At 53.1% G+C, this 57,671-nt stretch carries 46 protein-coding genes and 1 riboswitch (1 of these 47 running past the window's edge); of the genes, 32 read left to right on the plus strand and 14 right to left on the minus strand.

Annotated features, from left to right (window positions below; translation table 11 throughout):
* Positions 1-25: 25 nt before the first annotated feature.
* Entirely contained in the window at positions 26-877 is an 852-nt protein-coding gene (locus NI000_RS32405) for a DUF2201 family putative metallopeptidase (RefSeq protein ID WP_253415454.1), read from the minus strand.
* Here NI000_RS32405 and NI000_RS32410 point away from each other — a divergent pair.
* The 6 genes from NI000_RS32410 (at position 853) to NI000_RS32435 (ending at position 6,484) form a co-directional block, all read left to right on the plus strand.
* Positions 853-1,158, plus strand: a complete 306-nt coding sequence (locus tag NI000_RS32410; protein WP_253415455.1) for a hypothetical protein — start codon at positions 853-855, stop codon at positions 1,156-1,158. The genes NI000_RS32405 and NI000_RS32410 overlap by 25 nt on opposite strands.
* A 241-nt stretch (positions 1,159-1,399) precedes the next feature.
* A complete protein-coding gene (locus NI000_RS32415; protein ID WP_253415456.1) occupies positions 1,400-2,779 on the plus strand; it encodes an ABC transporter substrate-binding protein in 1,380 nt (459 codons plus the stop codon).
* Positions 2,780-2,882: 103 nt separating this feature from the next.
* Entirely contained in the window at positions 2,883-3,488 is a 606-nt protein-coding gene (locus NI000_RS32420) for a hypothetical protein (protein ID WP_253415457.1), read from the plus strand.
* 79 nt (positions 3,489-3,567) lie between these two features.
* Positions 3,568-4,437 carry a carbohydrate ABC transporter permease gene (locus NI000_RS32425; RefSeq protein WP_253415458.1) on the plus strand — a complete coding sequence of 290 codons (870 nt, stop codon included), beginning with the start codon at positions 3,568-3,570 and terminating at the stop codon, positions 4,435-4,437.
* On the plus strand, positions 4,434-5,324 hold the full coding sequence (locus tag NI000_RS32430; protein WP_253415459.1) for a carbohydrate ABC transporter permease: 891 nt from the start codon (positions 4,434-4,436) through the stop codon (positions 5,322-5,324). Before NI000_RS32425 ends, NI000_RS32430 begins: the two co-directional genes overlap by 4 nt.
* 5 nt (positions 5,325-5,329) lie before the next feature.
* Positions 5,330-6,484: an efflux RND transporter periplasmic adaptor subunit gene (locus tag NI000_RS32435; RefSeq protein ID WP_253415460.1), complete on the plus strand. Its 1,155-nt coding sequence runs from the start codon at positions 5,330-5,332 to the stop codon at positions 6,482-6,484.
* A gap of 59 nt (positions 6,485-6,543) precedes the next feature.
* Here the strand turns inward: NI000_RS32435 and NI000_RS32440 are convergent, their stop codons facing one another.
* Entirely contained in the window at positions 6,544-8,256 is a 1,713-nt protein-coding gene (locus NI000_RS32440; RefSeq protein ID WP_253415461.1) for a methyl-accepting chemotaxis protein, read from the minus strand.
* 79 nt (positions 8,257-8,335) lie between these two features.
* Positions 8,336-8,423: riboswitch (cyclic di-GMP riboswitch) on the minus strand.
* 329 nt (positions 8,424-8,752) lie between these two features.
* Here NI000_RS32440 and NI000_RS32445 point away from each other — a divergent pair.
* From NI000_RS32445 to NI000_RS32465, 5 genes are all read left to right on the plus strand, one after another.
* Complete coding sequence (locus NI000_RS32445) at positions 8,753-9,739, plus strand: BMP family protein (RefSeq protein ID WP_253415462.1); 987 nt, start codon at positions 8,753-8,755, stop codon at positions 9,737-9,739.
* A 173-nt stretch (positions 9,740-9,912) separates the two neighbouring features.
* Positions 9,913-10,719, plus strand: a complete 807-nt coding sequence (locus NI000_RS32450; protein ID WP_253415463.1) for a hypothetical protein — start codon at positions 9,913-9,915, stop codon at positions 10,717-10,719.
* Positions 10,720-10,730: 11 nt separating this feature from the next.
* Complete coding sequence (locus NI000_RS32455; protein ID WP_253415464.1) at positions 10,731-12,521, plus strand: tetratricopeptide repeat protein; 1,791 nt, start codon at positions 10,731-10,733, stop codon at positions 12,519-12,521.
* Between the two features lie 119 nt (positions 12,522-12,640).
* Positions 12,641-13,159, plus strand: a complete 519-nt coding sequence (locus NI000_RS32460; RefSeq protein ID WP_253415465.1) for an RNA polymerase sigma factor — start codon at positions 12,641-12,643, stop codon at positions 13,157-13,159.
* Complete coding sequence (locus tag NI000_RS32465; RefSeq protein ID WP_253415466.1) at positions 13,152-14,807, plus strand: DUF4179 domain-containing protein; 1,656 nt, start codon at positions 13,152-13,154, stop codon at positions 14,805-14,807. The genes NI000_RS32460 and NI000_RS32465 overlap by 8 nt, the downstream gene beginning before the upstream one ends.
* Before the next feature lie 54 nt (positions 14,808-14,861).
* On the opposite strand, the gene NI000_RS32470 is transcribed toward NI000_RS32465, so the two are convergent.
* Together NI000_RS32470 and NI000_RS32475 are read right to left on the minus strand one after the other, a co-directional pair.
* A complete protein-coding gene (locus NI000_RS32470; RefSeq protein ID WP_253415467.1) occupies positions 14,862-15,407 on the minus strand; it encodes a GNAT family N-acetyltransferase in 546 nt (181 codons plus the stop codon).
* Positions 15,408-15,437: 30 nt separating this feature from the next.
* Positions 15,438-16,061 carry a TetR family transcriptional regulator gene (locus NI000_RS32475; RefSeq protein ID WP_253415468.1) on the minus strand — a complete coding sequence of 208 codons (624 nt, stop codon included), beginning with the start codon at positions 16,059-16,061 and terminating at the stop codon, positions 15,438-15,440.
* Between the two features lie 191 nt (positions 16,062-16,252).
* On the opposite strand from NI000_RS32475, the gene NI000_RS32480 reads away from it, so the two are divergent.
* Positions 16,253-16,705, plus strand: coding sequence for a VOC family protein (locus NI000_RS32480; RefSeq protein WP_253415469.1), 453 nt, complete (start codon positions 16,253-16,255; stop codon positions 16,703-16,705).
* Positions 16,706-16,763: 58 nt separating this feature from the next.
* Positions 16,764-17,348: a TetR/AcrR family transcriptional regulator gene (locus tag NI000_RS32485; RefSeq protein ID WP_253415470.1), complete on the plus strand. Its 585-nt coding sequence runs from the start codon at positions 16,764-16,766 to the stop codon at positions 17,346-17,348.
* Positions 17,349-17,404: 56 nt separating this feature from the next.
* On the opposite strand, the gene NI000_RS32490 is transcribed toward NI000_RS32485, so the two are convergent.
* Both NI000_RS32490 and NI000_RS32495 read right to left on the minus strand, forming a co-directional pair.
* Complete coding sequence (locus NI000_RS32490) at positions 17,405-18,418, minus strand: iron-hydroxamate ABC transporter substrate-binding protein (protein ID WP_253415471.1); 1,014 nt, start codon at positions 18,416-18,418, stop codon at positions 17,405-17,407.
* 365 nt (positions 18,419-18,783) lie between these two features.
* Complete coding sequence (locus NI000_RS32495; protein WP_253415472.1) at positions 18,784-19,239, minus strand: S-ribosylhomocysteine lyase; 456 nt, start codon at positions 19,237-19,239, stop codon at positions 18,784-18,786.
* Positions 19,240-19,501: 262 nt separating this feature from the next.
* On the opposite strand from NI000_RS32495, the gene NI000_RS32500 reads away from it, so the two are divergent.
* On the plus strand, positions 19,502-19,990 hold the full coding sequence (locus tag NI000_RS32500) for an SRPBCC family protein (RefSeq protein ID WP_253415473.1): 489 nt from the start codon (positions 19,502-19,504) through the stop codon (positions 19,988-19,990).
* 97 nt (positions 19,991-20,087) lie between these two features.
* On the opposite strand, the gene NI000_RS32505 is transcribed toward NI000_RS32500, so the two are convergent.
* The 4 genes from NI000_RS32505 to NI000_RS32520 form a co-directional block, all read right to left on the minus strand.
* Complete coding sequence (locus NI000_RS32505; protein ID WP_253415474.1) at positions 20,088-20,636, minus strand: SMI1/KNR4 family protein; 549 nt, start codon at positions 20,634-20,636, stop codon at positions 20,088-20,090.
* A gap of 118 nt (positions 20,637-20,754) precedes the next feature.
* Positions 20,755-22,110, minus strand: coding sequence for a DHHW family protein (locus NI000_RS32510; RefSeq protein ID WP_253415475.1), 1,356 nt, complete (start codon positions 22,108-22,110; stop codon positions 20,755-20,757).
* A gap of 13 nt (positions 22,111-22,123) precedes the next feature.
* Entirely contained in the window at positions 22,124-23,536 is a 1,413-nt protein-coding gene (locus NI000_RS32515) for an MBOAT family O-acyltransferase (RefSeq protein WP_253415476.1), read from the minus strand.
* 122 nt (positions 23,537-23,658) lie between these two features.
* Positions 23,659-24,366 (minus strand): DUF421 domain-containing protein, encoded by a 708-nt coding sequence (locus NI000_RS32520; protein WP_253415477.1) that lies wholly within the window; start codon positions 24,364-24,366, stop codon positions 23,659-23,661.
* A 211-nt stretch (positions 24,367-24,577) separates the two neighbouring features.
* On the opposite strand from NI000_RS32520, the gene NI000_RS32525 reads away from it, so the two are divergent.
* From NI000_RS32525 to NI000_RS36865, 7 genes are all read left to right on the plus strand, one after another.
* Positions 24,578-26,908, plus strand: coding sequence for a glycoside hydrolase (locus NI000_RS32525; protein WP_253415478.1), 2,331 nt, complete (start codon positions 24,578-24,580; stop codon positions 26,906-26,908).
* 46 nt (positions 26,909-26,954) lie between these two features.
* Positions 26,955-27,602, plus strand: a complete 648-nt coding sequence (locus NI000_RS32530; RefSeq protein WP_253415479.1) for a response regulator transcription factor — start codon at positions 26,955-26,957, stop codon at positions 27,600-27,602.
* Positions 27,595-29,022, plus strand: coding sequence for a sensor histidine kinase (locus tag NI000_RS32535; RefSeq protein WP_253415480.1), 1,428 nt, complete (start codon positions 27,595-27,597; stop codon positions 29,020-29,022). Before NI000_RS32530 ends, NI000_RS32535 begins: the two co-directional genes overlap by 8 nt.
* A 109-nt stretch (positions 29,023-29,131) precedes the next feature.
* Complete coding sequence (locus tag NI000_RS32540) at positions 29,132-30,082, plus strand: ABC transporter ATP-binding protein (protein ID WP_253415481.1); 951 nt, start codon at positions 29,132-29,134, stop codon at positions 30,080-30,082.
* 13 nt (positions 30,083-30,095) lie between these two features.
* Positions 30,096-30,842 (plus strand): ABC transporter permease, encoded by a 747-nt coding sequence (locus tag NI000_RS32545; protein WP_253415482.1) that lies wholly within the window; start codon positions 30,096-30,098, stop codon positions 30,840-30,842.
* Positions 30,839-31,819: an ABC transporter permease gene (locus NI000_RS32550; RefSeq protein WP_253415483.1), complete on the plus strand. Its 981-nt coding sequence runs from the start codon at positions 30,839-30,841 to the stop codon at positions 31,817-31,819. Before NI000_RS32545 ends, NI000_RS32550 begins: the two co-directional genes overlap by 4 nt.
* Before the next feature lie 81 nt (positions 31,820-31,900).
* Complete coding sequence (locus NI000_RS36865; protein ID WP_301292792.1) at positions 31,901-34,492, plus strand: LuxR C-terminal-related transcriptional regulator; 2,592 nt, start codon at positions 31,901-31,903, stop codon at positions 34,490-34,492.
* Between the two features lie 87 nt (positions 34,493-34,579).
* Here the strand turns inward: NI000_RS36865 and NI000_RS32565 are convergent, their stop codons facing one another.
* A complete protein-coding gene (locus NI000_RS32565; RefSeq protein ID WP_253415484.1) occupies positions 34,580-34,993 on the minus strand; it encodes a VOC family protein in 414 nt (137 codons plus the stop codon).
* 164 nt (positions 34,994-35,157) lie between these two features.
* Here NI000_RS32565 and NI000_RS32570 point away from each other — a divergent pair, with 164 nt between their 5' ends.
* From NI000_RS32570 to NI000_RS32590, 5 genes are all read left to right on the plus strand, one after another.
* Positions 35,158-36,015, plus strand: coding sequence for a phosphotransferase (locus tag NI000_RS32570; RefSeq protein WP_253415485.1), 858 nt, complete (start codon positions 35,158-35,160; stop codon positions 36,013-36,015).
* 428 nt (positions 36,016-36,443) lie between these two features.
* On the plus strand, positions 36,444-36,731 hold the full coding sequence (locus NI000_RS32575) for a hypothetical protein (protein WP_253415486.1): 288 nt from the start codon (positions 36,444-36,446) through the stop codon (positions 36,729-36,731).
* Positions 36,732-36,988: 257 nt separating this feature from the next.
* A complete protein-coding gene (locus tag NI000_RS32580) occupies positions 36,989-37,975 on the plus strand; it encodes a zinc-dependent alcohol dehydrogenase family protein (protein ID WP_253415487.1) in 987 nt (328 codons plus the stop codon).
* An 87-nt stretch (positions 37,976-38,062) separates the two neighbouring features.
* Positions 38,063-40,111 carry a molybdopterin-containing oxidoreductase family protein gene (locus tag NI000_RS32585; RefSeq protein WP_253415488.1) on the plus strand — a complete coding sequence of 683 codons (2,049 nt, stop codon included), beginning with the start codon at positions 38,063-38,065 and terminating at the stop codon, positions 40,109-40,111.
* Positions 40,112-40,276: 165 nt separating this feature from the next.
* A complete protein-coding gene (locus NI000_RS32590; protein WP_253415489.1) occupies positions 40,277-41,287 on the plus strand; it encodes a helix-turn-helix transcriptional regulator in 1,011 nt (336 codons plus the stop codon).
* 54 nt (positions 41,288-41,341) lie between these two features.
* Here the strand turns inward: NI000_RS32590 and NI000_RS32595 are convergent, their stop codons facing one another.
* Complete coding sequence (locus NI000_RS32595; RefSeq protein ID WP_253415490.1) at positions 41,342-41,635, minus strand: RNA polymerase alpha subunit C-terminal domain-containing protein; 294 nt, start codon at positions 41,633-41,635, stop codon at positions 41,342-41,344.
* A 431-nt stretch (positions 41,636-42,066) separates the two neighbouring features.
* Between NI000_RS32595 and NI000_RS32600 the strand changes: the two genes are divergently transcribed.
* The 6 genes from NI000_RS32600 (at position 42,067) to NI000_RS32625 (ending at position 55,149) form a co-directional block, all read left to right on the plus strand.
* Positions 42,067-42,696: an MptD family putative ECF transporter S component gene (locus tag NI000_RS32600; protein WP_253415491.1), complete on the plus strand. Its 630-nt coding sequence runs from the start codon at positions 42,067-42,069 to the stop codon at positions 42,694-42,696.
* A gap of 17 nt (positions 42,697-42,713) precedes the next feature.
* A complete protein-coding gene (locus NI000_RS32605; protein ID WP_253415492.1) occupies positions 42,714-43,394 on the plus strand; it encodes an energy-coupling factor transporter transmembrane component T family protein in 681 nt (226 codons plus the stop codon).
* Between the two features lie 12 nt (positions 43,395-43,406).
* The gene (locus NI000_RS32610; protein WP_253415493.1) at positions 43,407-44,861 is read left to right on the plus strand and encodes an ABC transporter ATP-binding protein; all 1,455 of its coding nucleotides are present in this window, start codon (positions 43,407-43,409) and stop codon (positions 44,859-44,861) included.
* Entirely contained in the window at positions 44,851-46,665 is a 1,815-nt protein-coding gene (locus NI000_RS32615; protein WP_253415494.1) for an ABC transporter ATP-binding protein, read from the plus strand. Before NI000_RS32610 ends, NI000_RS32615 begins: the two co-directional genes overlap by 11 nt.
* On the plus strand, positions 46,665-48,401 hold the full coding sequence (locus NI000_RS32620; protein ID WP_253415530.1) for an ABC transporter ATP-binding protein: 1,737 nt from the start codon (positions 46,665-46,667) through the stop codon (positions 48,399-48,401). Before NI000_RS32615 ends, NI000_RS32620 begins: the two co-directional genes overlap by 1 nt.
* A gap of 484 nt (positions 48,402-48,885) precedes the next feature.
* Positions 48,886-55,149: a glycosyl hydrolase family 8 gene (locus tag NI000_RS32625; protein WP_253415495.1), complete on the plus strand. Its 6,264-nt coding sequence runs from the start codon at positions 48,886-48,888 to the stop codon at positions 55,147-55,149.
* Between the two features lie 45 nt (positions 55,150-55,194).
* Here NI000_RS32625 and NI000_RS32630 read toward each other — a convergent pair whose 3' ends face one another.
* Positions 55,195-56,946: a cache domain-containing sensor histidine kinase gene (locus NI000_RS32630; protein WP_253415496.1), complete on the minus strand. Its 1,752-nt coding sequence runs from the start codon at positions 56,944-56,946 to the stop codon at positions 55,195-55,197.
* A gap of 63 nt (positions 56,947-57,009) precedes the next feature.
* On the minus strand, positions 57,010-57,671 hold the 3' portion of the coding sequence (locus NI000_RS32635; RefSeq protein WP_253415497.1) for a response regulator transcription factor. Its footprint extends 94 nt past the window's final position; 662 of the gene's 756 nt are visible here — the last part of the coding sequence; its start codon lies beyond the right edge, outside the window; the stop codon is at positions 57,010-57,012.

Raw genomic sequence — 57,671 nt, forward strand, 5'->3', positions numbered from 1 at the left:
TGGTCTGCGATGGTTTCTTGTTTCCTTACTCCAACTGCATTGGCCTTGGTGAGCTAACAAACTCTTCGTCTTTTGATTTATATTCGGATATGTATACATCTTTTGGGCTCGTAGTCCACTTAAAATCAAATTTGTAATCTTTAACTTCAATCTTTCGTGATATAGCTTCCAGTTTTTCTTTCCACACGAGATAATTCTCATACGTAGTTTCACCGGAAGAATCAAATTTGGACACGTAGCAAGGAACTATGCAGTGTTCTTGCTTGTCTTCAGCTGTTAATCCGACTGCCTCTAAAGCAGCCTCGTGATCTTGCTTATCCTGCGAATGGAATTCTGCGGAAAAGTTTATGTTTATTTTTGCATTAGTTTTGATGAGTTCATTTATTTCAATTAGTCGATTCTTTCTGTACGTGTTATCGGGGTGGGATTCTCCGACGTGTATATTATTATTTATGTAGTGCTCTAGCAGATTGATGAACTGTTGAATAGGTGTTTGATAATCAAAAGGAACATTCTCTTCTATTACCGTAATTAATGCAGTTGTATCCGCTTGTATCTCATTTTGAATCGAGTCTGGATGATTATTGCCTGGGTGGTTGTGATGCAGATGGGCGATTTCATGCTGCAAAGAAAAGTATACTAATTCTGGGTTAAGAGCATTTAACACAAATTGAGGGTTATAGCGGATTTCATTCCGAGCTCCATTTTTTATGGCAGCTAGATTGTTAGTACCTGAGTCTGGGACTAACCAATAGGACGAATCAGGGACTTGATGTTCTATAAGGTTATTATTGTTATTTTTCACATAGTTACAAAGTATTCTTGCAATATCCCTAAAATTATATTTTGTTATTGGTAAAATCGCAGGATTACCCACTCGTTGCACAGTTTTATCGTTATGAATATTCGTTTTCTTTAACAGTTTCGCGACTTGCTGGTTACCAATTATTTTTTGAAGTTGAAGTATGTGATTTGTCAATTCTGCCTCTATCCGACTTTGATCCTGTACTTCTTTGGGATGGAGGAGCTGTTTCTTTCGAGATTGCTACCTCTCACCTGTACTCACCTCATCCTATGAATGTAAATAAAATTACAGGCAAAAAAGAACATTCAAAAAATGAGAATATTACTTCCCTTGATGACTATAAGGTGGGGTAATTGTAAAATATTATCATTTATTTTATTGTAAGGTAAGAATCATTTTAAAGTCAATTATTTATCATCGAATTTAAGTGAAACGTCCCTGGTCTTGCTCTGATCCGAGCAAGATACAGGGATTTTTTGTCGATTCACGGCCCCCGTTTCCACGAAGTTACATTTTGTTTACAAATTGGAGAAGTTTTATTAACATCGTTCCTTTATAACTATTTTTGGGACGAATAACAGGAGGTACAGAAAAATGAGAAAAGCATGGCTAAGCCTAAGCGGCTGCCTATTGATGATCGCGGTGACGGGCTGTAGTGCCGGTGGAGGCCCTGGAGGAGCGGCGCAGCCGGAAGGCGGGCCGAACAAGAACGAGGCGCAAGCGGAAACGGCAAGCAAGACCGCCGAAGCCGCTCAAACGCAGGGCGGCAAAAAGACGGTTGTGCTCTCGACGTTTTTTGAGGACGATTTTTTCAAAGACGCGAAGCGCAAGTATGAAGAGAAGCACCCGAATATCGAGATCCAGCTTAACTACGTCCCGACGGACGACAGTCGCGGCGAGGAGAATCTGGAAAACTTTATCAAAAAGACAAACACGCAAATGTTATCCGGGAAAGGGCCGGATCTGGTGGAGATGGACCTGCTGCCTATGGATAACTACGTGAATAAGAAAGTGCTTGCCAATTTGAGCGACATGATGGAGAAGGACCCCGAGTTCAAGAAGGAGCAATATTTTCAAAACATCTTGGATGGGATCAAGCTGAACGGCAGCGTCTACGGGATGCCGATCAATTTCTTCTTGTACGGACTTGTCGGGGACGAAGAGGCGATCCGGAAAACGGGGGTGACCTTCGACGACGCCCGTTGGACCTGGAGCGAGTTCAGCGAGACCGCCAAAGCGCTGGCGAAAAAAGGGGACCAGCGTTATGCCTTTATGGTCAATCCCGCCGGACTGTTAAATGAAATGGTGAAAAATAATTATTCCTTATATGTCGATCAGGTAAACCGGAAAGCCGATTTTCAATCCGAGCCCTTTATCCGCTTAATGAAGCAAGTGAAGTCGATGTTTGAGGAGAAGGTCGTGACGGAAGAGCCACGCAAATCGTATTTCACGATGACGCATATCGTCTCGGCCGCGGATTATATTTTGACGCCGAAGGAAAATTTCGCTCAACCCAAACTGTATTCCAAACCGAAGGGAGAAGGCCAAAAAGCCGGAGATTTTTTCCGAACCTACCGGACCCTTGGAGTAAACGAGAAATCCGCTGTAAAGAAGGAAGCTTGGGATTTTATCAAATTTCTGATGTCCGAGGAGATGCAGCCTTCACCGGAACGAGCGGGCTTTCCTCTGAACAAAGCCGTATTTCACAAGCAAGTGAAGCAATTGCTCCAAACCGGCACCGTCAAGGCTCACGAGCTCGGACCGCTGAAGGGCAAGACGTTCCAAGTCACCGAAGCGGATCTTCAGGGATTGGAGCAGCATCTGTCGGGGGCCGTCTATCAGGTGGCGTTCAAGCCCTCCAAGCTGGAAGGTATTATTATCAAGGAATCGGAAGCATTCTTCAAGGGCCAAAAGTCCGCGGAGGACGTGGCGAAGCTGATTCAAAATCGGGCGATGACGTTCTTGAACGAATGAGATGATCGGAAACATTTTATTTACAATTCGGAGAAGTTTTCGTTACATCCTCCATTTATAACTGAGAATAGGCATGGACAACAATAAAGGAGTGAGAGACAAAATGAAAAAAACAGGAGTCCTACTGCTCAGCTTCACCTTAATCGCGATGTTGGCCGCTTGCAGCAGCGGTGCCGTTAAGCAAGGTAACAAGGGAGGCAGCTCTGCAAATCAGACGAAGACCGAGCAGCAGGACGGTTCATCGACGGAGAGCAAGACATCGACCGAGAGCAAGACGCTGTCGGAGGATAAAACCTCCACCGCCGATAAAACGGCGGCCGGAGATAAAGGGACGAACGATGAGAAATCGCCGGCAGGTGGCACGGCAGCTGCTGGCGCATCTGGAGGCGGTGCGTCGTCCGTGGTTGGATCGTCTCCGGATGCGAAAGCGCCGACGGAAAGCAAAGGAACGGCGGAGAGCAGGGCTTCCGTAGACAGCAAGTCTTCTCCAAGAGTAGCGGAGTCGCAGGGAACTGTGGTTTCTCCGGGAGCGGCGCCGTCATCGGGCAGAAAGGCGGCATCCGACCGCAAGGCATCGTCCGAATCCGGGCCGACGAGAGGCGGGAGAGCGCCGGCGGAGGTCGCGCCATCCGGAAACGATCAAGCACCGGCAGGCTCCGCGCCTTCGAGAGAAGCCAATTCTTCTTCACAGTCGGCGCCGTCGTCGTAAACAGGGGAAACTTGAACGAATAAAGGGCATGGACGCGGGGGGCGTAATGGGCTTTCCCGCGTTTTGTATGGAGGCTGGCATGAAGATTTCCGCATTCCTCAACAAAGACACAGTACTGGCTCTGCTGTTCCTTGCGCCGAGCGTGGGCGGGTTCGCTCTCTTTTATGCGATTCCGTTCGCGATGGGGTTCGTTTATTCCTTTATGGACGGCACGATGGACGGAAATTTTGTAGGCCTTGCAAATTATCAGGAGCTGCTGGCCAGCGGTTCGTTTCGGAAGGCTGCGTGGAACACCGCTCTCTTTACCTTCATCAGCGTACCGTTGATGATCGCTATATCTTTAGGGCTGGCGCTGCTTTTGAACGGAAATGTGTTTTTCCGTCAATGGCTGAGAACCGCCTACATTTTACCGCTTGTCGTGCCGGTCGCCTCGATCGTGCTGATCTGGCAGATCGGCTTCGATTGGAACGGCACGGTCAACGAGTGGCTGCACCGCTTGGGGATGCAGCGGATCGACTGGATGAAATCGGAATGGGCCATCGTCGTCATCACGGCGATTTATGTATGGAAGAACATCGGGTACAACATGATTTTGTTTTTGGCGGGGGTTCAAGCGATCCCGGAGAGCTATTACGAAATCGCCCGTCTTGAGGGGGCGGGGCCGTTCATGAAGCTGCGGATTACCCTTGTCTATTTAATACCGACGATGTTTTTCGTCGTCCTGATGTCGATTATGAACTCGTTCAAAGTGTTCAGGGAAGCGTATTTGCTGGCAGGCGGTTACCCGCACGACAGCATTTATATGCTCCAGCATTACATGAACAATATGTTTCTTTCGCTCGATATTCAGAAGCTGACAGCCGCAGCAAGCCTGATGGTCGGCTGCATTATGATCATCGCGCTTAGCTTATTCAGGATGGAGCGCGGTTTTCGGAGGTTTATGGAATGAAGCTGGGGGAGAAGAAAGCGGCGCTGCTGCGAAAATGGCTGATGACCTTCGTGCTGCTCGTCCTTGCTCTGGTGATGCTGTTCCCTATGGGGATTACCTTCACGAATTCGCTCATGACGGAGCGCGAGATCGGGATTAACTACGATTTGGTCGGAAAGATGCTGGGCGCGGATTCCGGGAGACAGCACGAATTTGTCAATTTAAAGCTCATACCCGACTGGGTATCGCTTGAGCAATTTGACAAAGTGCTGGTCCAGTCTCCGAAGTTTTTGTTCCTGTTCTGGAACTCCGTGCTCATGGTCGTGCCGATCGTATTCGGACAAACGGCCGTTGCCGCCTTGGCGGCCTATGCTTTCGCCATGCTTCGGTTTCCCGGCAGGGACGCGTTGTTTCTTATTTATATTATGGCGATGCTGATGCCGTTTCAGGTGACACTGGTACCTAACTATATCATGGCCGACACGCTAGGCATCCTGAACAGCGTCGCCGCCATTATTTTGCCGGGCGTATTTGCGACCTATGGCGTATTCCTGCTGCGGCAGTTCATGCTGCACATTCCCGCTCCGCTAATCGAAGCCGCCCGGCTGGACGGAGCGGGAGCCGGAACGATTTTTCTCACGATCGTTCTGCCGCTGGTGAAGCAGGGACTGGCGGCGCTGACGGTTTTACTGTTCGTAGATTACTGGAACATGGTCGAGCAGCCGCTTATTTTTTTGGAGGACCCGCTCCGGCATCCGCTATCCGTCTATTTGGCGAGCATTCAGGAGGGGGCGCGGGGCTTAGGTTTTGCCGCTTCTTTGCTCTACATGAGCCCGGTTGTTCTGCTGTTTCTGTATGCGGAGTCTTATTTTATCAGAGGAATCCAGTCATCCGGCATTAAAGGATAGGAGAGATGCATACGGTGGAGCCGCAAGGGATGGAGCTGGCGGAGGCTCGCAAAAAACGAAAAGTGGTGGCGGTTTCGGGGGCGTTCTTCGGTCTGCTGCTCGTGCTCACGCTATTCAGCAATACGCTGCAGGCGATCACGCTGCCCAAGGTTCGGACGGAAACGCCGATTAAGGGAAAGCTGGTTCACAGCATCGAAGCGAACGGTACGCTTAAGCCGGTAGAGGAAGCTGAACTAAAGAACGAGACTGGCTGGAAGGTGAAGGCTGTTCATGTGAAAGCGGGGGATGCCGTCGTCAAGGACCAGCCGCTGATTACGTATGACAGCAAACCGGCCGATCGGCAAATTGCGGATGAGCAAACCGCCTTGAAGCAGCAAAAGCTGCAGCTGGAAGGGCTGTTCGAAAGCTTCGTCGAAGCGAACCGGACCGGGGATTCTACGGTGATCGGCAAGGCCAAGCGGGACATCGAATCGCGGCAGCTCGACATTGATGTCCGTGAGCGCAAGATTCAGGCCCTACAAGAAGACTTGGCGGCCCAGCGTCAAATTGTAGCTCCGTTTGACGGAATTGTCACAAGCGTCCACGCGACCGAGGGGCTTCCTTCTACGCCGGGCCAGTCGGTTGTCCGCGTATCCAATGCGAGCCGGGGCTACGGAATGTCCGTGCCGGTGGCGGCCGACCTCGCAGCGCTTCTGTCCGTCGGGGAAAAGATTGAGGTGGAGGTAAAGGACCAGACGGTCCAAGTGATGGAAGGCCGGATTGAGGAAATCGCTGATACGCAAATGGAGCTGGCAGGTGGCGCAGGGGAGAAGCAAGATGCACCTCCGGTCATGAAAACGGTCCGCATTGCCGTTCAGGGCGAAGGCCTGAAAGGAGGGGAGCGGGCGGCAGTCCGGCTGCTAAAATCGGTGTCGGCTGACGAGCAGCTTGTGATTTCGAATGAGGCTATCCACAAGGATCGCGAGGGGAAATTCGTCTATGTGATCGAAGAGAGGAAAGGCCCGCTCGGCAACGGCTTTTATGTGCGCAAGAGCTATATTCGGACCGCCGATGCGAACACGAATCAGACCGCCGTCCGGGAAGGCATCTTGCCGATTGATCAAGTCATCGTTGAAACCAGCGAGCCTTTGCAGGCAGGGAACCGGGTACGACTACAATAATGGGAAAGGCCCTTCCGCTATCCGAAGCGAAAGGGCCTTCTTGCGACTGGGGCAGAGGGCTAGCTCTTAAACCGCAGCGTAATGTCATGCATTTCTTGAGCCATCTTCGTCAGCGCGTTGACGGCATCCGAAATTTCCTCCATCGTGGCGAGCTGCTCTTCCGAAGCGGCGGCTACGCTCTCCGTCCTTGAGAAGGCGGCTTCCGAGATGCTCTTCATCTGATGAAGGGAAGCCGTGATCTGCTCGGTACCGGCAGACATTTCCTCTGAAGCGGCGGATACCTCTTGCATTTGATTGGCCACCTCTTGAACCGCAACCAAGATGTTGCGGAAGGCTTCTCCGGCTTCCTTCATAACGACCGTGCCGTTCTCGACTTCCCGGTTTCCTTTGTCCATCGCCACGACAGCCGTCTTGGTCTCGCTCTGAATCTGCTTAATGATCCCGGAAATTTGCTCGGCCGATTGGCGCGATTGCTCGGCCAGCTTCCGCACCTCGTCCGCCACGACGGCGAAGCCCCGCCCGTGCTCCCCGGCTCTTGCCGCTTCGATAGCGGCATTGAGAGCGAGCAGATTCGTTTGTGCGGAAATATCCGTAATGACGTCGACGATCTGTCCGATCTCTTGGGAGCGGATTCCCAATTGATTGACCATCTGAGCGGATTCGCTGACCGAGGTGCGGATCAAATCCATCTGGGATACTGCATTTTGGATCGATTTGTTGCCTTCTGCCGCTTCTTTGGAAGCTTCTGCGGACATCGCGGAAACGCTGCTGGAAAATTCGGCGATCCGGTTAATGCCTGTAGCCATTTCCTCCATAGCCCGAACGCTTTCCGTCGTGCTTTGATATTGCTGGTCGGCGCCGCCGGCAATTTCTTGAATCGCCTGCACCACTTGGTTGGTCGATTGAGTGGATTGTTCGGAGCTGGCGAGCAATTGCTCCGAGCTGGCGGATAAATTTTGCGCTTCCATGCTGATCTTCACGATAAGCGTTCTTAAACCGGCGATCATCCCGTTAAAATCGTTGGTGAGCAGGCCGATTTCGTCTCGGGACCGATAGGTACCGCTAACCGTTAAATCCCCGTCTTGCGCTTGAGCCATCAATTGTTGAATATGGCGGATCGGGCGCGTGATCATGCTTGCTATGCCATAGCCGATCAACGAGCACAGCAGCACGGCCAATAAAGTAACGACCACGATAACCGTCGTAGCGAATTTGGAGCTTTGAATGCTTTTTTCGTAGAATGTTTTGGCGTCTTCTTCGTTGTATTTGACGACATTTTCCAAACTCTTGATCATCTCGGCGCGGATCGGCTTGAAGGAGGTGACGTATTCTTTATACGCCTCTTCTTTATTGTTCGCGACCGCGAGCGCATCGACTTTTTTCTTCGCTTCGTTATTTTTGGGGATCAAATTGATAAAGGCTTGGTACTGTTCCTGCGCCCGCTCCGATAATGGAAGCTGCTCCAGCTGCTTGCGCACCGCTTGGTTTTTGTCCCGCGTTTGGGTAATTTGCTGCTGAATTTGCTTGATGAACGCTTCGTCTTTGGTGAGCATCATTTCAAGCTGCAGGGAATCCATCTGTGAGTTGCCGAACAGCAAAGCTTCGACAAGGGTGTTGGGAACCAGCTTCTCCTCGTACATGGCGCGCGCGTTGTTCCCCATCGTCTTCATGACCAGGTAACCGGTAATGCCGATGACCAGCAGAAACACGATCGCGAGGCCAAGCAGCCCCAATATTTTGGTGCGGATTTTTACATTTTGTAGAAACTGCATCTCCCAAACATCCTCCATTGCGTTAAAGTGGAATAAAAAAACCATCCCGAAAAAAAGGATGGACGGATCCCAACCAAATTTCGGCGGCCCGGCTGCCGTAGATTGAATCTCTCCTTAGGCCCGTGGCTTTGCGTCCTTTTCTTTCGAAAAGTTTGCCATTGTCGTATTTTGTCGCATTATGGATGTATAGCTTTCCGCCAAAGTATAATATAGCCCTACGGAAAAGACAAGACTTTTTAACTAAATCCAAATACTTATATTCGGACGGGGCAGGAATCCGCAGATAGGTTTAATGTCATGACGAAATGGCAATGTATTCCTGTTTTGGACCGGTTTCATAGACTTTCGACATAGAAAATTTATTTTTCGTCATCGTTTGACAAAAATCCAAGTCTGGTTTATTCTCGGTTGTGTCCGGACAAAACTAATTTTTGGAATGAGGGAAAGCATCTTGAGAAAACTTCTTTCAAAGCTGGCTTTGTCGAGTTTAGCCATCATGATCCTGATATTCTCATCCGGCTTCTCAAGTGCGGAGGCCAGCAACGAGCATGCGAAGAAACAGAAAAAGCTTAAAGTCGCTTTGCTGCTGCCCGGTCCTGCCAATGACGGCGGCTTTATGGAATCCGCTTACCGCGGACTGATGAAAGCGAAGGAAGACTTCCGCCTGAAAGCGACCTATGTGGACAATGTCCCGCACGATACGGCGAAAATTGCCGATGAGCTGCGCAAGCTGGCCAAGAAGAAGCCCGATATGATCATCGCTCATGCCGGGCAAAGCTCGGAAGCCGTAAAGTTGGTCTCCAAGGAATTCCCGAAAATTAAATTTGTAAATACGCAAACGAACTTGACCGGCGATAATTTGTCCAGCTACCAAGTGAAGCAGGAAGAATCCGCATGGCTTGCCGGCGCTGCCGCAGGGCTGCTGACCAAATCCAATGTCGTTTCGCATATTTCCGGCGCACGGGTCACTCCCGGATTTCATGGGCGTGCCGCATTTGCCGGAGGCTTGAAATACACGAATCCGAATGCAACGTTCCTGACCACCTTCACCGGTAACCAGGACGATGCCGCTTTGGCTAAAAAAGTCGCGCAGGCACAAATCGCTGCAGGCTCGGATATGATCTTCACCATGTTGAACGTCGCCCGTTCGGGCGTGACGGAAGCGGCGCGCGAGAATGGCGTGTTCCAATTCGGCAACGTTCGCGATTACTATGCGGATGCGCCCGACGTCTTCATCGGCTCCGCGATTTCCGATGCCAGCTTCACGGTATACGGCGCAATCAAGGATCTGGCCGAAGGCAAATGGAAGCCGAACACGGTCGTGAAGATCGGACTCGAAAACCCGGATGCGGTCCGTCTGGCGCTTGCTCCAACCGTTCCACAGGAAGTGAAGGACAAGATTGCCGAATTTACGGAGAAAATCAAATCCGGTGAAATTGTAGTTCCTTCGCAATATACGGGGCCTGAATTTGAAGTAAAATAAACGTCTCACATGGAAACAAGCACTGCGGTAGTTGCTGCCGGGTGCTTGTTTTTTTGCAATGAAACTTACAATCCGTTCCTAAAACTAACATTTTACTGGGGAGCGGCCGATAAAAGGTAGAGTTTGTTTTTTGGGGCAGCTTAACGACAACGCCACATAGAGGAGGAGAGGGCATGGAAACTTCCGAGCGCTTCAAATTCAACAGCATGCTGCCGTTCGATCCCGGTCTTTTAAAGCAGGAGTATGCCATTGATATCGATGAGCAGGTACTAATAAGCTTAAGTCAATATCAGGAATGCTGGAATACGGATCAATACGTATATCGTATTCTGACTACGGAAGAAATCGTGGAAATGCTGGACTTTTTACAGGACTTGGCGTGTCACCGGGGCATCTGCCCGCTGCTTACGGACGATCAGTCCAACTACATAGGCTTGTATACCGACGGTCCGCTACGAGATAAAATATGCTACTTGAATCACGAAGAGACCGATTTGTCGCCGGGATTCCGGCATATGGAACGGTTCATCGCGAAGAGCCTGCAAACTCCCGGAGCGGAGTGGGATCAACTGGAGCGGGATTACCCTGTCGTGTCCGACCGGGACGAGCAGCATGCGCACAGCGTGCTTGACCTCAATGTCGTTCAAGAGATTGATCGACTCCTCCTGCAGGAAGAGCTTGACGAGGATTGCATGCAGCAGCTTATTTTTTCCAAATTGACGATCATGCCTTATGCGGAATCGGCACAGATTTGTCGCTATCTAACTTCGGATGATATGTTTATCCAGGAAAAAGCCGTTATCCTCCTAAGAAAAAGAAACTACACGGCGGCGGCCCGTGCTTTGTTCGAGGTTGCCCAAAACGGGATGCATAACGGAAGGATGGCGGCGATCTTCGCGCTGAAGCAGTTCCGTACGGAGGAAAGCAAACGGCTGCTGAAGGAATTGGAAGCGCTGCTGCCGAAACAATATTTTACGTAGGAGTGAGAGCATTGGAACACGCACATACCGAAGGAGAACACCGTTTTCCTTCGCCTGAGCAGGATTTCGACATTTATAAGGCGGCCCGGAGGGAAGGGGATTTCCAGCACGCTTTATACCATCTGGCCTGTGCGTTGTCGACCGATCCGGCTAACGCCGAATGGCTCCAATCCTTGAACGATTGGATTGATTCGGGCGAGGACCTGCTGCCTTTTGTGCCGGTCGAGGACAATAATTATTTCGCCGTTATGGCGGTAAGAGCTTACATCTATGCCCGAGTTGACAGCTTTAACGAAGCTTTCGGCCTCTTGGGGCAGGTGATCAATGTAAAGCCCGAGGTCCCTTATCTGATGTGGGTAAGCGAATGGGAACCGCGAATCGCCGGGGTGGATGATATCGAAGCAGATACGATCATTGGATTCGTCAGCGGAGTGATGAGATCCCTCGATCTGCTGGAAGGAAACGAACGGCACATGGCGCTTGCCGCTTTAGTGTCCGTGCTCCGAAAGATGTGCCAGGCGCATCCTAAAACTTATATGTTGTTCTGGCTGCTTTCCTCGATGCACCGGAGACAGGAAGATGTTCTGGCCGCATTTGCGGCAGCCAAAACGGCCTACAAGCTGAATAAATGCTGGAATACGGCCATTGGGATGGCGCTCTGCTTCAAAGCCCAGGGCAACATCCGCAAGGCGGCCGGCTTTTACAAAAAAGCAGGGAGGCTCGACCCCGGGAAAGAGGCGGGCTATCTGGATCTGGGCGATCTGTATCTGGAAAACGGCTTGTACAAAAAAGCGCTGAAAGCTTACATTAAGGCCGCGGATATCCAGCCCGATCACGAATGGGCGATCCCGTCCATCCTTTATTGCGAGTATATGATCAAACAAGACGCCGAGCGATTAGGGAAAATCGAAGCTTACTATAAAGCGAACGCCTCAAACGGCAGAGCGAGAGAACTGCTGAAACCGTTATTGCCGGGCTCCGAGCTTCCTTTTGTCGATTACATCCCGGAGCCGCAGGAAGCCTCCATCAACGTGCTACGTCAAGTGGCGGAGCAAAACCCGGATCTGGAAAGCGGCGGGACGATCAGCCTGACGATTAATCATCTGGAGGCGCCGAGCGCGATCCGTGCGATGGAGCTTTACTTGAACAAATTCGGCAGAAGCGCTAATCCGGCTAAGCTGAATTTGACCATCGACAACGTTCCGGAGCCGGACCCAAGGCAGCCGATCGCGGAGAACGGCACCTTGCTATGGAATTACGAGGGGCCCATCGCACAGCCGGCGATGCCCAAGCCGTCGAACCAAGTGGCCGATGCCGTCCGCCGATTGGCGATGACTCCGTACCAAATCGAGGATTGGTACCGCACCGCCGGCGAACTTGCCCAAAGTCTCACCCCTGCGCACCTGCCGGACTTATTCGCCATCCTGACGCATCCACCGGAGCCGCCCGAATCGGTATCGAGCTGGCGCTGGCTTCAGCGTATTCAGTATGCAGCGGTATTCCTTATGGCGCAGCTTAGCCCGTCCAAGCCTTCCGAAGCCTTGCTGTCCCTATGCTATGGTCAGTCGGATTGGCCGGTCAATGCGGCGCTGGCCGTTTTGGCTTATGAAGCGCAGGGCGATCCCGAGCTGGAAAAAGCGGCATCCGAACTGTTTCTCCAACTCACGGAGCGGATTCCGGAAGAAGGCTACTGCTTTTTCACTTATGCGCTGGTTTGCAGCTGGCTGCGGCTTGCCTCCATCGATGTTAAGCTTAGGGAACAGCTGGAGCAATGGAAGAACGATCTGGAGCAGCGAGAATAGGCTGATTGCCCATGCACGACCGATTCGGGAGGATCGGTCTTTTTTCATTAAACTACATAGCGAACCGAAATCCCCGGTTATTTGTCTTATTGGCGTAACGCGAAAGGGGGGAGCAAGAGTTGACCGACCAGGAATTATTCGATACTTACCGCAGGGACGTGTACTATTTGTGCCACTATATGCTGCACAATGCCGCCGATGCGGAGGACATCTGTCAGGAGGTATTTCTGAAGGTGTTTCAGACGGATCGGCAAGGCGTCGAACGGATCAAGCCATGGCTGCTGCGGATCGCTGTGAATATGTGCAAAAGTCATCTGGACCGCAGGAAGCGGGGTGTGATGAAGGAGCTGAAGCATTTTCTGCTGGAGTGCAGACGCGATACGGAAGCGGCGGACGAAGCGCTGGAGCGGAAGGAAAACGAGCTGGAGACGGAGCGGTGGCTCCGGGCATTGCCGGTCAAGAATCGGACGGTAATGACATTGCGGTATATTCACGAGCTGAGCTTGCAGGAAATTGCAGAGACGCTGAATATCCCGCCGGGTACTGTAAAATCCAGATTGAACCGAGGGCTGCGGCAGATGAGAAGAGAGCTGGGAAAGAGCAATCCAAATTTGAAAGGAGCGGAATGTCTTGAATAAGCTGACGGAAGAGCAATTGCTGGAGCTGGCACGCAAGGAACGTCCCAAGCTGCCGGATTTTGAAGCGATGTGGGAAAAAATTCAATCGAATCAAGCCTATACGAATCTGCAAAATGCTTCGGCAGCGCCGAGAAGCAGAAGCTTGGCCCGCAGCCGGAAACGTCTTATCCCTTTGGCTATTGCGGTATCCTCGGTCATCGTGGCCGCGCCGGTCGTTGCCGGGGTATCGATGGGCTGGCCGGTACTGTTTGACCGGCTGGGCTTTACGACCGCAATGGAGTCCGGCTTGGGCAATCCGCTGGACATCACGGTAACGTCGGCGGGCGCGTCTTTGGCTCTTCATGGTGTTGTTACGGACGACCGCCGGACGGATGTTATGTTTACCTTAGACGTTCCTTCGTTGCCGGACTACCACATCGTTGATTTCGAGTACAAGACGATAACGAATTCCCGAGGCGAAACGATGCCGCTGAACGTCCTCGCCCGCCAAACGGATTCGGCGAACCGGATGGTCGGCCTGCTGGAAACGCAAAATGGACTGGGAAACAAGAAGGATCGGCTTAAGCTGTCGCTGAAAAATCTGGTTTTTTATAAATATAAAGATACGGAGCTTGACGCCAGCCCGATGTCGTTAAAGGATAACGACCGTGTGGATAGCCGGACCCGTTTCGGAACGCTGCAGATCGTTTCGGCTGCAAGGGAAAACGACGCGCTGACGCTGCGTTATGAAATTCCGATCAGCGGACCGGAGGATGGAAAGCTGAATCCGGGGCTGTTCGTTAAAGTAGGGGAGAAGCGGCTAGATTCGAGCTATTCCGCTACATTGCCGACGGAGAAATCGGGGATTTTGCTCCAGCAAAACACATGGCGTCTGTCGGATTCCGAGCTGAAGAGCGCCAAGCTGTACTTCACCTATTTGGACACGGTACAAACGCTCGAAGGGATGTGGGAGACGTCATTGGAAGCCGATGGAAGAAAAGCGAGCCAAGCGACGTTCCGCAAACCGCTTGATCCGACGACGGTTGCTAACGATTCGGATATGGATTTGAAGGAGCTTGTCGTGACTCCGCTGGAAGTTCGTCTGATGTACGACGATAAGCTGAAAACCAAATCCCCTGATCTGGAATCGGTATTTTACGATACCAATCAGCTTGTGCTTAACGGTACAACGATTAACGGCGGAAACTGGTCCACGGAAAAAAGCGGCGGGTATCTCCGTTTCCAGCTGCCGGAATGGTCCAAGGATTGGTCCCAGGCGACGATGAAGCTGCTGCTGTCCGATGCCCGTATCACGAGACGTTCTAAGGCGTGGCATCCGCTGGAGATTCCGTCCGATACGAAGCGGACGATCGAAACGAAGCTGGATCAGTTTCCGGTCACGTTTACGTATTACAAGGAGGGCGAAGATTTGATCGTCGAATCGTATTCGACCGATCCGAATTTTATCGTCGTCTCGCAAACGTCTGTCAAGAAAGACGGAGAGGTCGTTTATCCTCCGATCACTCCAACGCCCCCCGGCGGCAACGGTACGAGCAAGAAAGTGGACCGGTACCCCGGACTGCTATCCAAGCCGGGTAAACTGGAGCTGAATCCGGGCTTCTATCACTTCAAGGACGGCAGCCGCAGGGTGGAGTTGACTATTAATTAAATGAAATGCGGGAATGGCCCCGCCAGATCAGTCTTGTGTAACGGCTGTCCGAAATCATCGGGGCAGCCGTTTGACGTACTCATGCTGAAGCAGCCCCATATGAATAATGTCGTGCCATGCCCCTTCTCTGAACAAGCTTTGCCGGGAAATTCCCTCCCGCTGGAAGCCCAATTTTTCATAGAGCTTGATCGCTCTATCGTTGAAGGAAAATACTCTTAACGAGACCCGGTGCAAGTTCAGCTCCAGGAATGCATAGTCAAGCAGCAGCTTTAAGGCCTCGGTTCCGTAGCCTTTCCCCCAATAAACTTTATTGCCGATATCGATGATGCATTCGGCATTCCGGTTTTTGGAATCGATGTTGATTAAAGAAGTAATCCCGAACGGCGTTTCCGAGATTTTATCGATCAGAATGTAGCTTTTGGAGGAAGGGGAGCCCAGGATGACTTGATGAACGAATTGCCTTGTCTCTTCCAGATCGTAGATATCGAGCGAAGGATTCGTGGAACGCATAACCTCCAAATCGTTTCTCCACGCATGATACAGCTCCGCATCAGCTGCCGTCGCCTTTCTCAACACAATTCTTTCCGATTCGAACAACATAGCAAGCACTCCTTTAGGGTAGGATGGTAATTAAACCTGGTCAATCGGGCGGAGCAATTCTTTCAACGAAAAGAGGAAGACGGTCAACTGTTCCTCCACAAGGGTTGTTTCCGCTCCGAGTTGGAACGTATCCAGCATTAAGCCGTCCATAAACGAAACAAAATACAAGGCGACCGCTTCCGGAGAAAGTCGGGGCTGGAATTCTCCCCGCTCCGTCCCTTTGACAACGACCGATTCGATAGCCTCCTTGATTCGCAAGTAACGCTGCGTGATGTACGGGAAGCTTTCTTTATTTAGCCTGTATCCGGGGGATAGAAAAAACTCCGCCTTGGCCAGCAGCAGCGTTTGCCCGACTGTCTTCAGGCTGTGCCGTTGATGGTTGACCCAGTCGGTTAGCTGGGGCCAGAGGGGCGAGGAATCGGCCAATTCGAAGAAGAGGATGTCCTGCCGATCGTCAAACTGCAGCACTTCGATAAACGCATGCTCGATATTGTCGAAGTAGGAATACAGCGCGCCTCTGGATACTCCGGCTTCGTTCATGATCGATTGCATCGTTGCCTGCGTGTAGCCCTCCCGGATAAACACGCGCCTTGCCGCTTGCAGCAGCTCATGCCTTTTGTCCTTCTTGTATTGATCGCTTACTTTGGGAGACAACGGAATCAGCTCCTCCTGACAATAAAAGAGACATTGGTGTCGTTTTTGTCCGCAAGGCTATTATAAACGACATCAATGTCGTTTTTCAAGTTGTTAATGGGTAAAGGTGGTAGTTTTTCTTTTACATACATACAGTATGTATGTTAAGATGTGAGTATCTTAACTATCTTAATCCCAAAGGAGATCGTCACATGAAAACAAACAGCTTCTACCCGGTTATTTTGACGGAGCAGGTTGCGGCGAGCGCGGCTTTTTACAAAACGCTTTTCGGCTTTGAAGCGGTATACGAATCCGACTGGTACGTGAGTTTGAAAATGTCCCAGGGCAGCGTTGCCTACGAATTGGCGATTTTGGACGCTTCGCATCATACGATACCAGCAGCTTACCGTAGACCGGTGCAGGGCTTAATTCTTAATTTTGAAGTGGACGATGTCGATGCGGAATACCGGAGGCTCATTATCGAGGAGAAGCTGCCCTTGGAGCTTGAGCTGCTGGACGAAGAGTTCGGGCAGCGGCATTTCATAACGTGCGATCCTAACGGTGTCTTAATTGACGTGATCAAAATAATCCCTCCTTCGGAAGCGGAAAGCGCGCAATATGCCGAGAACGTGTGGGCGGATGGCGAAGAAGGCGGGAAAGCATGAGAATTAAGGGTGTTGGCGAACCGGGGGGCAGCCGGACAGAAAGGGAGTATAGTATCTTGTGAAAAAAAATAAAGAAGAAACCGACGAAACGATTCGCAAGCTGATCGCAATTGCCAGAAGGTATTTTACGGAAAAAGGGTACGCGGATTCGGCCTTGGAAGAGATCGTAAGCGAGGCCAAGCTGACGCGGGGGGCGCTTTATCACCATTTTGGAAATAAAAAGGGACTGTTTCACGTCGTGCTGGAATCCGTGCAGAAGGAAGTTGCGGAGCAGGTCGAAGCGGAGGCGTCCCAAAGCGAAGATGTATGGGAGCAGTTGCTGTTCGGGTGCCGCGCCTTCGTTAAGGCAGCGGTTGAACCCAGGAGCCGGCGGATTCTGCTGATCGATGGTCCTGCCGTGTTAGGCTGGGACGTCTGGCGCAAAATGGATCAGCAGCATTCGATGCGGCTGCTGCGCGAGCAGCTTCAAATCATGAAGCGGCAGGGGTGCTTCCGGCCCGCATCGATCGAAGCTATGACGCATTTTCTGTCCGGCGCACTGAACGAATCGGCGCTGTGGATTGCGCAGATGCCGGATCAGCGGCAAGCGCTGGAGGAGACAATGACGGTCATTGCCTTATTGGTGGAAGGGCTCAAAAAATAAGCAAATCGACCGTTCCGGCAAAGGAAACGGTCGATTTTTGTGACGAACGGGCTGCATCAATTTTTTTTCGTCTTGTTCTCTACGGTTCTCGTAAGTAACATGTCCACAAAGAGGTCGATCTGTTCCGAGACGGCAATCGGATCGTACCGGTAAAACGTATCAAAGTCATTCATAAACAACGTATTGTTCTTAACCGCATTCAGGCCCTGCCACACCGACGAGGCCTGCAGCTGCTTCAAAGCTTCGCCTTTTTTCTCCGGGTCGTAGGTCGTCAGAAACATGTAGTCGGCCGCATATTTAGGCAGCACCTCCATCGACAACTGCACGGAGCCGGTATTGCCTTTAATTTCCGAACGGGCCAAGTCCGGCATCTTCAACCCCAGCGCGTTATACACCGTTTGGCCGCCCCGTCCGGCATTGTCCCCGAATATCCATAAGGTGCCTTTATCGGTCAGCTCGTAAAGCCCGACGGTGGCGTTCGGATCGATGACCCCTTTCAATTTCTCGCGTCCTTGTGCCGCCTTTTGATCGAATGCCTTAATAAATTGCTCCGCTTTTTGCGGTTCGCCGACAATATCGCCGAACAGTTTCACCGTTTCGTAAATGTTGGATGTCGTGCCGTAAGGGATATGTAGGGTAGGAGCGATTTTGGACAGCTCTTCATAGTTTTTGTCGTACATCACGACGATTAGGTCGGGAGCAAGCTCCAGCGTTTTCTCTACATTCACCGGTGTGCCTACGTCGACGGCTCCCGTGAGCAGCTTCTTCAGAAACGGATTGTCGAAGGTGGTGGGTTCGACGCCGACCACGTTCGCGCCTACGGACAGCAGTTCGCCGCCGTAATAATCCGTGACGATCCGTTTAGGCTTGACCGGGATGTTGATATTGCCTTTGACTGTAGAGAAGCTGCGGGTTGCGGCGGCCGATGCTTCCGTCGACGGCTCCTTGGCAGCCTGCTTGGCTGGGGCAGGATCGCCGGTCGTCGTTGCCGTACCGCCGCAAGCGGAGAGCAGCGTAACGAGAAGCAAATAAATCAGGCCTGCGGCCCAAAGCGGTTTGTTCTTAGACATTTGTTCCCTCCGTCAATTCATAATTGAAAATGAGAATCATTATCGGTAAAGATCATATCAAAAATGATTCTTCATCGTCAATACAAATCGTGAGAGTCGGGGGACCGCCCGTAAGAAATAAGTAAGAATCGAGAAAAGAAAAAAGAGAGAGGGGCCGGATACATGAAAAGGCGAACAGGGGGCCGGGTACCGGGTTTAACCTAACCTGTGTTCCCGGCTTCACCGTCTTCCTCGCGGTTCTAGGCTTAGCGTCCGTTTATTGGGTGATCCGCGGCGCCGAACGGGCCGCAGTCCTGTAGAATGGCAGAACGATTGCGGTCCGCCTTCAGGAAAATCAAGGAGCGGGATATCCCCACATTCCCCCGTTAAGAACGGAACGGATCGTCGCTGATGCCGGCCTGAAGTACGATTTTGGCATATTCCTGCGCACTGAATAACGAATGATCTTTATAATTGCCGCATTCCAAGGCCGAGACGGCGGGGACCGTTTCCGTGGCGACGACTTTCTTCAGCACGTTCGTCAACGCGGCGGCGACGTCCGCAGGCTCGTGCTCATCCCATAGGATCATATAAAATCCGGTTCGGCAGCCCATCGGAGAGACGTCGATGACGCCCGTCAATTCGTCGCGCAAATAGGTGGCAAGCAAATGCTCCAGCGTATGTACGGCGGCCGTAGGCAGAGCCTCTTGATTCGGCTGCAGGAAACGAAGGTCGTATTTCTGAATGGTGCTTCCTTTTTCGTTCTTCTCCGTACCGGCCAGACGGACGTACGGTGCTTTAACAATCGTATGATCCAATTCGAAGCTTTCGACTTTAGCCATGGGGGATTCTTCCTTTCGCTGCATTTGTTATTCAAAGTAACACAATCGGAATTATAAGTAAATAGGCCGTACACAAAAATAAATACCGAAAACGATACTTAAGCGGCCGCCTTAAGGGGAGTGAGTCTAAGCTGAAGGTCCGCTTTTTCGAGGTGGTATGAAAGAACCGCCAAATGGGAATATAAAGTGGGAAAAGCAGCCATTGCGGTCTGACAAGGTTTGGCTGCTGGGAGCGATATTTTACGTACGGAGGGATTAGAATTTGTTAGCTTCCATTCAAAAAGCGGACAGTGGGTACACGGCCCGTTTCGAGCGCCATCTCAAGCATTCCGTCGATCAAGTATGGTCGATTCTAACGGACAACGACCGGCTTGCCGAGTGGTTTCCCCAGCTTCGGATCGATGAGCTGCGCGAGGGTGGGCTGATCAAGTTCGACATGCAGGACGGAACCTTCAAAGAGCTTACGATTACCGATCTAGCCAGGCAGTCGGTGCTCGGCTACACTTGGGGCGAGGACCGCGTACGCTTTGAGCTGTACCCGGAGCCGGAGGGCTGCCTGCTGGTTCTCGTCGAGCAGCTTCATAAGATCACCGGCCACACCTCCAAGGATTTGGCGGGCTGGCACGTATGTCTGGATGTTATCGATGCGCTTTTGTCGGGCAGAGCAACCAGATTCCGGCAAGAGGAATGGAGAACATGGCACGAACAGTACGTCCGGATCTTGACACCACTCGTAAGTGCCGACGAATAAGGAACAGGAGAGGGTCGCCGCCCGATTGAGGTTATTCGAAGATGCGGTCCGAGGCCTTGGATTTAAGGGCGGTCCGCAGTTTTTCTATTGTCGAGCCTTAATCCAGCTCCTCATCCATCGATGTGGTTCCCCTGCACAGCTCCGGGAACGAACGGGCTACTTGCTTGCAATCCTCATAGCCCAGATTGCCGGAATGCGCCGCCAAGATCGGATACTCGTCCCCGTTCATGTCTGCTCTCATATCCAAAATATAATGATTCCCGCAGCCGTCCATCCCGATAGAGACGGAGCCGGCCATGTATTCGGGGAATTCGTATGCCAAGTTGTATTCTCTCAATTCCTTCGTGCCGAAAAATTGAAAATAGCGCTCTCCGGTTTGAAATTCCCCGCCGTTCGAATAGCGCAAAAAGTCCAGGTAGCTGTTCGGCAGCTTCTTCTGCGGCAGATCCCACAACGACGGATCAAACGGCTTGTACTGCGTATGAAGCGGATGATTCACAGGAAACGGATTCGTCTGCCGCTCAGCAATCTCGGCGATTTCTTGCGGCGACAGCTTTTCGTTCCACGTCTTGACTAAGCGGTCAAGCTCGGCTTGAGTCGCTCCTTCCAGCTTCAGATAAGGCCTTTCAAACACGTTACTCCACATGGACAATTTCCCCCAATCCTACGCTGCTCGATTATGTCAGCCTATTATATAGTACAGCGAAGCCGGGCATCAACTCGTTGAACGGGCTATTGGGGGATCAAAGGCATGCAACGGGGCATTATTTTGCCGCTGCCCCAGAAGGTGTCAGCAGCTTGCCGATTTGCTGCGAAAAGCCGTCGTACATCGCGACTTCCGTATTGTTGAGGAACAGCAGCTCGCGGATTTGGCGATTTTTCAAAAAAGGAACGAGCGGTTGGGCGAACTGGCGCGGATCGATGACGTAAATTTCCTTATAATGCGGCAGCAAAAAGGGAATCAGCGCATTGCCGTACGAATCTTTGACGACGGCGATCCGGCGGTCGCTCTCGGCTTCGGTCTTAATGAGGCCCCAAGGCCGGTCGCCGCTCAGAAAGATCCGGTATTTGTTCTTTTTGGCCGCATGGCTCTTGTCCAACAGCTCCATCCGCAGCGGAGCGGCGTAATGCACCGCATATTCTTGCTTGACGAACGGCTTGTACAGTATAAGGGTATCGGGGAGCTTTTGAAGCTGAGAGCTCAAGGTCGCGGAATATAAAGAGCCGAGAAAGCCCGTTACGTTCTCCGTTTCATAGCGGGCTAGCGGAACAGGCGGGACGCCTTGTGCATTCATGAAAGCCTCGTAAGCGTAATAGGCGCCGGTGGCGGTCCAGTGATGATCCGTACGGAAGTACAGTGTCTCCTGCTTGTGGACGTTCAGAGAGGACCAAGCATCAATCGTCTTCACCTGCGGATGAAGCCGCTTGTAGACATGCTCGATCGTTTGGCGCTGGGAGTCCGACAACGTTTTCAGCGAAGCCGCGGACACCCATTCCGCTGCCGTTGGCGTGAGAAGTACATAGGTCTTTGCTTCGTTGCCCAGCGCAAGCGAGAATTCGTCGCGGAACCGGTTTACGGCATCGGCATAGGCTTGTCCGGCGGCAGGGTCGTAAGTGAACAGATTCACCGCTTTGCTGCCTACGACCAGCACTTTTCCGATGACGCGTCCCTTCTCCTTCGAAGCGGGAGCTTCTAGGGATGCTCCCTCGGCAGGTCTCGGAGCCTCGGGGACCGTTGTCCGGGGGGCGGCTTCAATCGAAGAAGCGGAGGCGGACTGCTCCTGGGCAGGGACAGCGTTCGCCCCGCCCGTATTGTTCGCTTGGGACGCGATCAGGACGGCATGCTCGCCGCCTGACAAGCCGCGCCAAGAGGCCACCTTTTGGCCGGCACTGACCAAGGAGTCGCGAAAAGCGACGTGGTCTGCCCAATAATTTTCCAACCGGCGAAAATACGTGCCGGACTTCAGTTCGCCAATCGACCAGCGGGGGAGTGAAGCTAAGGCCCGGTTTTCCGTCTCCGAGACGGCATAGCCCAAGCCGAACGCATAGAGCGAGGAAACCGTCCCTGCGCATAAGAAAGCGAGAAATAAACCGATTTGCAGCCAATGTCCGAAACGCATGGCGAGCCTCCGATCAGAACCGAAAATAGAAGAAGGGGGAATACGTTTTCCCGACCAACAGCAAAGCGGATACCGTTAAGATAGCCAAGCAGGTGAGAGGGACCAAGGTATTCGCATACAGACCGCGCGCGAAGCCGGGGCGCATGTGTGCTGCAAGCCGCCGGTGAAGGACGGCCGGAAGCGGCGTAGCGGCAATGACGGCAACCGGCAGCAGGAACAAATGGTTTTGCAGATGAATCGCCAGCTCCGCATCCGCCCACGGTGCCGACGTGAATCCGAGCATAACCCGCAAGTAAGCCAAGCCGCGACCGATGGATTCGAAGTAAAAAAACACCCACCCGATCAGGACGATCGCCAGAAAATAAATATGGGCGGCGAAAGAGGGAAGCGCCGAAAGAATGCGGAAAAGAAAGCTTCGCTCCATCGCGATGAGAACGCCGAAATAGACGCCCCACAGCACATAGTTCCAGCTGGCGCCGTGCCAGAGCCCGGTCAGAAACCACACGGCAAACAGGTTGAACGCCGGATTTCGGCGGTTGCCTCCGAGCGGGATGTAGACGTAATCCCGGAAAAAGCGGCCGACGGAGATGTTCCAGCGCCTCCAGAACTCGCTCGCGCTGCGGGAGACGTAGGGGTAATTGAAGTTCTCCTTGAAATGGAACCCGAACATCCGACCGAGGCCGATCGCCATATCCGAATACCCAGAAAAGTCGAAATAAATTTGCAGCGCGAACAGGACGATGCCGAACCAAGCGCCCAGCAGCGAAAGCTTGCCGAGATCTCCGTCCAGGAAAATGGTGGAAATATCGGCAAGCGTATTGGCCAGCACGACTTTTTTGCCCAAGCCGACGACGAAGCGCGCGATTCCGGTGCTGAACCCTTCCAGCGTAATACGGCGACGGTTTAGCTGCTCTTGAACGTCAGCGTAACGAATTATCGGACCTGCGACCAGTTGGGGAAACAGTGAAATATACAGCAGCAGCTTCGAATAGGAGCGCAGCGCCGGGGCATCTCCCCGATACACATCGACCAGATAGGAAATGAGGTGAAAGGTGAAGAAGGAGATGCCGATAGGAAGACCGGGATCGCGAAACGGTACGGGAAAAGGAATGACAGGCTGAAGCGTCTGCACAAAAAAGCCAGTATATTTGAAATAAACAAGCACCCCGACTTGAAAAATAAGCGATGCGATCATCGCGGTCTTCGCCATACGGCGGCCGCGGCCCCGTTCGATGAGCAGTCCCCCCGCCCAACCGACAGCGACATTCAACAGCAGAACCCCGATCCAAAGCGGCTCCCCCCAAGCGTAAAACAGCAAAGAAAATGCGAGAAGCACGGTATTTTTGACCTTGTCCGGGGAACAGAAATAGAGCAGAAGCACCAGGGGAAGAAAGGCAAAAAGAAAGACGAAGCTGGAAAAGACCACGCAGGACATCCTCCTCGGATACGGTTACGGTAACAGTCTTTTCCTATATTGCTCCGAAATCCCATTCGTCATGCACTGAAAGAACCGGTTACGCACGGGATAGACGCCCGGTCCGCAGACGATTATTCCTTGTCTACGGGCTGGTGTATCCGGTCATCGTACCGGTCGAAATACAACTGTCCATTCGTGCTTTTTACGGCGTAACAGATGTCCCTGATGGCGAGGCCTCTCGATTTGGCTTGCGAAACAAGCCATTCTTCACTGATGTTGTTTTGATGCAGATTGTCGGAAAGGATCTGCCCGTCCATAATGAGCTCAACCGGAAACGACTGCTTGTTCGTCTGCAGGTTCATATCTTTGCGCGTCACGGGAAGGTATTCAGGTTTGCGCAGCACGGTGATCTTCCCGTTCAGCTCGAGCACGGCATACTGGACTTCTTCGATATTAAAAATATTTTTTTCCCTAAGCTCCTGATTTAAGGTGTCCATCGTCATTTTCAGCTTGCGCATATTGCTTTCCAGAATTTTGCCGTCTTCCATTATGACGGTCGGTTGACCGGAGACCCATTTGCGAATTGCCCGGCTCTTAAGCGCCAGAGCCATCAGCAAATAGGCTATGCCGCTGAACGTGACGATGGCGATCAGCACCTGCCATACGTTCATGGATGTATTAATAGATAAATTCGCGGTCATAGCGCCCAAGGTAATCGTCGCGACAAAATCATGATACGTCATCCGGGAAATCGTCGATTTTCCAAGAATGCGGGTAATGATCATCATGACGATGAAAGCCCCGATAGACCTCAGTAACGTATCGCCAATATGTGCCATGCCATATCTCCTTATCCTCAAAGCAAATGATCCTCAATTGCTCCATAGTATCGCCATCGTCGGGCGGGTTAATTCCAGAATAGGGAAGAAGTGAAGGGGGGGAGATCATCGGAAGCTTAGAACCGTTTCATTTTGTCATACTGGCGTAACATAGCGAATTTAAGGTGGAGGAGGCTGATGCGATTAGCCGATTGTCGGAGGAGGCGTGTTCATGAAGAAGAAAATCATCATCTGGAGTGTGGCGGTCGGCATGGCCGTCAGCAGCTTGGCGGGTTGCGAGAGAGAAGAGGAACAAGAGCGCATAAGCTTAACCCCAGCAAGCACGGTAGAGCGTAAGGACTTTACTTTTGACATCAACCCTGCAACGTTCGATCTTACGATCGAACAAGACGGCGTACGCGAGCAGGCGGCGGCTCCCATGCCCGAGTCCAAGGTGACGGAGCTGAAGCGCGAAGCGGACAAGGTGGAATGGACTTATCCCGAGCGGAAGGTGAAGGTCGCTCTCGAAAAGAAACCGGGCTATCTGGACATCACGCTTCAATCGACGGGGGCGGAGCGGTTCCAGTGGCCCAAGGTGAGCGCGGACAGCTATATCCTTCCATTATGGGAAGGCAAATTCGTTCCCGGCCGCGATCCGAGCTGGAAGACGTTCCTTGATGGGGAAACGATGACTTGGAGCGAGTCGTTCTCGATGAATTTTTTTGCGCTGAACAAGAAGCATTATTCATTGGTGTATATTCTGAAGCACCCTTTTAATCATGAGGTGCACTTTGATACGAAGGATAACATTCAATTTCAGCTCGACCACGAATTTCCTTCCGTTAATCCGGATCGAACGTACGGCTTCCGCCTGTATGTTGCGGACAGCGACCCTGTACAAATCGCCAGACTGTACAAAAGCGCACTGGAAGAGAAGTCCGCCATCGTCACGCTCACGCAGAAAGCGAAGGTGAATCCGGAAATCGAAAAGCTGTATGGTGCGCCCCACATTTATTTGTGGAATAACGACCTGCTTGCGCCTGAAGATATCAACTGGCCGCGATGGAGAGCCGGCTTGAAAAGTCCGCTGTACCCCTGGGTTTCGCAGCTGCTGGCACAGTATACGGAGGATGGCGCGAAGGAGTTCGATACTGTGTTCAAGCAGGTGTCCGGTCAAGATCACGTCGAGAAATACCAGAAGGCGGTGATCGTGCGTGCGCTCAATCAAGTGCTGAAACTGAAGGAGCTCTACAACGCCGGTGTATTTCAACCGTCGGATGCGGCGGCCCGGCAGCTCATTCAGCAGGGCGTCGCGGCTTTAAGCGAGCAAAAGCTGTACCAGCTCAACAAAATGCTGCTAAAAAGCGTATTAACGGATGCGGTTGGGCCTGTCAAGGATTGGGGAAAAGCGGATTCGACCGATATCATAAGCGAGATGCCGCAGCTTGGCATCAAGAAGGCGTGGATCGGTCTGCCGAACTGGATTAACGGCCTGATGAACCCGAAGTTTGTGGAGCAGGCGGACCGGGCCGGCTATCTCGTCGCTCCGTATGACTCGTATCATTCCATCCATGAGAAGGAAAATCGAGATTGGAATACCGCTTATTTTGGCAATGGACCGCTGTACGAGCAAGCGACGATTACGAACAAGAAGGGTGAGAAGGTCAAAGGGTTTCTGGGAAGAGGGCGCAAAATCAATCCGACTTTGGCGCTTCCGCTGGTCAAGCAGCGCGTCCAAAGCATTATGCAGGACGGAATTCCGTACCGCTCCTGGTTCGTGGACGCCGATGCGACAGGGGAGATCTACGACGATTACTCGCCCGAGCATCCGACGACGCAAGAGCAGGACATGAAAGCCAGACTGGAGCGAATGGCGTATATCGCGAACGAGAAAAAAATGGTCGTCGGCTCGGAAACGGGGAACGATTTTGCCAGCGGGGTGATTGCCTTTGCCCACGGTTTGGAGACACCGGTGATCAAGTGGGGCGATCCGGACATGCGGGTCAACAAGTCCAGCGAATACTATGTGGGCGGCTACTATTCGACGCAGGGCGGCATTCCGGAAAGGTACCGCAAACAGGTTCCGGTGAAGGAGCTGTATAAGCGCATTTATATCGATCCGGCTTATTCGCTGCCGCTCTACAAGCTGGTCTATAACGATTCGGTCATTACGACGCATCACTGGGAATGGGGCAGCTTCAAAATCAAGGATGCGGTCGTGGAGCGAATGATGACGGAATTTTTGTATAACGTTCCGCCGCTGTACCATCTCGATCAGCAGCAATGGGCGAAGGATAAACAAACGATTGCCGCTTATTTGAAGGAATGGGCGCCGTTTCATCAGCAGGCCGTCACCCGTCCGATGACCGGCTTCCGCATTCATACGCCGGACCGGCTTGTGCAAAGCACGGAGTTCGGCAGTGACTTGAAGGTGACCGCCAACTATTCCGCCGCCGATTACCGGGATGAGCAGGGAACCGTTATCAGGCCGCGAACCGTCGTTATCTACGAAGGGGGACAAAGCAGGACCGTCGATCTGTCTACTATCATGAAAGCGAGCTAGAGAATGGTGGCAGGTCGTCCCTTAGCGTACAAGGAGGCTGCAAGACATGAACGTATTGCTGGCGGACGATGAGCCGCTGATGCTGCAGATTTTAAAAACTTATTTCTCGAAGGAAGGGTTCGGCACGCTTCTGGCGCAGGACGGGGAAGAAGCGCTGGAGCTGTTTTATAACCATAAAGTGGATTTGGCGGTTCTCGATTGGATGATGCCGAAGCGGAGCGGGGTCGAGGTCTGTAAGGAAATCAAGAAAAATAGCCAAACGAGGGTGCTGCTGCTCACGGCCAAGGGCGAGCAGGAAGACGAATTCGTCGCTTTGAAGTCGGGAGCGGACGATTACGTGCGCAAGCCGTTCGATCCGCGAATCCTGCTCATCCGGGCGCGAAAGCTGCTGCAGCTCACATCGAAGGTCATGATCGGCGATTTGACTGTCGATCTGGAAGGTCATAAGATTTACCGGGGCGGGCAGGATGTGCAGGCGACGAACAAGGAGTTTCAGATGATGAAATTTTTGCTCGCCAATCAAGGACAGATCGTCACCCGCAAAATGCTGCTGGATCATGTGTGGGGATTCGACTATTTCGGCGAAGAGCGCACGGTCGATACGCACATCCGCAGACTCCGCGAAAAGATCGGCGAGCATCGGATCAAGACATACCGGGGGCTGGGCTACTGCCTTGAGCATGCCGATGAGTAAATTGAGCAGGAAGCTGATTCTGCGCATCGCGCTGGTCATATGCGCCGTATGCGCGCTTTCCATGGCTGTGAATACGTTCCTCCTGCCGGATTATTTTCTGTATCAGAAAAAGCTTAAGCTCGGCGAGTTGAGCTCGCAGCTCGCCGTGATGGAATATCGCGAGCTGGTGCTGCAGATCGAGCATCTGGAAGCGGAGCATCAAGTGACCATCGTATATGCTTCCTTGTCGGATACGACCGAAGGAATGAACAGCTGGCTTAAGGAACAGTTGAACCGCAAGGGCATCACGCTCAGCAAGTTTTGGCTGACCGAGGAGAGCATGGCGAAGCTGCGCGAGGGCGGAAGGGTAAACAAAATTTATAACCAGAGCAAGCTGAAATCGAGCTATTTGGTTAATTTCTTCCCGGTTGGCGGTAATGTGTTTGCCGTCGGCGAGTCCATCTCGCACTCGTCGGATACGATCGGGATCGTTAACCGGTTCAATGCGTATTTATGGATCGGAGCGTTAATCCTATTGATTCTGCTATGCGCGTTATATGCGGCCCGGATCGTGAAGCCGCTGGCCCAGCTGAATGAAACGGCCGAGGCGATTTCGAATCTGTCGTTTACGAAGGCGGACCTCAAGACGGGCGACGAAATCGAGTCGCTCGCGCACAGCATCAACCGGATGAGCGATAAATTGGAGGACGCGCACCGGGCGCTGGAGGCGAAAAATGCGAACCTGCGGAGATTCATTGCCGATATTTCCCATGAGCTGAAAACGCCGTTGTCGTTAATTCAGGTCTACGCGTCCGGGATGAAGGACGGCTTGGATGACGGAACTTACGCTGATGTGATCCGGAAGCAGAGCGAGGAAATGGCTGCTATGGTCGACCGGCTGCTGGAGCTGTCCCGCTTGCAGACCGAACCGTGCCGGTTCGAGCCGGTCGATTTCCGGCAGCTGCTCGTTGAGACGCTCGACGCCTACCGGCCGGCGTTCCGGCAGCAGGGTCTGACGCTTGATGTCGACGACCATCTGCAGACGGAAGCATGGGTATCGGCTGACCGGCGGAAGCTCGAATCCGTGCTGCATAATTTTGTGACCAATGCGATGAAATATACGACCGGCGAGCGGGTCGCCATTGCGGTGGAAACGAAGGAGGACTCCGTTTCCTTTCGGATTGCGAATGGCACGGACATTGCGGATGAAGCCGCGTGGGCATCGATCTGGGAGCCGTTCTACGTGATGGAAAGCTCCCGGAGCAAGAAGTTTAGCGGCACCGGCCTGGGGCTGTCCATTGCCAGAACCATTTTGCAGAACCACCATGCTTCCTTCGGCGTCCATGTGCGGGAAGGGATCGCCGAATTTGATTTTTCATTGCCGCTGCTCCGCTGCTGCGGACCGCTGGCGGAGCACGCAGCTCACGGGGCGGAACGATGAATCATAGCAAAACGAATGAAGACAAATCCAAATCAACCGGGCGAATCAACCGTTCGGTTGATTTGCTTTTTACCCGCTCCTCTTAAGATAGAAGCAAGGAGTGAGGAACATGCAGGAAACCACGAAACCGATTCTCGAAGTCAACGGTCTAACCAAGCGCTTCAAGGCGCATCTAGCGTTAAAAGGGATATCATTTGCCGTGTACCCGGGGGAAATTCTTTGTTTTCTCGGTCCGAACGGCGCAGGTAAAAGCACGACGATCCACATTCTTTCGGCGGCGCTGCAAGCAGACGCGGGCGAAATTCGTTTTCGCGGAACACCGTTAGCGCAGGAGGCTAACGGCTTGAAGCGAAGCATCGGAATCGTGCCGCAGGATTTGGCGATTTACGAGGAAATCTCGGCCGAGCAGAACGTGCGCTTCTTCGCTTCGCTATACGGGCTGAAGGGAAAGGAGCTGCGGGAGCGGGCAGAAGAAGCGCTTGCTTTCGTCGGCTTGTCCGACCGCAAAGACGACAAGCCGAAGACGTTCTCCGGCGGGATGAAGCGCCGGCTGAACATCGCCTGTGCGATCGCCCATCAGCCGGAAGTGATTGTCATGGACGAGCCGACGGTCGGCATCGATCCGCAATCGCGCAACCATATTCTGGACTCGATCCGTCAGCTGCGCGAGCAAGGCGCGACGATTTTATACACAACGCATTACATGGAAGAGGTTGAAGAAATCTCCACCCGCATTATTATTATCGATCATGGCGAAATCATCGCATCCGGAACGAAGGAAGAGCTGAAGGACCGGTTGGCCGGCGAGAAGCTGTATGAAATTGTCGTCGACAGGACCGAAGGCTTGAATCCGGACGGACTGTACGGGATCAGCGGGGTGAAGCAGGTGCGGGCCGTTGACAACTTGCTGCGCATCATGACGGTAAGCGGAATCGACAATCTGGATCAGATTATCGTCCATCTGATGCAAAGCGGCATCAAAATCCAACACTTGACGAGCTCGGCGGCGAGCCTGGAGTCCGTATTCCTTCAGATGACCGGACGCAAGCTGCGGGATTAGGAGGGGTGGGGAGATGTATTCGTTTTACGTGATTTTGAAGCGGGACTTCATCAATCTGGCGCTCAACCCGGTTCTTTTGTTGACCAATACGGTATTTCCGCTGCTGCTTGTGCTGGTCCTCGGTTATTTAAGCAATGGCGCATACAGCGGCGAAACCATGAACGGCTACGATTATTACGGCGTGACGATCATGGTGTACACGGCTGTGAACGTATCGATGACGGCCGCGAACAGCTTTATGGAACGGACCCTCAAGTCGAGCAATCTGCGAATTTTGTACTCGCCGATCCCGCTTGCCTTCGTTTACCTTTCGAAAATTACGGCGACGGTTCTGTTTTGCGGCTTATCGATGCTCATCACATTGGCCGTGCTGAACTGGGGAATGGACGTTCATCTGGGAGGTTCGAACATCGGCTATGTGGCCGTACTGCTGCTTTTGCTGATGCTCATGTCGGCTGCGCTCGGCGTTTGGCTGTGCTGTTTGTTTAAAAGCGAAGAGGCATCGAACAAATTACTAAGTATGGTTAACAATGTGCTGGCTTTCCTTGGCGGCTTGTTTTTCCAGTTGGACGGACTTGGTGAAACGGTGGCGAAGGTGTCCTACTTCTCTCCGGTCAAATGGGTATCGGAAGCGATATTCCGTATCATTTACGATCATGATCCCGCATTGTTTGCGACTGCCGCCGCGGTGATGCTGGGTGCAACCGCGCTGCTGCTGCTTGGCTGCAAACTGACATTCAAGACGGAGGATTACGTATGAGAACGCTCATCGATCTTTATATGAACAACTTGCGTCGGATGTGGAGCCGCAAAGGCGTGCTGCTGCTCGTCCTGGCGTTCTCGCTGCTGGCTTTGTCGCTGGCCGTCTACTTTACTGCGAAGTTCGAGGTGCGGGGGCATTTGGCTTGGATCGGGAACGGGACGGAAGCTGTCCGGCCGCAAGGGTTCCAGGTGACCGAGCTGCAGGAGGCTCCCCGCAAGTCGGCTTTGGTACGCGGCCAGTATGACGCCATCGTCTTCGATGAGGGGAACGGACAGTACCGGATCGAGACGCTCAAAAACGAGGAATTTCGGCAGCTTGTGCTGCAAGCCCTCCGGCATCCCGAGCAAGTGCAGCCGGATCCGTCGAAGCGGGGTGTCGGTACGAATATCGCCGGTTTCCTTCTGATGTTTCTGATGCTGGAAGGGCTGCTGTTTATGAATTTGTTTACGGAGGACAAAGAAAACGGCACATTCAAGCGGGTGATCGTAACCTCCGTCGGGATCGGGCGGTATATGGCCGCGCAAGCCCTCTTCACTTTCTCGTTTGTGTACGTGCCGACCTATGCGACGATTGCCGTGATCAAGCTTGCGTTCGGGGTGGACATCGGGTTCACGCTGGCCGCATACGCCGGACTCTTAGCCGTCCCGGTAGCTCTCGGAACCGCCTTTGCCTGGTTTCTTCTGGCCTGCGTCGAAAAGCTGGATAACGCCATGCCGCTGGCGTCGACGATCATTTTGCTCACCTCGCTGCTATCGGGGAGCTTCGGCAGCAGAACGGCGGAAAACGGGATCATGTATTGGATCACGGGCCTGTTTCCGCAAAAACACTTCCTTGAGCTGGTCGGGGGGCTGGAGCGGCACGAGGAGATATCCGCTTATGCGGGTCAGCTCGGGTACGTGCTCGGCTTGTCGCTTATTCTGCTTCTGGCCGGACTCGCGGTCGTCCGACGCCGGATTCGCGAAGGATGCTACTAACAAGCAGGTAATTTATGTTATGATAATTTCGCGGAGCGGCGATGCTCCGACATGATTGCCAGTTAGAACAGGTGGTGCGCCATGATCCCTAACCAAAGGCTGCTAACCGCCCGATTGCGGCCTCCCTCGCCCCGGAGAAACTTCGTGCCGCGCGCAGCGCTGGACGCCAAGCTGGAGCGTTTGACTGAGGCGAAAGTAACTTTAATTCAAGGAGCGGCCGGGAGCGGTAAAACGTCGCTCCTTTCTGCGTTTCTAAATAAACGGCCGGAGCTTCCGGCCCGCTGGATCTCGCTGAACGCCGATAATAACGAAGTAGAACAGTTCTGGTACTACGTGTTGGAGGCACTCAAGCCGGATCTGGGAGAGGCCGGCGAATCGCTTTTAACGCTATTCGTCTCGAAGCCTCACGCTCAGGACATCGAAAGCTTTCTCGTGCTGCTTGTGAATCAGTTGGAGAGCCACGGAGGAACGCTGGTGCTTGTTTTGGACGATTTTGAAGTGATCGACAGCACCGCGGTTCTTGCTTCCATACAATTTTTCCTCCGTTACGCACCGCAGAGCTTTCATCTCGTTCTCCTGAGCCGGAGCGCGCCTTGGATGTACTTGGGCGATCTGCGGATGGCGGGAGAATGCCTCGATATCGGAGAAGAGGAGCTGCGGTTCTCGCCGGAGGAAACGAAGCGGTTCTTGCAGATCACCCTGCAAATGTCCGTAGCCGAAGGGGATGCGGAGCGTCTCCATCGCGTGACGGAAGGCTGGATCGGCGGCCTGCAGCTGACGGCGCTGGCGTTGGACGCGAATCGGCAGGCGGCCGTCGGTCAAGTGCGCGCGGTGAACAAGTATGTCGTCGATTACTTGTCCAACGAAATCGTCAGCGGCCTGAAGGAGCAGGAAAAGCGGTTCCTTCTTCAGACCTCGAACCTCCGTTATTTCAATGCCGACATCTGCGACCGGCTGCTGGAAACGGTAGACTCTAAGGCTATGCTGCGGCAGCTTGCCGACCGGCACTTGTTTCTCGTCCCTATTGACGAGGAGGAAGGAATTTACCGGTACCATCATATGTTCGGGGAGTTTCTGCAGCGGCTTTGGCTGGAGGAGGTTGGCTCGAACAGCGCAGCATGGCATGCCCGGGCGTCGGCCGTATATGAAGGCATCGGCGATGTCGAAGAGGGGATTCGCCACGCATTGCTTGCCGGCCGAACGGACGAAGCGATTCGCATGATCGGTTTATTGGAAACGTCCGTGCAGGTGTGGGGACATTTGCGCGAGCTTCCGATCGATGCGCTGCTGGAGCATCGGGATTTGCTGTTCCAGAGGCTCTTTTACCATTTGTGCAATCTGGAGATGGACTGCTGCCGCGACATGATGAATCACATCAAGCGCATTTCCCGGGAGGATCGCCTCTGGTCGATCCTATCGATGGCCCGATTGTTCATCGAGGATGACAGCACGATGTCGAGATCGGACCCGCTGGACTGGATCGCGGAGATTGACGGGATGCATGTCAGCGACATCACCAAGGCTATTGCGTACATGACGGCGAGCATGATGTGCTCCTTCCGCGACAGGCATAAGGAAGCGTTAACCTGTCTCGATCAGGCGATTCGGCTCGAACGGAAGGCGCACAATCCGTACATTCACTTTTTTACGGTTACACTCAAATGCCAATTGTTAGAAAAATGCGGAGAGCTGGGCTTTGCGGAGCAGCTATACCGCGAAACGTTCCAGACGCTGGAAAAACATGCGATCGTAGCGCCGCTGAAAGTGAATGCTCTCATCGGCGTCGCCGGGATTTACTTGAAAACGATGCGGCTGGACGAAGCGGAGCAATCGCTGAGACAGGCGGAAGCCGAGCTGAAAATCGATTATTTGTCGTTGGATATGGCCATCGTCTATAACCGGATGGAGCTCGAACTGCTGCGCGGCAACCGGGAGGAGGTCCTGCAGCTTCTGCTCAGGTTGGAAACGATGGGCATTTACGAAAGCGCCCATTATGTGCCGGCTATCCTGAAATACACGATCAAGCTCGATAAAATTCGGACGCATGCGCTGGAAACGTTCGAGAACGAAGCGGAACGCGGGGGGCAGGCCGGGACGCTGCGCACGGAGGAGCAGCTTGTCTATGCGAAGGTTTTGGCTTATCGCGGCTTGCGGGAGAAGGCGCTGGCGCAGATCGACGGCGTTCTGGCCGGAGCAAGAAAACAGGCAGACTACTGGACGATTGTTGAAGCGGCGCTGCTGAAGCTTGAAGTCATGGGCGCGGCAGGACGTGCCGATAAGCGGCAGCAGCTCCAGTTGGCCCGGGAGGCGATTCACTACGGCTCGTCTTATGGGATCAAGTCGCTTTTTGTGCTGGAAGAGCCTGTCATGCGGCCTTATGCCGAGCTGCTGCGTCAAGATCAGTCGTCCGAGCTCTCCCTAACCGAAAAGCGCTTCTTACAGGACTTGTTTGCGCTATGGGGACCCGAGGTCTCCGACGGCCAAGGCTTAACTGACAGGGAACGGGAAGTGCTTGAAGTGCTGGCAACGGGAGCTTCGAACAAAGAGATTGGCGAACGGCTGTGTATTTCACTGGCGACCGTCAAAACGCACATCATCAACATTTACTCGAAGCTTGGGGTATCCGGACGGATCGAGGCGGTGGAGAAAGCTCGTCATCTGGGGCTTCATTAGCGGAAAAGATCAAAGACTCATACCGGCGCATGCCGGATATGAGTCTTTGTTTGTAGGCCGTTGTGCGGCCAAACGGGCGAACCGCTTCTATTCTTCGTGGTTGAACTGCCACTGGATACCGAATTTATCGGTTAATTGGCCGTAGCATTTGCTCCAGAACGTTTCTTGCAGTTCCATGCCAACCTTGCCGCCTTCTTTGAGCTTATTGAAATACGTTTTAATTTCATCGATGTTTTTGCTGATTACGGAAAGGCTGATGTTGTTTCCGGCGGTAAAAGGCATCCCCGGGAAAACGTCGGAAAACATCAAGTCGCTGCCGTTAACGGTAATGCGGGCATGCATGACCAAATGCTTGGCTTCCTCCTGCAGCGGGTACTCCGGGTTAGGCGGCGCATCGCTGAAGGTCATGATTTGCGGTTTTCCCGTTCCAAAAGCCTCCGCGTAAAATTCGACCGCTTCACGACAATTTCCGTTGAAGTTCAGATACGCATTGATAGCCATTAATTTCGCTCCTTCGTTCGAATGGGATGGTATGCAAGCACGGGCTATGTTCACACTTTCGTCATCTAGCCTTGCCTCTACCAGTATACCTCGAACCGGAGCCATTTTAAACAACTTCCTCATGTCGTCCATCGGCATATGGAAAATTTCAGGGGGACCCGAACATGACATTCAAGCAGGATATTCACGACATCCTTGAAGACCTTCGCAATAAACGCATACTGGATAGCGAGGTTAAAGCTGCGCATCTGATGAAAGGTACCACCGACGGGCGGGTCTACACGCTTACAATCAACGACGAACCGAAATATGTGTTGAAGCTCGATAGTCCGCAGAACATTTGCCTTGTTGAACAATGTGTTCAAGCTTATCCGGAAAGCCGTCTTTTGCCCAAGCTTCTGTACATCGATCCGGCTAAAACGTTCATGATCTACCCGTACTTGACCGGTACAACCCATAATGAACGGGGTTGCAAGTTGGATTGGATGACCCTGTTGGTCAAAGACCTGCTCAATCATTACGAAATCGACGACCAAACGGAAAAATGGGGGAGGCTGGCTCTGCCGCGCGATTCTTGGCTTGAGTTCAATGAGCGGAGCTTGGAAGGTGCGAGAGAAAATATAGGCCGTCTTCTGCCCACTGAGGATTATGATAAAGTTCAAGCGTTGATTGAACGCATTTCGAAAGTGGAAACCAAATATTTACTGCACGGGGATACCGGTGTCCATAATTTCGTGTTTCACAAATTCAAGCTGACAGGCGTCATCGATCCGTCTCCCATGGCCGGCCCGGTTACCTATGACTTTACTTATGCCTTTTGTTCCTCTCCGGACGATTTGAACCTGGATACTTTGTTTGCCGCCTTCGAACTCCTTCATCATAAGTCAATTAATAAATCAAGGCTGGTCGAAGAAACGATCTTTCAACTGTACTGCCGGATCGGAATCAGCGCGAAAGTTCATCCGAAAGATTTGGATGATTATTTAAAGGCATGGGAGTACTGGAAAGCTCTTCTTCCTTGATCAAATCTTATGTCGGCCAAACGCCCATACCAACAGGCCTTCCCTAACATCATTGTAGTAGGTGAATACCTATGCTGGGGAGGAAACTTGCATGTTCTATTCAAGTCCGGTTCCATCGGATTCATGGTATTAGCCTTCGTATGATGCAAGGAATGCTGTCTATCCGGAAGCGTACCCATTTAGCTCGTACGGAGGGCAGATGAACTATGTTCCTTATGCGCAAACGTCTGTGCCGTACTTAAGAAACGAACCCGTTCCGCTACAACATTCCGGGTTTATCAGCAAAGCGGAAGCGGAATTAAACCAGACGTTCCGAACGCTCTGGGAAACAACACGTCGCTTGGACGAGGATGCTCATTATAAGTATCGCTGCGGACTTGCCGGATCAGGCGCCGGTTACGGAACGTCTCCTCCGAAATCCTCCGGACATGGCAGCCGTGTTTAGACGTTACTACGGAGACAAAATAGCCTCACAGTTTAGCAGCTTATTTAGAGATCATCTTGTGATTGCAGCACAGCTTGTCAAAGCGGCGAAGGCCGGAAATAGCCGGGCAGCGGCCGAAGCGGAGAAAAGATGGTATGCTAATGCAGATGACATCGCAGCTTTTTTAAGCAGTATCAACCCGAACTGGCCGAAGCAGGTATTGACGAAGATGCTGTATGACCAAAGAGGAGGCCGTTCTCAGGTTGTCCCACAAATTCAAATCCGATATTGAGACCTTCGATCGGATTGAGAAACAGGCGCTGGAAATGGCCGACGCGTTTACCGACGGAATCGTCAAGCAGTTCCCCCATCTTTTCAATAAGTAATTGGAGGTTATCCGGATTATTACCGGATAGCCTTTTTTCTTTTAAGGTGAGGCTGCGATGAGGAAATACGGTTTTTCCTTGTGAACTATGGTTTTCAGAAATTATAATAAGAACAATCAAAATGTTTCAGGTTGTATTTTAAAGAACAGGGGAAGTAGCGTTTATGGAGGCCAATGTTATTCGTTATTATCGTTTCGGGGAGCCTGGCGAAGTGCTGCGAATCGAAAAGAAATCGCCGCTATTGCCGGGACCTGGTGAACTCTCCGTCAAAATGCGGGCACGACCCATCAATCCGTCAGATGTGATCCCGATTCGGGGGGCGTATGCTCACCGGATTGCGCTGCCCGCGGTCCCGGGTTACGAAGGGGTAGGGGTAGTGGAAGCCGTAGGACCGGGGGTCCCGAAGCAAATGTTGGGAATGCGCGTACTGCCTTTGCAAGGCGACGGCACGTGGCAGGACTATGTGACAGCCCCCGCCAAATTTGCCGTTCCCGTACCGGAAGACATCGACGACGACACGGCTTGCCAGCTATACATTAATCCGGTTACGGCTTGGTTGATCTGCCGCTCGGCGCTCCGGTTAACGCACGGGGATGTGTTGGTTGTCAATGCGGCGGGTTCCGCTATCGGGAGAATTTTTGCCCAATTATCGCCTATTTTCGGCTACCGGATGATTGCTCTGACGCGCAGCGAGCGCCATACCTCCGAGCTGCAGCGTCTTGGGGCAGCCTATGTGTTTAACGCGGCGGAAGTCTCCGTCCGGGACCGAATTTTAGAAGTCACGGCAGGTCAAGGCGCCACGGCGGCCATCGACAGTATCGGAGGACCCGAAGGGGATAAGCTGGTCCGCTGCGTGAAGACGGACGGAACGATTCTAAGCATCGGGCTGCTTTCAGGTATTCCGGCCGTGTGGCATGAAGCGGTTCGGGGAACGCAGGTTCAGGTCCTGCCGTTTTATCTTCGTCAATGGGTGCGGAATTCGTCGCAGGAGGAATGGGAAGCGGTTTTTGAGCAAGTTTCGGGACTTGTGCGGGAGAAAAAGCTGGAGATGATGAAGATCGGAACCAAATTTGAATTGACGGACGCCATAAGCGCGATCCGTGCCGCGGAGTCGGGCATCCACGGGAAAGTTCTATTGTTGAGCCCATAAAGCGGTCGTACCGATGTGGCAGGAAATGAACGCGGAATGGAGAAAAAGTTAAGGAAGAAGCTGATTCGTAAGGAGGCAAGCAAGGCAATGAACTCGATGGAGAATAAAACGAGGGAAATCGTGCGGGGCGTCTGCTCATTGGACTGTCCCGATCAGTGCGGCTTGCTGCTGCACAAAGAAGCGGGACGAATCGTGAAGGTTGAGGGAGATCCCGAGCATCCGATGACGCAGGGCGCCATCTGCAACAAAGTGCGCCATATGGCCGAGCGGCTGTATGACCCGGCCCGTCTTCGCTATCCGCTGAAACGAACGGGGAAGAAGGGAGACGGCGCGTTCGAGCGTATCTCGTGGGAGGAAGCGATCGAGACGATCGTCTCCAAGTGGAAGACACTTATAGCGACGGAAGGGGCGGAAAGCATTCTGCCGTACAGCTTTTACGGAAATATGGGGAGAATCGGAGCGGAAGGCATGGACCGGCGCTTCTTCCACCGCTTGGGTACCAGCCGGCTTGAGTACACGATATGCCAAGCCGCCGGAACGGAAGGGTACCGTTATACGATGGGCGGCGGCTACGGAACGTCTCCGGAGGATACGGTCCATGCCAAGCTGATTGTGATGTGGGGCATTAATGCGGTGAGCACCAACATGCATCAGATCGTGCTTGCGGAGAAGGCGCGCAAGAACGGCGCGCGTATTGTCGCGATCGATGTTCACCGCAACCGGACGGCCAAATGGGCGGACTGGTTCATTCCGATCCGACCGGGAACGGATGGCGCTCTTGCGCTTGGTTTAATGCATATTTTGTTCGCAGAGGGCATGACGGACGAAACGTTCTTACAAACGTATACGGTCGGACACGAAAAGCTCCGTGAGCATGTGAAATCGTATGACCCGGAATTCGTATCCTCCGTTACGGGCGTGCCCGTAGAAGACATTTATGAGCTGGCCCGGCTGTACGGCCGTACGACTCCGTCCTTCATTCGGATCGGCAACGGAATTCAGCACCATGACAACGGAGGGATGTGCGTTCGAACGATCGCCTGCCTTCCGGCGCTGACAGGCCAATGGATGCATCGGGGCGGCGGGGCGATCAAGGGCAACGGCAGCTACTTGGATTTCAATAATTCGGCCCTCCAGCGTCCGCAATTGCGCAAGCAGCAGGCCCGTTTTATCAATATGAATCTGTTGGGAAGCGCGCTGCTGGAGCTCGATCCGCCAATCCGCTCACTTTACGTGTACAATTCGAACCCTGCGGTTGTCGCTCCGTTTGCCGGCAAAGTACGGCAGGGGCTGATGCGCGAAGACTTGTTCACGGTGGTTCACGACTTGTTTCTTACGGAGACCGCGCGGTATGCCGATCTGGTGCTTCCGGCGACGTCCTCCTTCGAAAATCATGATATTTACCGTTCCTACTGGCATCATTACGTCCAGCTTCAACAGCCGGCCATTGAGCCTTACGGCGAAAGCAAGTCCAATCCGGACGTTTTCCGGCTGCTGGCCCAAGGCATGGGCTTCGAAGACGACGCTTTGCGCGATTCGGACGAGGATATGATCCGGCAAGCGCTGAACAATCCGGCCAATCCGAATTTGGAAGGCATTACGTATGAGCGGCTTCAGGAGGAGCAGTACGTCCGAGCGAACGTCCGGCCGTTGTTTCCGGGCAGGCTGCCTACGCCGAGCGGAAAGATCGAGCTCTACTCGAAAGCGATGGAGCTTAAGGGCCTTCCGCCGCTGCCAACCTACACGCCGTTACCGACGGATGAGGAGCTGCCGTTTCAATTTGTTCCGGCGCCTAATCACAATTTCTTAAACTCGACGTTCTCGCATAATGCAAAGCATGTCCGGCTGGAAGGCGAGCCGAAGCTCTACATGCATGCGGAAGACGCCGCGAGCTTGGGAATCCGGAACGGCGAACGTGTCCGGGTCTGGAACTCGCGCGGCTCGTGCGAGCTAACCGCGTCGGTGGGCGACGACGTCGTTCCCGGCACCGTCGTCAGCCAGGGCTTATGGGCGGACGCGGAAGGAAGCAGCCATCTGGTGAATGCTCTGACCCCGGACCGGCTGGGGGACATGGGCGGCGGGGCCGTCTTTTTCTCGGGACGGGTTCAGGTGGAGAAGCTGGAGAGCGCCAGCTAATTGAGAAACACAGATATCTCTGGAAGAAGCCATAGCGCTTCATCCGGGGATATTTTTTTGCCCTAATAGACAATGATAATCATTATCAATTAAAATAAAGGCAGCTGCGTTTGTTATCCGGTTGCAGTTGATCGATTTGTAAAGTGCGGGAGGAGAAATAGAAGAATGTCAGAGCCTGGATTGGCAAATCATGACGAGATGGATGCCTTCGTGATTGAGAGATCCTCGATTCGCGAAGGATTTAAGCGCATAGAAGAATCCGGGAAATGCGAATACGTGCTTTCCGAAGGGACCGGCCAAGGCTACGCCAGATTAATCTCTTCCGTGAACAGGGTGCATATCACGGATTTCGAAATGACGTTTCACCGGAAGATGGAGATCGAATCGGTGTCCAACGCCGCCTTTGTCGATCTGTTTTTTTGTTTGGGCGAGGGCGCCGAGTGGAATGTGCAGGGAAAGAAAGAGCGGTTTGATTTTGAAACGGATGAGAGCTTTCTGCTGAGCAATGCCAAAGGCAAGGAACGATGCGAGATTGAACCCGGAAAAAAATACCGGTTTATGGGGGTGAAACTGCATCCAGCGACGTTTCAGACCATCCTGAAAAACATTTTTAAAGAAGACGATTATGCCCGGAAGGGAAACCTCCGTGAGATTTTCGGGAAGTATCCGATGACTCCGGCGGTCAAGGTTATCCTCCAGCAGATCCGGAACTGCACGTACGAGAAATCGCTGCGAAATGTGTATATGGAAGGGAAGATTCTTGAGCTTATGGCGACTTATGTTGGGGAGGCCGTCTTGCAAAACGGGATAACGCATGGCTCCGCGAATCTTTCCAAGCAGGATATGATCAGCATCGGCAAAGCGAAGGAAATTTTGGATCATAATCTTGCCGTTTCCGTATCCCTGAACGAGCTGTCGAAGCTGGTATGCTTGAATGAATACAAGCTGAAAAAAGGATTTAAAGAAATGTTCGGACAATCGGTGCATGCGTACGTGATCGATCAACGATTGGAGAAAGCCCGCCTCCTGTTTGAAGAACAAGGGATGTCGGTCAGCGACGCCGCATTTCAGGTCGGCTATGGAAATTTGAGCTTTTTTACGCTATCGTTCCGCAAGAAATTCGGGGTGAATCCGGGAGACTATTTGCGTCATGTCGTTAAGCACAGCATGAACTGAATAGGGTGAGCGGGACTGTCGGCAAATGCCGGCAGTTTTTTTTAATTCTGGCGTTTAGTCTTTGAACGATAACCCATTTTCCTTCAAAGCCGTCCTAAGTTTGGGCAAAGATGCCGGTCCCATCCCGTGAAATTGCAAGATCTCTTTTTCGCTATACTGTGAGAGCTGTTGCAAGGAAGTGATTCCATAATGTTTCAGTGCTCGTCTCGCCGGTGCCGAGAGTAGCGAAAGAAATCCGTTGTCGGGTTTGCGTTCTTGCTCACAGATCGGGCAGGAAGGACAATCGCTGCTTTTATAATATTGGTGGCCATTGCTGCAAGTTCTTAAAGTTCTTTTGGAAGCTGCCATGGTACATAACTCCTTTTTCATAAGAATTATTATTCCTCTAATTATAGTGTACGAGGGGGTGGGGTATCTACTTCCGGTCGCTGCTCCCCCCACAAAGTGAAGTTGAATCCGGGAGGCTTAGTCCGATTACTTTGCGGGGACCCCAGGTCAGCGGGAAATTTTGATTGAAGCCGTTAGTAGCGGATATTTCCGGCAGACAAAGGCGAGCGCTATCGCTCCTCCAGTAGATACCCCACCTCCGTATGTTTCTCTATTTGTAAAAATCCACTTTTTCAACAAGCTCTGAAGCATTGTCCTATTTTAAAAAATCCGTTTTCTGTTGATTTTGCTCCGAAAAGTGTTAGCCGAGCCCGCAAGGTTTCCAGCATACTTTGCTAAGAGAGAATGATTCTCAATTAGCTGATCGTACAATCGGGAGGAGACTACAAAGTATGCAAGAGTCAAGTGTTCAACAAATAGGTGCGGCGCAGCATCGTTGGAGTATTAAGGACGTCGTCACCTGCGTTATTTTTAACATCGTCATTATGGTCGTCATGACGGCTGTTTCCATGAGCGCTTCGATGTTTTTCACACCGGCGTTTGCCCATCTCGCAGGCCCGGGCATCATGGCTCTGCTATGCGGCCCTCTTTATATGGTGATGGCAGGGAAAATCTCCAAACGCGGGGTCTTCATAGGGACTTCGGTCATTTCCGTCCTGCTGTTTCTGGCGATGGGGCTTATCAATATGCTTTTTTTGCTCGGTTTCGGGATCATCGCCGAGCTTGTCATGGCCGGCAGGAACAGCTATCGCGATTGGAAGCGCAATGCCGCCGGGTACAGCATCTTTTTTGCAGGCTTTGCGTTGTGCGCCGTGATTCCCCTGTTCTTGTTCAAGCAGAAAATGATCGAGATTTATTCGGCGAGCTATTCGCAGGAAGCGATGGATACGATGTTTTATTACTACGAAACTCCCAGCATGATAGCTGTGATGGTCACGGTCGCCATAGCAGGTTCGGTGCTTGGCTGCTATTCCGGAAATAAATTCCTGAACCGGCATGTCAAGAAAGCGAAGCTGGTCTAGCGGCAGGAGGGTCGAACTTGAGCATCAAGGTAAGGCTGGACCCGCGAACGCATTTGCTTATTTTGCCGTTAATGAGCCTATTGACCCTGGTTGCGGGCTCTTCCGCTCAAACCATGGCGATCATTCTGCTCGGTATGCTCTATTTGCTGGCTCTCGGGCTGCCGAAAAAGGCTTTGCAATACGGGCTCCTGTTTGTTTGCTGCAAAGTTGCCATTTTTGCTCTAAGCGGCATCGTGTTCGGAACTTTCGTTATTGTTTTTTATACGTTAAGTCGGATGATCCCTTTGATGATGATCGCTTCCGCGCTTCTGGTATCATCGCCAAGCGCTATCATGTGCGCCTTTGAACGGATGCGCATGCCGAAAAACCTGATTATTACCATTTGCATTCTCACCCGGTTTTTTCCGGTAATTATGCAGGAGATGGCCGCGATTCGCAGCGGTATGCGCGCCAGGGGCATTTTCAAGCGCTGGTACAGCGTGCTGCAAAAGCCTGCACTGGCTTACGAATGTTTTTTGATGCCGCTGGTTGTGCGCTGTCTGAAGCTGTCCTCCGAGCTGGCCGCGTCGGCCGTGCTTCGCGGCATCGAGTGTACCGTGGTCCGAAGCAGCGTGCATCCGATAGGACTTCGGGCGGCAGACGGGATCGCGATGCTGTTGTTTGTCGTACTGGCAACTGGAATCTATGTGATGGTGTAGTAGGAGGACAGGATGATTGAGCTGACAGCTGCTGGCTTTACCTATGAAAGCGAGTTTGAGGACCACGATGAGACGGAGGGCGTATCCGACCTTCATCTGTCGGTTGGAGCCGGGGAATGCGTCGTGCTTTGCGGCCGCTCCGGATGCGGAAAAAGCACCGTTTTGCGCATGATCAACGGTCTTGCTCCCCAATTTTATCCGGGGAAGCTGACAGGCACAGCGCAGGTGTCAGGCAAGCCCGTGGCCTCCTTTCTCCCGGCGGAAAAGACAAGGCTCACGGGTTCGGTATTTCAGGACCCGCGCAGCCAGTTCTTTATGTCGCTTGTGGGCGACGAGCTCGCTTTCTCGGGAGAAAATTTGGGGCTTGCGCCTGCCGAAATCCGCCATGGCGTTCAAACTGCAGCGGATCGCATGGGAATAGCGCATTTGCTGGATCGTCCCTTGGATCAGCTCTCAAGCGGGCAAAAGCAGAAGGTCGCCATTGCCGCGGCCACGATGCTGTCTCCGAAGCTGCTGATCCTGGACGAGCCGAGCGCCAATTTGGATGAGAAAGCGACTTCCGAGCTGGTGGAGACCCTATTGCAGCTGAAGCGCTCCGGAACGACGCTGATCTTGAGCGAGCATCGGCTGCACGCTTTCTTGGAGGTGGCGGACCGTTACGTGCTGCTGGATCAAGGAACCGTCGCACGAACGTGGAAGAAGGACGAATTTGCGGCACTTCGTTACGAGGACGTGAAGCCATACGGGCTGCGCCATCCAGATATGGAGATGACCGGGATCAACCTGCCTTCGGACGGGTTACCCGCCGCCGCCGCTTCTACGCAGGGCTGGGAGGGACGGTCGTTGACTTATGCTTATCGTTCGTCGTCACATGCTCTTAAAGGGATCGATATTGACCTGAAGCCGGGCAGCGTGACCGCGCTGACGGGGGAGAACGGCGTTGGAAAAACGACGCTGTGCAAAGTGCTCTGCGGCCTCCTGCGACAGCAGGGCGGAGAGGTGTATTACGCCGGGAAAAAACGTTCGGCAGCCGGGAGACGCAGCTTGAGCTATTTGGTGATGCAGGATGCGGACTACCAGCTCTATGCCGACAGCGTGGGCAATGAACTGGTGTTGGGCAGGCGTCTGGACGATGCGCTCCGCTTAAGGGCTTATGAAGCGATGGACGCATTCGGCCTGAGAGCGCTTCGGGACCGGCATCCCGCGTCCCTGTCCGGCGGAGAGAAGCAGCGGGTCACCATCGCCGCGGCTTACTGCTCGGACGCAGAGCTGATCGTGCTGGACGAGCCGACCAGCGGGCTCGACGGCGACGGTGTCTTGAATGTGGCCGCATGGTCCAGGAAGCTTGCGCAGGCAGGCAAAACCGTTGTCATCATCACGCACGATCGCATTCTGACGAAGCTGGCCTGCGATCATGTGCTGGAACTGAAAAACGAACCCGAAGGAATGAGAAGGATTGAACCGTAAACCGAAAAAAGGCATTCCAAGGCTGTTGGAGCTTGCGGGCGAGAAAAAGTCGCTGCTCGTATGGTCGGGGATCATGTCTACCGCAAGCGTATTTTTGATGCTGGTTCCGTACGTCTCGGTCTATTTCGTGATGGCCGAGCTTTTAAGGCACGCATCGGACATTTCGTCTGTAGACAACACGTATATCATACGGTGGGCCGTCTGGGGCGCAGCGGGGATGGCGCTCGGCTATGTTTTTATGTATATCGGCGGGATGTGCTCACACGTTGCCGCATTCCGCATTCTGTACGGTATCCGGGTCAAGCTTTCGGATCATATAGGGGCGCTGCCTCTCGGCTACTTTAATAAACATGCAACGGGGAAAATCAAGAAAGTGATCGAGCACGATGTGGAGAAAATCGAGCTTTTTATCGCGCATCAATTGCCCGATCTCATCAATACCGCCGTCATGATCGTGGCCATCATGGTCACGATGTTTTCGCTCAATGTCTGGTTTGCCTTGGCATGCGTCATCCCGATCCTGATCGGCTTTGCCTGCCAATACTCCATGATGGCGGGCCCAAAAGCGCAAGCGGGGCTGAAGGAATATTTCGACGCGCTGGAAAATATCAACGCTTCCTCCATCCAGTATGTGCGGGGCATGCCTTCCATCAAAATTTTCGGCCAGACGGTCCGCTCGTTCCGGAAGTTTTATGACGACATGCTTCGTTACCGCGATTTCAGCGTCAAATATACCGACAGCTTTCAAAATGGCTATGTCTCCTTTAAAGTCATCATGTTATCGCTGGCCACGTTCGTCCTGCCAGTCGGACTGTTCTTCATCAGCGGAGATCCCGATCATATGGCCTTTGCCGTCACGCTGATGTTTTTTCTCGTGCTCGCGCCGGGCATTTCCACGCCGATTTTCAAGCTCAGCAGCTTTGCGTCGACCTTGACCGTCATCGTCGAAGGGGTCAACCGCATTGACCAAATCTTCCAAGAAAAGGCTGTCGAGGAACCGGAATCCGGGCAAAAGCCTTCCTCGTATGACATCGGGTTCCGTGAGGTGTCCTTTTCTTACGGCGTCGAGGGCGGCGCAGAGGTGCTGAAAAGCATTTCGTTTACCGCACCGCAAGGACAAATCACGGCGCTGGTCGGTCCCTCCGGCTCCGGAAAATCGACCATTGCCCAATTAATCCCCCGGTTTTGGGATGTGCAGAAGGGCGGCATCACCATCGGCGGTACGGATATTCGGGATATGAGATCGACCGAGCTGATGGAGTGCCTGTCCTTTGTGTTCCAGGATACGTTCCTGTTTTCGGACACCCTTTACAATAATATTTTGGCGGGCAGACCGACGGCCACCAAAGAGGAAGTGTACGCAGCGGCAAGAGCGGCCCAGTGTCACGAGTTTATCGAACAGTTGCCCAAGGGCTACGATACGCTGATCGGCGAGGGCGGGGTATACCTTTCGGGCGGCGAAGAACAGCGGGTATCCGTCGCAAGAGCGATATTGAAAAATTCGCCTATTTTGATACTGGATGAAGCTACGGCTTACGCCGATCCGGAAAACGAATATCACATGCAGCTCGCGCTGCGCGAGCTCATCAAGGGCAAAACGGTGCTGATCATTGCCCATCGTCTGACAACGATCTGCGAGGCGGATCAGATCATTGTGCTGAAGGAAGGACAAATCGACGATAGGGGCACCCACGACGAGCTTCTTGCCCGCGGCGGCTTATACAAAAGAATGTGGGACGCCCATACCGCTTCCGCCTACTGGGAAATGGATCTTCGACCGGAAGAGGAGGTGCTGGAGCGATGATGAGTAACCTGCGCCATATTACGGCAGGCCATCCCCGGAAAATGCTGAAGCCGATCCTTTGGACGGTGTTCGCCAATCTGGCCAATCTGTTTCCGTTCGGGTGCGTCGCTGCGGCGGTGAGCATGATTTACGCCTATTATTCCAAGGAGCAGCCTGCTTTGGATATCCAGGGCTTGTGGTTTGCCTGGGGAGGGATGGTTCTGTTCCTTGTCGTGCTGTTTATCGGCGAGCTGATGGCATACCGGTCCACTTACCGCGGGGCATACGAGTCGTCTGCCGAAGGCAGGGCCCAGGTGGCCGAGCATCTGCGCAAGCTCCCGCTCGGCTTCCTCTTAAGCAAAGATTCCGGCGAGCTGGGGCATACGATGATGAACGATTTTGCCCAGACGGAAAATGCCGCGACGCACAGCTTGCCCCAAGTTGTCAGCGGCGCCATAATCCCCGTTCTGGCGTTTGCGGGGCTGCTCTTTGTGGACTGGCGGCTGGCTGCGGCCATGCTTGCGGGATTTCCCGTATCGATGTTGATTCTATGGGGAGTTTCCCGTCTGGAACACAAGCTCGGCAAGAGCCATTCGCAAGCGAGAATCGATCAGGCCAATCGTTTGCAGGAATACCTGCTTGGCATGAAAATCATCAAGGCTTACAACCTGCGAGGCGAAAACTTCCAAAGGCTGGAGCAGGCTTTTTCCCGGTATCGGAAAGAAAGTATCAGGTTGGAAGGGGGGCTCGGTCCCTTTTTCCTGGTCGCGATTGCGTTTATGGAAGCAGGCTTGTCCTTGATGACGATGGCAGGCGTTTATCTTATCTTGGGCGGCGCAATCACGGTGCCTTTGTTCGCGACGTTTTTGCTGGTGGGCACCCGCGTGTTCGATCCGTTGTCGGCTGCGATTATGCGCCTGCCTGCATTTAAATACGATGTCATGGCAGGGGAGCGTATCGTAAATCTGCTGGAGCAGCCTGTTATGGCGGGGGAGAAGGAGCCGCCGGAGGATCATGACATCCGGTTGGAGAACGTATCCTTCGGTTATGGCGAAAATATGGTTCTGGATAACGTTTCCATGGACATGAAGAAAGGGACGCTTACGGCCATCGTCGGCCCTTCGGGAAGCGGGAAGAGCACGCTGCTGCGCCTTATTGCACGGTTTTACGACCCGCAGCAAGGGAAAGTACTGTTCGGCGGCAGCGACGAACGCGAGATGGACCCGGAAAAGCTCATGAAAAAAATGTCCATGGTGTTTCAGGACGTTTACCTGTTCCAGGACACGATCCGCAACAATATCCGCTACGGACGGGAGGACGCCACCCAAGAGGAGATTGAGGCGGCCGCTAAGGAGGCTTGCTGCCACGAGTTCATCATGAAGCTGCCGCACGGGTATGACACGATGGTCGGCGAGGGCGGGTCCACCTTGTCGGGAGGCGAGAAGCAGCGCATTTCCATTGCGCGCGCAATGCTCAAGAATGCGCCGGTCATTTTGCTGGACGAGGCCACTTCCTCGCTCGACCCGGAAAATGAGCTGGACATGCAGAAGGCGATCGGCCGCCTGATCAAGGGGCGAACGGTCATCCTCATCGCCCACCGGCTGAAAACCGTTGTGAAAGCAGACCGCATCATCGTGCTGGACAAGGGCAAAGTCGTGGAACAGGGGCGGCATGAAGAACTGCTGAAAAACGGCGGTCTTTACGCCAAGCTGTGGGATTTGCAGACGAAAACAAGTAGCTGGAGGATTACGACATAAGCATCGATATCTAATGTCTGCCCAGATATGGAGCAGGCAGTGTGTTGAGATAGAGGTTTTTGACTGAAATAGAGATACATACGGAAGTAGATACCCCACCCCCTCGTACACCTCTATTCTCTCGATCGAGCATTTTCTCAACAAGCTGTCTGCCCAGATAGGGGTAGGCTTCTTTTTTTGTGCAGGTATGCCTTTACAAAATCCTTAGAAATATTTAGGCGAAAACGGTTGACATCGATTGGGAAATCAAATATATTCTGGGGGCTAGGATCTTCGGCTTTGAAGTTTATAGCGTTTTTATTTTTCTTGAAAATAAAAACGTTTTAATTTTCAGAGTTGAGGATTACTTCGAATGAAAGCGCATAATATCAAGGGAGGAGGACATGAGTACGGCAGTTCATCGCCGGATGAGGACCGATGAGGATATGCAAGACCATGCAGTAAGCTGTATTCCAACTTCATGTAAGAAAGGAAAGCCATCACAATGAACAACCATGCAAGAAGAATCGGAAACCGCATGCTTTCGCTACTATTGACGCTTGTCCTGTTAACGCTCCAATTTGCGGGTGCTGTATCCGCTGACGATTCGCCGGTTTCTTCTACCTTGGCAGAATGGAAATATAGCGCGAATCCGGCCGATCAGAGCGTGTTCGCCGCAACTTACGGCGTCTACAAGGGCAGCTCCGCCCTTCAGGCTGTTCCTGCCAGGGCAAAGGACACCTTCGGCTGGGACGACAGCCTCCAAGCGATCCGCTATCAAGGCTGGCACGAAGAGACGGGGAAGGAAAAATATTGGCTCGCAACCGTCTCGACGAAGGACTTCCAGCAGATCACGCTATCTTCCGAGCAGCAGGGCAGGGGCTCGACCGGCCCGCGCGATTTTCGGGTGCAATTCAGCACGGACGGGCAGCAGTGGACCAATCTTACGGGTGACGGCACAGGCTTGCCCGATCTCGTGATGAATAAGGACGCGGCAACGCGGTTAACCAGCGTGCCTCTGCCGGGCGTCGCCAGCGATCGGGAGCGCCTGTACATACGCTGGCTTGTCGTTTCAAATGTGAGCACAAGCGGAGCGGCCATCGGGGAATCGGGCTCCAGTCAGCTCATCAGCGTCACCGTCAAGGGGATACGCAAGGGCTCGTCCTCCGATGTGACTCCGCCGACTGTGCCCGCGGGACTTAGCGGGCAAGCGATATCCGACACATCGATCCGGCTGACATGGACGGCCTCTACGGACAATGTCGGAGTCGCAGGCTACAACATTTACCGCGAGGGCGTAAAAGTCGGGACGGCGGCAGCCGCATCCTACGAAGACGCCGGACTTGCGGCGGCGAAGACCTACACGTACCATGTGACGGCTTACGATTGGGCGGGCAATGAATCGGATGCGAGCAGCCAGATCGCAGTTTCGACACTTGCGGCTGCATCCCGTCAAAAGGTTGCGGAATGGACCTTCGCGGGCGCCGGGTCCGGGGGCGTGTGGCCGGCTACGGACGGCACCTACAAGTCGGCGTCGACGTTCCGCAATATCGGCGGCGTATTCGAGGCCTACGACAGCGACAAACAAGCGATCAGCTATCAAGGCTGGGACAACGGCAGCGGCAGCAAATATTGGCTGGCGACCGTCTCGACGAAAGGGTTCGAGCAGATTGCACTGTCCTCGCAGCAAAACTCCTCGGGCTCGGGACCACGCGATTTCAAGGTGCAGATCAGCACGGATAAGCGGACATGGACGGACGTGCCGAATACGGACCTGACGATGGTCACTTCCAGCTTCAATTGCGCAAACCAGTCGTGCAAGCTGATCGACGCTCCTCTTCCGGCGGAAGCCGACAATCGGGATATCCTGTATATCCGCTGGATTGTCCGTTCGGATACGAATACGAAGGGCTCCTCGGGAATCGGCGGCTCCGGTTCGAGCCGGATCAAGGATATCCGGGTATCGGGCAAACGGATCGACGGTGCGCCGATTGTCATCCCGACGATCGATACGGCGGAGCTGCCCAAGGACGGCGCCGTTCAAGTGTCGGCGACGGCCCCGGTGTCCGTGACCTTTAATAAGCCGATCGCGCTGAATTCCGGATATGAAGCGGCCATTGTCGACGATCACAACCGGACGCTTGCTCCGGTAATGCTTGATATTGTCAATCAAGTCGCGCTGAACATTCAACATCCGTCTTTTACGTACGGTAAGACTTATACGGTGAAGCTTCCGAAGGAGCTCATTCGAGGCAAGGACGACCAAGTCCCGCTCGCTAGGGATATCCTCTGGAGCTTTACGGTGCAGGATTCGCCGTACATGCCGAAGCTGATCAATATGACGTTTAACGGCGATCCCGGAACAAGTCAAGCGTTTGCTTGGTACACCGATGTGAAGACGGGTACGGTCGTGCAAGTGGCCGAGGCCGACAAGGTGAAAGACGGCGTATTTCCGGAAAGCGAAGCGGTTGCTTATGCAGGCAGCGCGGAGGAAATCGAGACCTTCATGAAGAAAGGCGACCGGGAAACCGGCCAGAAGACGAAATTTACGAGTCATAAAGCGGTCGCAGACCGTTTGAAGCCGGGAACCGCCTACAAGTTTCGCGTAGGCAACGGCGAGCCGGACGGCTGGAGCGTCATCGGGTCGTTCAAGACGGATGCGGGCAAACAGGCGGGCTACCGTTTTATTGCCGGATCGGACTCGCAATCCTCCAGCAAATCGGGGTTCGAGCCGTGGGGCGATACATTCAGAAAAGCGATCGATCATATCGGCGATCCCAAATTTTTGATCAACGCCGGGGACCTGGTGGATAACGGAGATTTGGAGGAACAATGGCAGTGGATGCTGGGAGCGGCGCAGAACGAACTGCTGAACGTGCCTTTCGTCCCCGTGCTTGGCGGACATGAGGTTCAGGACTGGGACGGAGACGAAACGACGCCGAACAACAACTTCTACAATCACTTCAATCTGCCGAAACAGGAGGTGGAAGGCACTCACGAAGGATCGGTTTATTCGTTCGAATACGGCGATGCGCTGTATCTGGTATTCAACTCCCAGTTTGTCGGCGGACTTGCGGAGAACGGAGTCGACGTGGAATGGGCCGATAAACAGTTTTGGGATCAAGTCGCGTGGATGAAGAACACGGTGGCGAGGAGCGACAAGAAATGGAAATTCGTCGCCTTCCACAAAGGCCCTTATTCGGCGGGAGACAACGCAGGCGAGTGGGAGGACGAACGGGTACAATTTTACCGAAAGTATCTGATTCCCGCCTTTGACGAGATGGGCATCGACATGGTATTCGAAGCGCACGATCACATGTATATGAGATCGTTTCAGATGTACAACGATAAGATCATTCCCGCAAGCCAGCTGACGTTTGACCAAGAAGGCAATGCCGTGAATCCGAAGGGCACGGTCTATCTGATGTCCAATGCGTTCGGCAATAAATTTTACGAAAAGTATGTCGATAAGAACGGCGTTCCTTATGACGATTTTTTTGCAGCCATCGATACCCAGCCGTTCAAAAAAATGTTTACCGATGTCTCCGTCTCGGATGAGGTGCTCAAGTTTACGGCCTACACGGCTGCGGTCGAAGACGAGAAGCCGGGAGATAGCGGGGTGCAAGCCTACGATAGATACGGCATTCGGAGAACAGACGACAAGCCTGCGAAGGTGGAGGACGCCAAAGTTCAAGTTACCGGCAATCAAGCCGTCCTTTCGTGGAAGGCTCCTACTGCAAGCACCGAGCCGGTAAGAGGCTTCCGGATCTATGAAAAGAACGATAAGGTGAACACGCATTGGAGCGTCTATGTTCCGGCCGGAGCGCAAGCGGAATACACGTATGCGGTTACCGACATCAACCCCGCGAAAAAATACGATTTCGTCGTGAAAGCGGTCGGTACGAGAATCAATTCCGATGCGGTCGAAGTCAGCACGCAGGATGGACCGGTCGATTCCGATCCGCCTTCGGCGCCGACGAGCTTGACCGGTACCACGGTTTCCGCTTTTCAAATTCAGCTGAACTGGAAGGCGTCCGCCGGAAAATCGGAAGCGGTAGGCTACAACATCTACCGTGACGGCGTCAAAGTCGGGACGACGACAGCGACCTCCTACAGCGATACGGGGCTAAAGCCCGCTACAAGCTACAGCTACGAAGTGAAGGCGTTCAATGCGGAAACGATCGAGTCGCTGCCAAGCAACCGGGTCGAAGTCGCGACCAAGCCTGCACCCTCCGGAGACGGCCCGTTCAAGGCGTACCCGCAGCATACCGCGTATGCGGGCGATTCGATCAAACCGAATCACGTGACGCAAGCCGAGATGGACGCAACGGTGACCCGGCTTTACAAGGAATGGAAGGCAAAATATTTGAAGAAGAATCCTTATGATCCGACACAGTACTACGTATGGTATGCGGATGGGGATTGGTTTAAAGACGGGGAAATTACCGTCTCGGAGGCCCACGGATATGGCATGCTGATCACCGCGCTGATGGCGGGACATGACCCGGAGGCGAAGACTTATTTTGACGGCATGTACCGTTATTTCAGGGCGCATCCGAGCGCCATTAACCCGCAGCTGATGGCATGGCAGCAGGCCGACAACGGCAGCGCCATCGTCGATATCAACGGCGCGGATTCCGCTACGGACGGGGATATGGATATCGCGTACGCGCTGCTGCTGGCGGACCGGCAGTGGGGAAGCGCGGGCGAAATCAACTATTTGGAGCAGGCCCGCAAGGTGATCGACGCGATCATGGAAAGCGAAGTTAACCATACGGAATGGACCTTGAAGCTCGCCGACTGGGCGAAGGACGAGGACCCGATGTACGGCAAAGCTTCCCGTCCTTCCGATTTCATGCTCCAGCATCTGAAGGATTTCCGGATCGTATCCGGCGATAGCCGTTGGGACAAAGTCATCGATCAAACGTACCGCATGATCCGGAGTGTGCATGAGAAGTACAGTCCGAATTCCGGGCTGCTGCCCGATTTCGTATTCAAGGATACGGACGGTCAATTCAAGCCTGTAAGCGAGAAGAAATGGGACACCGAGAGTGGATATTTCCTGGAAGACGAGCATGACGGAGACTATAATTACAACGCCTCCCGGGTTCCGTGGCGTCTTGGCACCGATTTCCTCCTGACTGGGGATCGGCGGGCGAAAGTGCAGCTCGGCCGATTGAACGGCTGGATTCGCGCGAAAACCGACGGCAAACCGGCGGGCATCAAGGCAGGCTATAAGCTGGACGGATCGACGGCGTTAGGCGATGATGCGGATCTTGCGTTCTCCGCTCCGTTTATGGTCAGTGCCATGACCGACTCGTCCAGCCAGCAGTGGCTGAACGATTTATGGGATTACAATGCGGCCATACCGACGGAAGACGCGCTCTATTTCGGCAACAACCTCCGACTGCTGAGCATGCTGGTCGTGTCCGGCAACTGGTGGACCCCGGCCATCGTCGACGCCGAAGCGCCGACGGAACCGACCATCGAGCGGGCCGAAGCGGTATCCGGCTCTGCGATCGATCTGAAATGGACGGGGGCTACCGATAACTTCGGGATTGCGGGCTACAAAATTTTCCGCAACAATGCCGAAATCCAGACGACCACGAAGACCGAATACCGGGACACCGGACTTTCGCCGAATACGACTTACCGTTATTTTGTGATGGCTTTCGATGCGGCAGGCAATTATTCGAAAATAAGCAATGTGCGAGTGGTGTCTACTTTAAGCGACTCCGACTCCGATTCGGATTCGAGCGGGTCCGGCGGTTCAGGTGGGGGAAGCGGTGGCGGTTCATCGGCTTCGTCCGACGGGAAGCTGTCGATCCCGGCAGGCGGCTCGGGAACCGCAAGCCTAGGAAACGCGATATCCGTCACGGTTCCGGCGGGAGCAGCCGATCAGGCGTTGACGCTGATCGTGGAAAAAGTGGCGGACCCGTCGAAGCTCCTTACCCAGCAAGAGACAAAGCTCAGTCCGGTGTTTGAACTGACGAAAAATACGGCTGGCTCGTTCAAAAAGCCGGTCACGTTGACGATCGCCTTCGATCCTTCGCTGCTGCGAACCAACCAGACCGCTGCCGTGTTCGCTTACGACGGCAAGAAGAAGCAATGGACGAATATCGGGGGAACGGTCGATGGTTCCACGATCAAGGTGAACGTAGACGATGCGGGGATCTATGCGGTGTTCGCCGTCGATAAGAAAACCGTAGAAACGCCGGCGGATCCGAAGCCGGTATCGTTCACCGATACGGCAGGGCATTGGGCGGAAGGCATCATCCGGCAAGCGGTGACAAGCGGCATCGTTACGGGATACCCGGACGGTTCCTTTAAACCGGATCATATCGTCACCCGGGCCGAATTTGCCGTCATGCTGACTGGGACGATGAAGCTTGCGAAGGAGGGCGCCGCCCTTACGTTCGCCGACCGTTCCGAAATCGGCGCCAGGGCGGAGAATGCCGTAGCGCAGGCTGTCCAAGCGGGCATCGTTCAAGGCTACGAGGACGGCACGTTCCGTCCGAATGCGCAGATCACACGGGCTGAGATGTCCGTCATGATCGCCAATGCGCAGGGAGCCGCACGTCAAGCGGCCGATTCGACCGGTTTTTCGGACGACGCCGACATCCCGGGATGGGCGAAAGCCGCCGTCGAGGCGATTCACAAGCTTGGCCTGGTCGAAGGCCGGGAAGCTAACCGCTTCGCCCCGGGCGCCAGCGCAACGAGAGCCGAAGCGGTCACGGTACTGCTGAAGCTGAAACAATCCGGGAAGTAATTTTCAACAACCTCTAGGCTGTCGGGATTTTTCTCGGCAGCCTTTTTAATCTTCCTCTTGCTGACGGCAGCGGAGGGAGCTATCATGGGGAGGCGCAGCAACGGGGATATCGAAGGATATCGACGTTCCGAATCCGTGCTTGCTTTTGATCGTAATGCCATAGGGCTCCCCGTAACTTAATTTCAGCCGAATGTTGGTATTAAATAGACCGATGTGTCCGGGCGATTCGCTTCCTTCGCTAAGCAGCCTCCGGATCTCCGCGAGACGGTCTTTTTCGATCCCCATGCCGTTGTCGGTCACGGAAATTCTTAAACGGTTCCCTCGCAGCATGATTTTGATTCGGATGACAACCCTCGTTGTCGTTTCCTTGATTCCATGATAAATGCTGTTTTCTACGAGAGGCTGCAGGAGCAGTTTAACGATTTTAAAGTGTTGAATCTCCTCGTGATTCCCTTTCCATATGACCTCAAATTTGTCCTTGTGCCGGAACTTCTGAATTCGGATGTAGCTTTGCGTATGGTCGATTTCCTCTTGCAGCGTGACGGTCTGTGCCGGGCTACTTAACGAATAATCCAATATATGAGACAGATTCTCGATCATCTCGGTTCCTTGGTTCGGTTTGGCCGTGAGCTTGAATACTTCCCAATAAATCGCATTTAACGTATTGTACAGAAAGTGCGGATTGATTTGCGATTGAAGGGCAAGCAATTTCGCAGCCTGGAGCCGGTATTTTTGCTCCGAAAGCTGCACCTTCAAATAATTTTGTTCGATAAACGTCGTTAAAATATTGTGAAGAATATAGCCGTACTCGTCCTTAACGGCGACCGGGAGCGGGGGCAGCGACTTGCCTCGGACGGCCGAGTCGATTATCGACATCATGCTGGATAGCCGATTATAATTCAGCGAGGTAAAGTAATAAGCCAGCAGCATGCTGACGACGAGGGAGACCAGAAGAAGAAGAAGGGTTGCGGCGCTTAATTGGGTAGGCACGCGGAACAGCGATTTTTTCGGCACGATGGAAAAGTACTCCCAGCCGTAACGGTTGGAATTGACTTGGTTAACGATAAACGAATCGCTATGCGACTGGAGAGCAAGCAGACTTTCTTTTGCATGGTCCGCCTGCGCCTGCACGATTGGCATCTGCTTCAAGTCGTCCGGCATGCTGCTGCTAAAAAGAAGCTGTCCTTTTTCATTGAATACAAGCACGCATTGTTCGGAGGAAACCGCAAGCGAACGAAGGATGTCTTCGATGTAGCCCCTTGATAAATTCAGCGCGATCATACCGTCTCTGGTGTGCAGCCTCCGGTAAACTGTGACAATCCGCTTCGCGTTCTTTTCAAAGCTGTACTGCTTTATATTTCGCGGCTCCGTCCAGATTTCCGCCTTCCCGTCATGATTCCTGTAGCCGTCGTACCAGCCGGTATCCCAATAGCTGTTCAGATTCGCCACTCCGACATTGGACGATACGAACAAGCCATGATCATTCCGATAGTAGACATAAATGGAGTGGATATACGGCCTGGCATTGGCGGGAGCGTTCAAGAACGCTTGAAGCATTTCACCGGGAACAATATCCTCGTATTTCGGCAATTGATTTTCCAATAGGTTGCCTAAGACATTATTGATTTTCGAATTATTGTCAAGCGTTAAGATGAGGGAGTCCATCTCATTTAACATTAGCTCCAAATTTTCTTTGATCTGATTCAACTGGTTGATATGGCTGCTGCTGATTTCATTTTTGATGTAGCTTTGCAACACGGCAATGGATAGCGAGCCGAGCAAAATCATAGGTACCATAATTGGAAGGAGAAAAACGGCAAGGTTTTTGAGAAAAAAACGTTTTTTCATCGCCGGTTCCATTTACGGTTTCCGATTCCGGTAAAATTTCGGTGTCATCCCGAAATATTTCTTAAACGTCCGGGCAAAGTTGCGGGAATTGCTGTAGCCTACCAGTGAGCCAACCTCGTAGGTGCGATAGCGGACATCCTGCAGAAGCTCCTTCGCTTTCTGCATCTTCACCGTAAGAAGATAATCGGAAAAGCTGCACCCCGTATTTTTTCTGAAAAACTGGCTCAAGTAATTGGCATTCATATGGACAAGCTTGGCTGCTTCTTCAAGAGAAGCATGCCGGAAGTTGTCTTCGACAAAGCGTTTGACGATGGAAATAATTTTGCCGTTGTAGCTTTGTTCCGGCTCTTCATCGGGCTGATCGGGCGGAGCTTCTGCCGTACGCCAGGCTTGTTCGTCCAATTCCGCTTTGAGTGACGAGAAAGCGCTTACCAAATCCTTGTACTTAGGAGGCTTCACGATGTATTCCTTCACCCCCAGCGACAGAGCTTGCTTCGCATATTCAAACTCCCGGTATCCGCTGAAAAAGACGATCATAACGGGATGCTTCCTATCCTTGATCTCCCGAGCAAAGTCAATGCCGGACAGCACGGGCATATGGATGTCGCACAGTACGACGTCCGCCTTGCGCTCGCTGAGAAAGTCCAGCGCTTGTCTGCCGTTCTCCAACTGCC

It is taken from the genome of Paenibacillus tyrphae, assembly GCF_024158745.1.
Classification (GTDB): Bacteria; Bacillota; Bacilli; order Paenibacillales; family NBRC-103111; genus Paenibacillus_G; species Paenibacillus_G tyrfis_A.

Excerpts from the sequence above, each read along its gene's own strand:
- NI000_RS32415 (WP_253415456.1), top strand. The coding sequence starts at position 1,400 with ATGAGAAAAGCATGGCTAAGCCTAAGCGGCTGCCTATTGATGATCGCG.
- NI000_RS32420 (WP_253415457.1), top strand. The coding sequence starts at position 2,883 with ATGAAAAAAACAGGAGTCCTACTGCTCAGCTTCACCTTAATCGCGATG.
- NI000_RS32425 (WP_253415458.1), top strand. The coding sequence starts at position 3,568 with ATGAAGATTTCCGCATTCCTCAACAAAGACACAGTACTGGCTCTGCTG.
- NI000_RS32430 (WP_253415459.1), top strand. The coding sequence starts at position 4,434 with ATGAAGCTGGGGGAGAAGAAAGCGGCGCTGCTGCGAAAATGGCTGATG.
- NI000_RS32435 (WP_253415460.1), top strand. The coding sequence starts at position 5,330 with ATGCATACGGTGGAGCCGCAAGGGATGGAGCTGGCGGAGGCTCGCAAA.
- NI000_RS32440 (WP_253415461.1), bottom strand. The coding sequence starts at position 8,256 with ATGCAGTTTCTACAAAATGTAAAAATCCGCACCAAAATATTGGGGCTG.
- NI000_RS32445 (WP_253415462.1), top strand. The coding sequence starts at position 8,753 with ATGATCCTGATATTCTCATCCGGCTTCTCAAGTGCGGAGGCCAGCAAC.
- NI000_RS32450 (WP_253415463.1), top strand. The coding sequence starts at position 9,913 with ATGGAAACTTCCGAGCGCTTCAAATTCAACAGCATGCTGCCGTTCGAT.
- NI000_RS32470 (WP_253415467.1), bottom strand. The coding sequence starts at position 15,407 with ATGTTGTTCGAATCGGAAAGAATTGTGTTGAGAAAGGCGACGGCAGCT.
- NI000_RS32480 (WP_253415469.1), top strand. The coding sequence starts at position 16,253 with ATGAAAACAAACAGCTTCTACCCGGTTATTTTGACGGAGCAGGTTGCG.
- NI000_RS32490 (WP_253415471.1), bottom strand. The coding sequence starts at position 18,418 with ATGTCTAAGAACAAACCGCTTTGGGCCGCAGGCCTGATTTATTTGCTT.
- NI000_RS32495 (WP_253415472.1), bottom strand. The coding sequence starts at position 19,239 with ATGGCTAAAGTCGAAAGCTTCGAATTGGATCATACGATTGTTAAAGCA.
- NI000_RS32505 (WP_253415474.1), bottom strand. The coding sequence starts at position 20,636 with ATGTGGAGTAACGTGTTTGAAAGGCCTTATCTGAAGCTGGAAGGAGCG.
- NI000_RS32510 (WP_253415475.1), bottom strand. The coding sequence starts at position 22,110 with ATGCGTTTCGGACATTGGCTGCAAATCGGTTTATTTCTCGCTTTCTTA.
- NI000_RS32520 (WP_253415477.1), bottom strand. The coding sequence starts at position 24,366 with ATGGCACATATTGGCGATACGTTACTGAGGTCTATCGGGGCTTTCATC.
- NI000_RS32525 (WP_253415478.1), top strand. The coding sequence starts at position 24,578 with ATGAAGAAGAAAATCATCATCTGGAGTGTGGCGGTCGGCATGGCCGTC.
- NI000_RS32530 (WP_253415479.1), top strand. The coding sequence starts at position 26,955 with ATGAACGTATTGCTGGCGGACGATGAGCCGCTGATGCTGCAGATTTTA.
- NI000_RS32535 (WP_253415480.1), top strand. The coding sequence starts at position 27,595 with ATGAGTAAATTGAGCAGGAAGCTGATTCTGCGCATCGCGCTGGTCATA.
- NI000_RS32540 (WP_253415481.1), top strand. The coding sequence starts at position 29,132 with ATGCAGGAAACCACGAAACCGATTCTCGAAGTCAACGGTCTAACCAAG.
- NI000_RS32545 (WP_253415482.1), top strand. The coding sequence starts at position 30,096 with ATGTATTCGTTTTACGTGATTTTGAAGCGGGACTTCATCAATCTGGCG.
- NI000_RS32550 (WP_253415483.1), top strand. The coding sequence starts at position 30,839 with ATGAGAACGCTCATCGATCTTTATATGAACAACTTGCGTCGGATGTGG.
- NI000_RS36865 (WP_301292792.1), top strand. The coding sequence starts at position 31,901 with ATGATCCCTAACCAAAGGCTGCTAACCGCCCGATTGCGGCCTCCCTCG.
- NI000_RS32565 (WP_253415484.1), bottom strand. The coding sequence starts at position 34,993 with ATGGCTATCAATGCGTATCTGAACTTCAACGGAAATTGTCGTGAAGCG.
- NI000_RS32570 (WP_253415485.1), top strand. The coding sequence starts at position 35,158 with ATGACATTCAAGCAGGATATTCACGACATCCTTGAAGACCTTCGCAAT.
- NI000_RS32575 (WP_253415486.1), top strand. The coding sequence starts at position 36,444 with ATGGCAGCCGTGTTTAGACGTTACTACGGAGACAAAATAGCCTCACAG.
- NI000_RS32580 (WP_253415487.1), top strand. The coding sequence starts at position 36,989 with ATGGAGGCCAATGTTATTCGTTATTATCGTTTCGGGGAGCCTGGCGAA.
- NI000_RS32585 (WP_253415488.1), top strand. The coding sequence starts at position 38,063 with ATGAACTCGATGGAGAATAAAACGAGGGAAATCGTGCGGGGCGTCTGC.
- NI000_RS32590 (WP_253415489.1), top strand. The coding sequence starts at position 40,277 with ATGTCAGAGCCTGGATTGGCAAATCATGACGAGATGGATGCCTTCGTG.
- NI000_RS32595 (WP_253415490.1), bottom strand. The coding sequence starts at position 41,635 with ATGGCAGCTTCCAAAAGAACTTTAAGAACTTGCAGCAATGGCCACCAA.
- NI000_RS32600 (WP_253415491.1), top strand. The coding sequence starts at position 42,067 with ATGCAAGAGTCAAGTGTTCAACAAATAGGTGCGGCGCAGCATCGTTGG.
- NI000_RS32610 (WP_253415493.1), top strand. The coding sequence starts at position 43,407 with ATGATTGAGCTGACAGCTGCTGGCTTTACCTATGAAAGCGAGTTTGAG.
- NI000_RS32620 (WP_253415530.1), top strand. The coding sequence starts at position 46,665 with ATGAGTAACCTGCGCCATATTACGGCAGGCCATCCCCGGAAAATGCTG.
- NI000_RS32625 (WP_253415495.1), top strand. The coding sequence starts at position 48,886 with ATGAACAACCATGCAAGAAGAATCGGAAACCGCATGCTTTCGCTACTA.
- NI000_RS32630 (WP_253415496.1), bottom strand. The coding sequence starts at position 56,946 with ATGGTACCTATGATTTTGCTCGGCTCGCTATCCATTGCCGTGTTGCAA.